The sequence below is a fragment of the Kitasatospora aureofaciens genome, from assembly GCF_019192735.1.
In the GTDB taxonomy this organism is placed as follows: Bacteria; Actinomycetota; Actinomycetes; order Streptomycetales; family Streptomycetaceae; genus Kitasatospora; species Kitasatospora aureofaciens_A.
Genome location: NZ_JAHTKP010000062.1, coordinates 1 through 44,593, shown reverse-complemented (window position 1 = coordinate 44,593; position 44,593 = coordinate 1). Strand labels below are relative to the sequence as shown.

Sequence of the window (44,593 nt, the reverse complement as noted above, 5' to 3'; positions counted from 1 at the left end):
CGGAAGCTAAGCCTCACAGCGCCGATGGTACTGCAGGGGGGACCCTGTGGGAGAGTAGGACGCCGCCGAACAATCATTCCGAAGAACCCCTGATCCATCACGGATCAGGGGTTCTTTGCATTTCCGGACAATCTCACCAAACCCCCTCGTGCTATGCCCACCCCCAGGTGGTGCTAGGTCCACCCCGGAATTGGGGTGGCATGGCCAGTGCCCGGGGCGGCCGGTTCGTGAACACTGATGGTGGACGATCGAGACCGGCATCAGGAGCTTCCGTGACAACAGAGAGTCGAACGAGCGGCATGACGATGCGCGCGTACGGCCAGGCGGTCCTGGCGGCGGGAGGCCAAGGGCTTGCGCGGCTGGCCCTGATGGTGCTGGGCGCGGTGCCGGGGTGCGTGCTGCCGTTGGGGGCGGCCTGGATCGCGGCCGGCGCGACGGTCGTGATCATGCAGGAGTACTACCCGGTGGTCCTCTTCGCCCTCATCGCCGCGATCCTCGCCGGCGGCCTGGTGGCCGGTGCCCTCGTCCGCCGGACCGCGAACCGGACGCGGAGGCAACTGGAGCGCTGGTTCGGCATCCGCCTGCCCGCCGTGTACCAGCCGATGCCGGTGCTGGAGTCGGACGAACGCGGGCACTGGTGGACGGGGTACTCGTACCACCGCTCCCGGACGGTCGCGAAGTACGCACAGCTGCTGCACTGGGCGTTCCGGGACCGCACCACCCGCGCCGAGATGCTCTGGCTGGTCGTCAACCCGCTGGTGACGGTGGCGCTCGCGGGGCCGGTGGCCTTTCTCCTGCTGATGGGCACGGTGTACGCCCCGACGGGGCCGAGGGTCGTCGACGGGGCCGGGCCGTTCAGCGCGGGCATGGCGTCGACGCTGGTGAACATCGCGGTCGGGCTCGGCATCATCGGCGCCGGGGTCCTGGTGGCGCCGTACGCGGTGCGCGGATACGTCGAGGTGGCCCGCCGGGTGCTGGACCAGGACGGCCGGGCGACGCACGCCCAGCTGACCAGGCGGGTGGCCGAGTTGACCGAGACCCGGGCGGACGCGGTCGGCAGCCAGGCGGCCGAGCTGCGGCGGATCGAGCGGGATCTGCACGACGGGGCGCAGGCGCGGCTGGTCGCGATCGGGATGACGCTGGGCACGATCGAGCACCTGATGGACACCGATCCCACGGCCGCCCGCGAGCTGCTGTCCGAGGCGCGGCAGTCCTCGGCCCGGGCTCTCCAGGAGCTGCGGGATCTCGTCCGCGGTATTCACCCGCCGGTGCTCGCCGAGCGCGGACTGGGCGACGCCGTCCGGTTGTTGGCGCTGGACAGCGCGCTGCCGGCGGAGGTGTGCGTCAGCCTGCCGGATCGGCTGCCGGCCCCGGTGGAGGCGGCGGCGTACTTCAGCGTCTGCGAACTGCTGGCCAACGCGGCCAAGCACTCGAAGGCGGACCAGGTGTGGGTGGACATCCTGTACCGGGCCGGATCCCTGCGGGTGACGGTGACGGACGACGGCGTCGGCGTGGCCGATCCGGCGAAGGGGACCGGCCTGCGCGGGGTCGAGCGCCGATTGGGTACCTTCGACGGTGTCCTTGCCATCGACAGTACGTCGGGCGGTCCGACCACCATCACCTTGGAGCTGCCGTGCGAGTTGTCCTCGCCGAGGACCTCTATCTCCTTCGGGAAGGCCTGATCCGGCTGCTGGAAGCGCACGGCTTCACCATCGCCGCCGCCGTCGAGACCGGCCCGGAGCTGCTGGAGGCGTTGCTGACCCACCGGCCGGACGTGGCCGTGGTCGACGTCCGGCTGCCGCCGACGCTGACCGACGAGGGGCTGCAGGCCGCGCTCAAGGCGCGCCAGGAGATCCACGGCCTTCCGGTGCTGGTGCTGTCGCAGCACGTTCAGCAGCTGTACGCGCGGGAGTTGCTGGCCGACGGCACGGGCGGGATCGGCTACCTGCTGAAGGACCGGGTGTTCAACGCCGGGCAGTTCATCGACGCGGTCCGCCGGGTGGCGGCCGGCGGGACGGCGATGGACCCGGACGTGATCGCGAAGCTGATGCAGACCACCTCGCGCCGTCCGGGGCCGCTGCTGCGGTTGTCGCCGCGCGAGCGCGAGGTGCTGGAGCTGATGGCGGAGGGCTGCTCGAACTCGGCGATCGCCGCCCGGCTGACGGTGAGCGACGGCGCGGTGGCCAAGCACATCGCCAACATCTTCACCAAGCTCGAACTTGCCCCCGACGAGGATGCCAACCGACGCGTCCTCGCCGTGCTCGCCTACCTCAACGGCACGGCGGAACAGGCCACCTGACGCTCCGACCGGTCCGGTGAACCGGTTCGGGCAAGCGTCCTGCCGTGACACTCCGGCCTGCGAGAACGCTGAAACGGGTGTACGAGTAAACTCCGGTGGGCCGAGCCCGGAGGTCGCTCAGCCGTCCGGCGCGCCCGACCGGCGGGAACCGGCAGCGGGGCTGCGTACGGCAGCAGCCGACATCCAGGGGTTGATAGACGTAATGGCACGCCCAACGCTCACCAAGGCTCACCGGAGCCTGCTCGGCATCGTCGCGGCCGGCGCCTGCATCATCTCGGGCATCGGGTTCGCGGGTTCGTACAACGCGGTGCGGGAACTGGCCGCAGAGAAAGGTTTCGGCACCTTCGCCTACGCCTTCCCGATCGGCGTCGACGCCGGCATCGTCGTCCTCCTCGCGCTCGACCTGGTCCTGACCTGGCTGCGGATCCCCTTCCCGCTGCTGCGGCAGACTGCCTGGCTGCTGACCGTCGCCACCATCGCCTTCAACGCGGCCGCCTCCTGGGGCGACCCGCTCGGCATGGGGATGCACGCCGTCATCCCGGTGCTCTTCGTGGTCGTCGTCGAGGCCTCCCGGCACGCGGTCGGGCGGATCGCGGCGATCACCGCGGACCGGCACATGGAGTCGGTCCGGATGATGCGCTGGTTGCTCTCCCCGGTGCCGACCTTCCGGCTCTGGCGGCGGATGAAGCTCTGGGAGCTGCGGTCGTACGACGAGGTCGTCCGGCTGGAGCAGAACCGACTGGTCTACCGGGCTCAGCTGCGCTTCCGGTACGGACGCGGCTGGCGCCGGTCGGCGCCGATCCAGGCGCTGCTGCCGCTCAAGCTCGCCAAGTACGGCGTGCCGCTGGACCCGGCGCTGCTCGACCGGCTGGACGACGAGGCGCGCGAGCGGGAGGCGACGGAGGTCCGGGAGCTCCAGCTCCAGGACCACCGCGCCGCCGCGGCCATCGCACCGGCGGGTCCCGCGGGTCCCGCAGTCCCGGTTCAGCCGCAGCCCGTCGGGCAGGTCCAGCCCCGGCCTCAGCAGCAGGCTCAGCCGCCGCAGGCTCAGCCTCCGCAAGCTCAGGCTCTGCAGGCCCAGCCGCAGGAGACTCAGCCCGAGCCGGCCGCCGTCCCGCTGATGTCCGCCGAGGTGGCCGCGCCGATGCTGGCCAAGCTCGCCGCCGTCCGCCTGCGCGCCGCGCAGGAGCCGGAGGGCGTGGCCGAGGAGGCCCCGCAGTCGCCGCGCGAGGAGCTGAACGTCTGGACCGCACGGCCGGTCCGCACCACCGGCGGTCACCAGACCGACGCGACCCCGGCCGGCCGGGTGCCCGGCCAGGCCTCGCCGTGGTTCAAGCCCCCGCGCCCGGCCGCCGAGGAGGAGCCGGCCCCGCAGCCCGCGCCTCAGCCCGGCCCGCAGCAGCAGCCCCAGCCCCTGCCCCAGCCCGCGCCGCACGCGGAGGCACACCCCGCTGAGCCGACCCAGCCGCAGGAGCAGCTGCACCTGCAGCCGCCCGTCCACTCAGACGAGCCCGGCCCGCGCCCCGCGCCCGCCCGGCTCGACCCGGAGCTGGCCTTCGAGGCGCTGGTCTCCTACATCGACACCTTCGAGCACCAGCCCGACCCGCAGCGCCTCGCCGAGTGGCTGACCACGGAGTACGGGGTCACCGGCAACCGCCCGGACGGCTCGGTGCACCCGAAGGACGTCGCCGCGCTGTACCCGCAGCTGAGCGACCGCTACGCCGCCGCCGGGAGGGAGTGACCTCCGTCCCGGGATCCGTCCACCGCTCGGTCGGCCATTGACGCCCGACCCCGCCGGGGCTACCTTCACCTCAACAAATTGTTGAAGTGCTGGTTCGGCATGGAGGAGCACGATGTCGCAGGTCGAGGTCGACGGTAACGGACCGACAGGCGGGGCCTCCTTCTCCGCCGCCGCCCGCGACGCCGTGGAGGTGCTGCTCGCCCCGGTCGACGCCGACCTGGCACGCCGCTACCCGGGCGACTCCGGGACCCGGCAGCCGGTGCACACCGTCTACGTCCCGGCCGACGCCTTCGCCGCCGACACCGTCCGCGCGTGGGGCCGGCAGGCCCTGGAGGCCTTCGACACCCACGCCGGCACCCCGTCCGAGCTCGCCCGCGCCCTCGGCGTGGCCGACGATGCCCTGCTCGCCGACGTGCACGCCCGGGTCCGCGCCAAGCTCGAACGCGAGCCGATCGAGGACCTGCGGATCGACTTCGAGGACGGTTACGGCCCGCGCCCGGACGCCGAGGAGGACGCCGCCGCTGTCCGCGCGGCCGAACTCGTCGCCGCGGCCGTGGCGGACGGCAGCGCGCCGCCGTACATCGGCATCCGGATCAAGTGCATGGAGGCGCCCGTCCGCGCCCGCGGCATCCGCACCCTGGAGCTGTTCCTCGCCACTCTGCTCGCGAACGGCGGACTGCCGGACGGCCTGGTCCTCACCCTGCCCAAGGTGACGTACGCCGAGCAGGTCACCGCGCTGGTCCGGCTGCTGGAGGACTTCGAGCGGCGCGCCGGGCTGCCGGCCGGCCGGATCGGCTTCGAGAGCCAGATCGAGACCACCCAGGCGATCCTCGGCCCGGACGGCCGGGCCACCGTCGCTCTCATGATCGAGGCCGCCGAGGGCCGCGCCACCGGCCTGCACTACGGCACCTTCGACTACAGCGCCTCCTGCGGCGTCAGTGCGGCCTACCAGAGCATGGACCACCCCGTCGCCGACCACGCGAAGGCGGTCATGCAGGTGGCCGCGGCCGGCACCGGGGTCCGGCTCTCCGACGGCTCGACCAACGTCATCCCGACCGGCTCCACCGAGCAGGTGCACGCGGCCTGGAAGCTCCACCACGACCTGGTCCGCCGGTCGCTGGCCCGCGCGTACTACCAGGGCTGGGACATGCACCCGGCGCACCTGCCGACCCGCTATGTCGCCGTGTACTCCTTCTACCGCGAGGGTCTGGAGGCCGCCGCCGCCCGGCTGGCCGCGTACGTCGCCAAGGCCGGCGGCGACGTGATGGACGAGCCGGCCACCGCCCGGGCACTCAGCGGCTACGTGCTGCGCGGCCTGGACTGCGGCGCCGTCGACCCGGCCGAGGTCACCGCCCTGACCGGCCTGGACCGCAAGCAGCTGGACGCCCTGGCCGGCCGCTGACAGTGGGCCTCCGGCCGCCTGCTGGCCGTCTGCCGCCGACCACCTGCCCGGCCAACTAGGCTGGCGGTGCCGCCCCGCACGTCCGGGGCGTGCGCCGCCAGCCTTCGTCGTCTCCCGGGAGAACCGCCGCGCCATGTCCGCCACGCCGGAGCCGACCCCCAGGCCGTACCTCACCATCCGGCAGGCCGGCAGCCACGAGATCGAGATCAAGAAGTCCCGGTTCATCTGCCACCTCGCCCGGGTCGCCGACGAGGAGGAGGCCCAGGCCTTCATCGCGGGCATCCGCAAGCAGTACTGGGACGCGCGGCACAACTGCACCGCCTTCGTGGTCGGCGACGAGCAGCGCCGCGAGCGCTCCAACGACGACGGCGAGCCGGGCGGCACGGCCGGGGTGCCGATGCTGGAGGTGCTCCGCCGCCGCGGGCTGACCGACACCGCGGCCGTGGTGACCAGGTACTTCGGCGGCATCAAGCTCGGCGTGGGCGGCCTGGTCCGGGCGTACGGGAACGCGGTGTCGGAGGCGGTGGACGAGGTCGGCCTGCTGGAGCGGCGGCCGGTGGCGCTGCTGGCGGTGACCGCGGACCACGTGCGGGCCGGGCGGGTGGAGAACGACCTGCGGGCGGCGGGGTACAAGGTGAGCGACCTCGCCTACGAGCCGACCGGGGTGCGGATCGAGGTCGGCGTGCCGGAGCCGGACGTGGCGGCCTTCCATGCCTGGCTGGCCGAGGCGACCGGCGGCACCGCCGTGGCCGTCGCGGCCGGCCGGACGTATGTCGAGGTGCCGGTCTAGGCCATCGGCGGGGCACTGTTTCATCGACGGGGCAGTGTTCGCAGACGCATATCCGGCCGGATCGCGGCCGACCTGCCGACCTCGGCCGAGTCGGCCAAGGTAGCCCGGACGCCGCGCCACGCGGGGCGCGGCTTGAGCAGATTCACTCGAACGTATTCACGTGGCCCGGAGTTGGAACTTCCACTCCCGGTCGTGGCGTTTCCTGGGCAAGGATCCGGCCGAACCGGACGAAACCCATCGATGGAGGACACCAGACCCCACCACCGCACCACGGAGGTATGCGCATGACCTCAGACCGCTCCCCTTCGCCCGCCCGTGCCGACCTGCCCGGCCCCCGGGGCCCCGCGACGCCCTACCGGATGACCGTCACCACGACCCTCCCGCACGCCGACGCCGTCTCCCTGGCCGACGAGCAGCTCGCCGACTGGCTGAAACAGGAAGGCTGCGAGGAGCCCCCGCCCGCCGGGAACCCGCAGGCCGAGCGCCTCCGCCTCGGCGATCGCGTCCTGCTCGACCGCGACCACGGCCCGCTGCGCGGCGGCCCGGGCGCCGGTTGCTACGACCGCCGCCGCCTGCGCACTCCGGCCCCGCACGGGACACAGCAGCTCACGCTGACCGTGGCCACCGCCGCCGACGGCCCCACCTGGGTCCGGCTGGAGGCCGAGTCGCACAGCACCGGCAACGGCCTGCGCACGCCGTGCCGGGTGCCGGTCCCCGAACTCGCCCGCACGCTGCTACCGCTGCTCGACGCCACCGACGGCCCGGCCGTCGTCCAGCTCGCGCCGCGGGTGATCACCGCCGCCGAGGTCGACGGGCTGATCGACGAGCTGTGCGATCCGGAGCGCCGACTGCCCACCGTGGTCGCCAGCGTCCCGGTCAACCACCCGGTCGACCTCTGGGTGGAGGCCGTGGTCCGCCCGCTCTGCCAGCAGCTGCCCGGCCTCGCCACCGCCTACGTGCTGGATCCGGGTGCCCGCACCGGGTTCAACGTCGCGCTGGAGTACCACACCGTCTACGGCGGGGCGGTGCGCACCTACCTGCCCGAGGTCGACCCGGCCTCCCGGCAGGACGGCGCCCGGCACCCGGTGCTGGCCCGAGGCCGAATAGAGCAGGACCTCCGCCGCGCCGCCGGGCTGCTCGCCCGCGAGCCGCGCCGGATCGCCGCCGACCTGCCGCTGCCGCCCGCGCTCGCGGCCGTCCCGGTGCTGCGGGTCCCCCCGCCGCAGCACCGCCAGGACGCCGCCTCGCCGGCCGACCCGGTCGCCGACCCCGCAACCGGCCTGACCGCCCGCCAGGCCGCCGCCTGCGCCGAACTGGCCGCGCTTGCCCGGGAGGAGCAGCAGGACCGGGCCGAGCAGCAGGCCAGGGCGGACGAACTGGAGCGCGTCCGGCGCACCCTGAGCCGCGAGCGTCGGGTCCGGGCGAGGGCCCGGGGCCGTGCCCTGCCCGCCCGGCTCTGCGCCGGACAGGCCGCCGCACCGCGCGCCCAGGCCGCGCGGACCGGGCGGGCAGGGCAGGCCGACGGTCCGGACACGTTCTCCGAACTCCTGTCCCGGCTGGGCGAGTTCCCGCTGCTCACCTTCACCGGCGACCAGAAGGCCGCGCTCGCGCTGGACGAGCTCCAGTGCGCCGGGGCGGGCTGGGCCCGGCTCGCCTGGGACGGGCTGACCGCCCTTCAGGAGTACGCCGAGGCGGCCGTCCGCGGTGAGGCCGGCGGCGACTTCAAGCAGTGGTGCGAGCACACCCCGGACGGCTGCCACCGCTTCCCGCCCCGCAAGGCGGTCCGCGGGGAGTCCCGGACGGTGTTCAGCCACACCAAGTGGAAGCGTGAGCGGATGCTGCCGGTGCCGGAGTGCGTGGACGCCTCCCGGCGCGCGTTCATGGGCGCGCACCTGCGGATCGGCGGCGGGCGCACCGCACCCCGGCTGCACTATCTCGACGACTGCTCGGGCAGTGGCCGGATCTATGTCGGCTACATCGGCCTGCACCTGACCAACACCCGGACCAACTGAGAGGCTTGGCTGACCACTGCGCCCGCTCGGTGGACAATGTCCGGCAGGGGGCGGGCCGCAGGGTCGCCGGCCGCCCCGGGCAGGCGCCGGACGAGCATGGGGGAACGACGACCGATGCAGTACTCAGCAGACGGCCAGCCCGACGGCACCACCACCGCCCAGTTCCCCCAACCGGGCTTCCTCGCCTCGGTGTTCCGCGACCTCGGCGCCGATCCCGGCCCGGACCCGGGCGCCGTCAGCGCCACCGCCGTCACCGGCACCACCGGTGACGGCCCGTCCGAGGCGGAGGAGCCCGTCGCGGCCCAGGCCAGGGCCGCCGCCCTGACCCACCACCGCACGCTCACCGTCCAGGCCGAGCACGACCGGCTCGCCGACCTGCTGCGGCGGGCCGCGCTGCCCGTCTCGGCCATGGACTTCGAGAGCCAGCTGCGGCGCTACGAGCCCCGCCCCTACCCGGCCGACGGGCCGGCGGCCGCCGCCGAGGCCGAGCCCCGCTGGGAGGATTTCGCCCCCGCCGAGCCGCCAGCAGCCGGCCCCGATGCCGCCCCGACCCGCCGCCTGCTCGACTCCGGCTACCAGCGCGAACTGGCCCAGGCCCGGCTGGCCCACCAGCGCGCCCTGCGCGAGTGGCGCACCCGCCAGGCCGAGGCGGGCAGCCCGGCCGCCGACGAGTCCCGGCGGGCCCACGAGGAGGCCGAGGCGGCCCGGGCCCGCGCGGTGCGCGAGTACAACGAGAGCCTGGAGGAGTGCCGCCGGGCCTACCGGCTGGCCGAGCCGGCCGCGGTGGAGTCGCTGCTGGAGCGGGCCCTCGCCGCCGCCGAGACGGCCACCCAGGACCTGCCCGCCCCCTGCCGGGCGGTCTTCCGCCCGCTCACCCGCACCGCGGTGCTGGACCTCGACCTGCCGCCGCTCGACCTGGTGCCCTCGCTCACCGGATACCGGCTCGCCCCCGACGGCGACATCGTCCCGGTGCCGCGCCGGCCGGCCGACCGAGCCACCGACTACCTGCGGCTGGTCGCCCGGCTCGCCCTGCGCGCCCTGCAGGCCGCCGACGCCGTCGACACCGACGAGATACTCGCGGGCGTCGTCCTCAACGGCTGGCTGCGCGAGCCCGGCGGGGCCGAACCGCTCTGCCTGGTCAGCGTGGACGCCGACCGCGACGCGCTGGCCCGCACCCGGCTGCTGCCGCCCGCCGCCCCGTACGAGGAACGCGACGGCGAGGGCGTCTACGCCGACGCCGAGCAGGACGAGGCGCTGGTGCGGCTGCGCCAGCTCGGTGCCGCCGTCACCCCGGACCCGTACGCCCGGGCGGGCGTCGAGCCGGCCGCGCGGGCCGGGGCCGCCGTGCCGGCCGCGCCCGACCTGTCCGCCAACGAGTTCGCCCAGCTGGTCCGTGACCTGCTCACCCGGGGCGGGCTGGCCGAGTGGAGCGTCCGGCTGCGCGGTTCGGCCGGGCTGGTCGCCACCGGCGAGGGCGGCCCCGGCAGCGCGCTGCCCGGCCGTTGGGTGGTCTGGGCCTCCCGGGGCGGCGCCGAGGTCGCCGCCGAGGAGATCCGGACGCTGGCCGAGGCCGTCCGGGAGGAGTCCGCCGAGCGCGGCCTGCGGCTGACCACCGGCCGCTTCGCCGACGAGGCCCTCGACCTGACCGCCGAGGAGAGCCACCGGCACATCCACCTGGTCGACGGCGACGGTGTCCGCGAACTCGCCATGACCCACCTCGGCCTGCCCCTCGCCGCAGGCCGCTGACCGGCCGTTTCTACCCCCCTTCGCCCCTCGCTCCGACCTTTCGAGGGCTCACCCCGACGGCCCCTCCGGCGGGCGCGCCGCCACGCCCGGCCCGAGGCTGGGAAGCGGGCCCCGGCCTTGGCCGGGCACCCCGGGCGACCGCCGCTGACCGCCCGTCCGATACGGTCGGCGGTCGGCCCGGCGTCGGGCGCAACCCTGGGGGAGAGATGGGCAGAGCGGCCCGCAGACCACACGCTCGACCGAGCGCCGGACCGAGCACCAGACGGAGCACCGGCCCGACCCTGGCGGAGGCCGCCCGGTGACCGCCGTCCTGGTCGCCGCAGGCGCGTTCCTGATGACCCTGATCGGCGGCTTCGTCGCCCAGCGCACCGGCGACCGGCGCCACCTGGTGCTCGGCTTCGCCGCCGGACTGATGCTCGGCGTCGTCGTCTTCGACCTGCTGCCCGAGGCCCTGCGCCAGGCGCCCGGCGAGGTGCACGGCGTGCCGCAGGCGCTGCTGATGTTCGCGGCCGGCTTCCTCACCATCCACGTGGTGGAGCGCGCGGTCGCCATCCACCGCGGCCACGAGGGCGAGTACGCCGAGCACACCCATGGCCACCACCACGGGCACGCGGACCGCGCCGGGCACCAGGGGGTCGGCCTGACCGCCGCGCTGGCCCTGGTCGGGCACAGCGTGATGGACGGCTTCGCGATCGGCGCCGCCTTCCAGGCCGGCACCACGGTCGGCACGGTCGTCGCCATCGCCGTCGTCGCGCACGACTTCGCCGACGGCTTCAACACGTACACGATCACCCGGCTCTACGGGAACAACCGGCGGCGCGCGCTCGCCCTGCTCGCCGCGGACGCGCTCGCCCCGGTGTCCGGCGCCGCGATCACCCTGGCGTTCACCATCCCCGAGCAGATGCTCGGCCTCTACCTCGGCTTCTTCTCCGGCTTCCTGCTCTACCTGGCGACCTCCGACATCCTCCCCGAGGCCCACAGCCCGCACCCCTCGCGCAGCACCCTGCTCTGCACCCTCGCCGGGGTCGGCTTCATGTGGCTGGTGATCGGCTTCGCCACCTAACCCTCGGAGCGGCCCAGCACCGCCGACCGCTCGCGCATCGCGGCCGGCGCCGCGGCGATCGCCGGCCGCCGGCTGGCCTGGGCCCGCCAGAGCGCGCACCAGTTCGGTCTGCGGGTCAGCCCGCTCGCCGCCGGCGCCGCGCTGCTGGTGATCGCCGGGATCGGGATCACCGCGCTGCGCCCGGGGGCCCTGGCCGCCGTGGCGGGGCGGCTGCCGCGTACCGGGCCTCGGCGGCGCGCAGCACTCGCAGCAGCACGTCCTGGTCGGCCGGACTGACCTCGCCGAAGTACTCCTGCGCCACCTCGTGCCGCACCTGCCCGATCCGCCCCACCGCCGCGCGACCCGCCTCGGTCAGCAGGATCCGGACGGCGCGCCGGTCGGCCGGGTCGGGGCTGCGCTCGACCAGGCCGGCCTCCTCCAGCGCGTCGACCACCGTGGTGGCGGAGCGCGGGGCGATGTGCAGCCGGTCGGCGAGATCGCTCAGCCGCATCGCGCGGTCCGGCAGCTCGCAGCCGGGCGCGTGGGCGAGGGTGCGCAGCGCGCGGCCCTGGCCGGGGGTGATGCCGTACGGCTCCAGCCGCTCGCTGGTGCGGCGGCGGATCCGCTTGATCGCCCGGGTCATCGCGTCCGCCAGCTCGGCGGCGGTGTCCGCCGGGCCCGTCGCGGGAATGGGGGAGGAGCTCGCCGGGTCGTCGGTCGGCGTGGTGGTCATGGGCGGTCTCCTCGGCAGGCGTCCGTCCAAGCGTATCGGCCGGTCGGCGGCCCGCGGCCGGTGGCGGACGGGCGCCCGGGAAAGATGTTGAGTCAGGCTCAGTATCTGGGTTAGCGTAGCCGCAAGTGAGGGTGCCCTAAGTGCTCTCCCCGGAACCTGGAGGGCCCGTGCCCCGCTCCGAAGCCCGCGTCGCCACCGACCGCCCCGCCCGTTACGCCAAGCAGCTCGCCGCCCACCTGGGCCGCAGGATCGAGACCTCCTTCTCCGCGGAGACCGGCCGCGGCACCCTGACCTTCGGCGCCGGCACCGCCACCCTGGAGGCCCAGGCGGACGCCCTGCTGCTCACCGTCGAGGGCGAACGCGAGAACCTGCCCGGCCTTGAGGACGTCGTCGGCCGCCACCTCGTCCGCTTCGGCGCCCGCGACGAACTCGTCGTCGAATGGCACCGCGACAACGGCGAGCCCGGCCTCGTTCACCGCAACGACGAGCCGGAGGCCTGAGTCCCCGGCGCGCCCGGGGCCTGGGACTCCGCCGCACCCGAGGCCTGAGGCCCCGGTGCCCCCGGCCGGGGCAGCCAGCGGGCGAGTGCCCACAGCACCAGCGCGGCCAGGCACCAACTGGCCACCACGTCGAGCAGCCAGTGGAAGTCGCTCCACACCAGCCCCGCGCCGACCCCCGCCGCCAGCAGCACCGCCACCGCCTGCAGCCTGCGCGCCACGCGCACCCCGGCCGTCCGGGCCAGCAGCAGCACCGCAACCCCGTACGACAGGGTCGCGGTGGCGGTGTGCCCGGACGGGTACCAGCCCCACTGCCCCGGCAGCAGGGGATCCCCCAGCGGGCCCGGCCGGGCGAACGCCGCCTTGGCCGGCACCACCAGCAGCGGGATCAGGATCGCCGTCAGCACTGCCACCGGTATCGGTAGCCACCAGCGGGTTGCCCCAGCCTGGTGGAACCGCCACGCCACCAGTCCGCCCGCGGCCAGCAGCACCGGGATCGCCGGGACGGTGCTGCCCAGATCCGCCAGGACGTGGCCCAGCTGGTCGAGCACCGAGCTGTGCAGGTCGTGCCGGGCCGTCGCGACCCCGTGCCGGACCCCGCGGTCCAGCCCGAGCAGCGGCCCGTCCACCACTACCTGCCACGACACCAGCACCAGCAGCACCATCGCGACCACCGGCACCGCCGACGAAGCCGCCGCCCGGCCCAGGACGCGGAACAGCCGCCCCGGAGCAGGGGGGAGAGCTCCGGGGCGGCTCGGATGATCGCCGTTCCGTGCGCCCCGGGGGGTGTGGGTCGGACGGTCGGTCGATCGGCCTTCGGTGTGCGCCGACCCGTACGGGACGGCCTGGTTGTCCTCGCGGCCCGCGCGCGGACCCGCGCCGAACGGCGGCTCCGCGGACGGCTCCGCCAATGGCTGAGGCTCGCTGTCCATCTGCGATGACACTACGTCAACAGCCCTTCCACGCCGAGTGCCTTCAGCGATTCCGCACATCATCTTCACCGCCCCTCGGGCAACCCTCCAGCCCGGTGAACGATCACCCGACCCCGGTCCCGACCCCGCAACCGGGACACCTCCGGGGCGCAAACCGAACGGCCCGCAGGGACCTGTTGCAGGTCCCCGCGGGCCGTTCAGCGCTGTCCGGACAACCCTCCGGCGGGGGTACGCCACCCGGCGGGGCGCTCACCGCGTCAGACGGCGGCGAACGCGCCCTCCAGGATGTCCAGGCCCTCGGCCAGGAGGTGCTCCGGCATGACCAGCGGCGGCAGGAAGCGCAGCACGTTGCCGTAGGTGCCGGCGGTCAGCACCACCAGGCCCTCGGCGTGGCAGGCCTTCGCGATCGCCGCGGTGGCCTCCGCGTTCGGCTCCTTGCCGCCCGCCTTCACCAGCTCGATGGCGATCATCGCGCCGCGACCGCGGACCTCGCCGATGATGTCGAACTTCTCCTGCAGCGCCCGCAGGCGGCCCAGCATGATCTCGCCGATCCGCTGCGCCTTGCCGTTGAGGTCCTGCTCCTTCATGGTCTCGATGGCGCCCAGCGCGGCGGCGCAGGCCACCGGGTTGCCGCCGTAGGTGCCGCCCAGGCCGCCCGCGTGCGGGGCGTCCATGATCTCGGCACGGCCGGTCACCGCGGCCAGCGGCAGACCGCCGGCGATGCCCTTCGCGGTGGTGATCAGGTCCGGGACGATGCCCTCGTCCTCGCATGCGAACCACTGGCCGGTGCGGCAGAAGCCGGTCTGGATCTCGTCCGCGACGAACACGATCCCGTTGGCCTTCGCGTACTCCACGATCGCCGGCAGGAAACCCTTGGCCGGCTCGATGAAGCCGCCCTCGCCCTGGATCGGCTCGATGATGATCGCGGCGACGTTGTCCGCGCCGATCTGCTTGTTGATGATGTCGATCGCCTGCGCGGCGGCCTCGGCGGCGCAGTTCTCCGCACCGGTCAGCCAGCGGTACGGGTACGCCACCGGTACCCGGTAGATCTCCGGGGCGAACGGGCCGAAGCCCTGCTTGTACGGCATGTTCTTCGCCGTCAGGCCCATGGTCAGGTTGGTGCGGCCGTGGTAGCCGTGGTCGAACACCACGACGGCGGTGCGCTTGGTGTAGGCGCGGGCGATCTTCACCGCGTTCTCGACCGCCTCGGCGCCCGAGTTGAACAGCGCGGTGCGCTTCTCGTGGTCGCCCGGGGTCAGCTCGTTCAGCTGCTCGGCGACGGCCACGTAACCCTCGTACGGGGTCACCATGAAGCAGGTGTGGGTGAACGCGGCCAGCTGCTCGCTCGCCTTCGCCACCACGGCCTCGGCGCTGTTGCCGACGTTGGTCACGGCGATACCGGAACCGAAGTCGATCAGCGAGTTGCCGTCCACGTCCTCCAGCACGCCGCCGTTGGCACGGGACACGTACACCGGCAGGGTGGTGCCGACGCCGGCCGCCACCGCACCCAGCTTGCGGGCCTGCAGCTCCTGCGACTTCGGACCGGGGATCGCGGTGACCAGGCGGCGCTCCTGCGGGAGCGGCGTTGCGGCGCTCATGGGTTTCTCCAGACTTCTCGGCTCGGTGCTTCGCAGGCTACGGCCGCCCTCCCCGGCCGGGCATGCGCCACTCGGTAGCACTGCGCCGTCCGACTTGTCCGGCACGGCCAGCGCGGGTGGCACGACTACCCGCAGGCCCCGCTCCACTACATTGAGCGCGGGCGTGTCGCCGATACGGCGGCATGGGTATGGCGGCACCGACGGCGGTCGGGCCGGGCGGGCGAGGGAGCGGGGCCGTACATGGCACAGGACGGGGCACACCACCACGGCGATCGCACCACCGCACCCCCGCCCCCGATGCCCCACCAGCGGCTCAGCGGCCGCACCGCCGGCGGCCCTGCCTTCGACCTCCCTGCCTGGGCCTCCGCCCCGCGCCCGGAGGCCGAACCGGGCGTGTACCGGCTGGGCTACCGCCAGGTCGACCCGCAACGGGCGGAGGTGGCGACCGTGCCGACCTGGCCGCTCCTCCTGCGGGCCGGACTGAACGCGGTGGTCGGATGGCTGGCCTATGTATACGGCGTCGAGTTCGCGAAGGACGGGACGACGCTGATCGGCGTCCTTCCGTCGCAGTCGGCGTTGGTCGCGACATCGGTCGTCCTGACCCTGAACGTCCTCGTGATCGGCGTGGTCATCAAGGTCTTCGGCCGGATGGGCCGGTGGCCCGAGGTGTGGCGGCGGTACGTGGCGCCGTTGCTGTCGCGGACGGTGACGCAGGAGGAGCGCGCCGAGGAGGACCGGGCGGCGTCAGAGGCGTTGCGGCGGTCGGACCCGTGGGCCGGATTGCGGCAGGGCGGGGCGGCCGCGGCGGCGGGGCGGCTGGACGGCGAGGCGGTCGGCGACGTCGATTACGTGCGGATCCAGCGGGCGTGGGAGTCGGCGCAGGCGGATCCGGTGTTCGTCCCGGCGTTCGTCGAGCAGGTGGCGGCGCGAGGGGCGGCGGCGTTCGCGCATCCGTCCGAGGCGCGGGAGCTGCCCGGCCGGGCCGAGCGTCACGATCTGCTGCTCCGTCAGGTCTGCCTCGGCGCCACCCAGGACGTGCCGAAGAACCCGCTGTCCCACCGGGCGGCCGGGTTCGCGCTGGATCCGGCGGTGCTCGGCACCTCGCTGCTGGCGGTGGGCCCGGCTGGGACGGGGAAGACGGCGCGGCTGGCGCGGCCGGTGGCGGAGGCACTCTGTCTGCAGGCACTGGCGGGGACCGCGTGCGCGGTGGTGATCGGGGCGGCGGACGCGGACCTGGGGCCTGACGGCTGGTACGACGTGGTGATCGCTCCCGGCGACCAGGCGTCGGTGTACGGGCTGGACCTCTACGGGGCGGCGCAGGATCCGGACGAGGCGGCCGCCCGGCTGGCCGAGGCGCTGCTGCCGGACGAGCTGACGGCCCGCGCGGAGAGCGCCCGGACGGCGTTGCAGCAGGTGGTGGGCCCGTTCCACGCCGCGCACCGCCGCTACCCGGGGGTCCGGGAGCTGCGGGCGCTGCTGGGCGGTGAGGCGGACGCACTGGCGGCGCTGGTGAAGGCGCTCGGGGCGGCCGGCCGGCTGGCCGCGTACGAGCGGGACCTGGAGCACCGGGAGCGCCAGCGCGGCCGGGCGGACGATCCCGGGGCGCTGCTGGCGGACCGGCTGGCGCTGCTGGACCGGCCGGCCTTCGAGGGGGCGTTCGCGACCGACGGCACCGGCCGGCCGCCGTTCGCGATGCGGGTGCTGGACCACCCGCTGCGGGTGCGGGTGAAGCTGCCCGAGCGGAGCCACCCGGAGGCGGCGCGGATGCTGTCCCGGCTGGTGGTGGGCCAGTTCGTGCAGGCGGCCGGGGCCCGGGAGGACCGTTCGCTGTTCGCGGGCCTCGTGGTGGACGACGCCTCGGCGGCGCTGGACGCGGCGACCGTGCGCGGGGTGCAGCGGATGCGGGGCGCGAACGCGGGCGCGGTGCTGCTGCTGCGGACGCTGGTGGACCTGCCGGAGGCGCTGCGCGCGCCGCTGTTCGGTGCGGTCGGCTGCCGGATGGCGTTCCCGGGAATCGCGCCGTGGGACGGTCGGCTGTTCTCGGAGGCCTGGGGCACGCATCTGGTGCAGGAGACGGCGGTGACGCACACCCCGGACACCTCGGGCGGGGTGATAAGGCGTGCCGGGCGGTTGGGGCGGAAGGCGTTGTCGGGGACGACCGCGCAGACGGAGTCGGTGACGACGCGGGATGTGGAGCGGTTGCGGTGGTCGCCGTCGGATCTGGCGCACGCGTTGCCGGCGGGGCATGCGGTGGTGTCGTTGACGGCGGTGTCGGGGGAGCAGGTGCCGCCGTTGCTGGTGGATCTTCGGGGGTGACCGGCGGGGGCCGGGGCCGCGGGGGGAAGTCGCCTTCGAGGTGGATTCGGCAGTACGGGTTGTCCGGGGCGTCCATAATGAAGGGGAGAGACCCTCACCGGATCCACTGCCCTCTCCTCGCCCGGCCGCACTGGCGCGGTCGGGTCGTTCCCCCGAAGGTGCCATGCCTCCCACACTCGCCTCCGTCGTCCGCAACAGTTCGCTCCATCTGACGGTTCTCGCCGGCGCGGACCATCTGGAGCGGCCGGTCCGCTGGGTGCACACCAGCGAGCTGGACGACCCGACGCCGTTCCTGGAGGGTGGCGAGCTGCTGCTCACCACCGGGATCAAGCTGGGCCGGACCGCCGCGCAGTTGCAGGCGTACGTGCACCGGCTGGCCGATGCCGGGGTGGTGGGGCTGGGGCTGGGGGTGGGGTTGTCGCACACGGAGGTGCCGCAGCCGCTGGTGGACGCGGCGGCGCAGCGCGGGCTGCCTCTGCTGCGGGTGCCGGAGCCGACGCCGTTCATCGCGATCAGCAAGGTGGTGTCGGCGGCGCTGGCCGCGGAGCAGTACGAGGCGGTGACGACGAGCTTCGAGGCGCAGGAGGAGCTGACCCGGGCGGCGCTCGGCAAGGACGGCACGACGGCCGTGGTGCGCCGGCTGGCGGCCCGGCTGGGCGGTTGGGCGGCGCTGTACGACGGGTCGGGTGCGCTGTCCGTGGTGGCGCCGGACTGGGCGGCTCGCCGGGCGGGGCGGCTGGCGGCGGAGGTGGACCGGCTGCGGCGGCGTCCGGCGCCGTCGAGTGCCGCGCTGCAGGGGCGGTCGCCGGGGATAGACACGGCGGACGAGGACTACGTGGTGGTCCAGTCGCTGGGGGCGGACCGGCGGGCCCGGGGTTTCCTGGCGGTGGGGACCGAGGACCGGATCACGCCGACCGAGCGGTACGTGCTGAACGCGGCGGTGGCGCTGCTGACCCTCACCCTGGAGCGCTCGCGCGAGCTGCGGCAGGCGGAGGAGCGGATGGGTGCGGCGCTGCTGCGGATGGTGCTGGCGGGCGAGGTGGCGACGGCCCGGCAGGTGGCGGTGGGGCTGTTCGGCGGCCTGCCGGAGGGGACGATACGGGTTCTGGTGGCCGGGGCCGGGCCGAGTGCGGATGCCGCGGAGGCGCTGGCGGAGCTGGCCGACCGGGCGGAGCAGGCGGGTTCCCGGGTGGGCGAGAAGCTGCTGGTGGCGCGCGAGGAGGGTGCGCACGGGCCGCGGCTGATGGTGCTGGCGCTGGACCACGGCGCGGTGCACCGGGCCTGCCTGGGCGTGGTGGAGGAGCACGAGGGCCTGTCGCTGGGGGCGTCGGCGCCGGCCGCCCTGGAGGAGGCGGGGACGGCGCACGCGCAGGCCGAGCGGGCACTGGCAGTGGCGCTGCGCGGTGGCCGCCGGTCGGTGGACCACGAGGAGGTCGGTGCGGGTTCGCTGCTGCCGCTGCTGGGGGAGGACGCGGTGACGGCGTTCGCGGAGGGGCTGCTGCGGCCGCTGCGTGAGCACGACCGGACGGCCCGCGGTGATCTGGTGGCGTCGCTGCGGGCGTGGCTGTCCAGACACGGGCAGTGGGACGCCGCGGCGGCCGACCTGGGGGTGCACCGGCACACGCTGCGCTACCGGATGCGTCGGGTCGAGGAGCTGCTCGGGCGGTCGCTGGACGACACGGACGTGCGCATGGAGCTGTGGCTGGCGCTGCGCTCCGGCGAGGAATAGCGAGCAACAGCGGGGAGCAGCCAGGAAAGCAAGGCGCAGCAGGGCCCGGCTGGACGGGATGGAGTGGCCCCGGGGCCGAACGCTCCTCGGCGGCCAATCCGGTCGGCGCGCCGCCGCACCTACCCTCGGGTTCGGGCCCACGTTCGTGGGCCGGACGACGACGAGGGAAGGGCCGGTACCACGGTGACCACCACGTACGATTTCTGGCTCGCCGGCCGCCGGGCGAGCGGCGACGCCGACTTCGAGGTGCACAACAGCTGGGACGGCCGTCTGGTCGGCAAGGTGAGCATCCCGACCGAGGCCCAGGTCGAGGAGGCGCTGGACGCCGCCGTCGCCGCGCTGCCGGTGTTCGCCGCGACCCCGGCGCACGTGCGCGCCGCCGCGCTGGACCATGTGGCCAAGCGCCTGGCCGAGCGCACCGAGGAGATCGCCCAGCTGATCACCGCCGAGAACGGCAAGCCGATCAAGTGGGCCCGCGGTGAGGTGGGCCGGGCCGTCTCCGTCTTCCGCTGGGCCGCCGAGGAGGCGCGCCGTACCAATGGCGAGACGATGCGGCTGGACACCGACCCGGGCGGCGTGGGCCGTTTCGCGGTGGTGCGCCGCTTCCCGCGCGGCGTGGTGCTGGGCATCGCCCCGTTCAACTTCCCGCTGAACCTGGTCGCCCACAAGGTCGCCCCGGCGATCGCGGTCGGCGCCCCGATCATCCTCAAGCCGGCCCCGGCGACCCCGCTGTCGGCGATGGTGCTGGGCGAGATCCTGGCCGAGACCGAGCTGCCGGCCGGTTCGTGGAGCATCCTGCCGGTGCCGAACGACCGGATGCCGGCGCTGGTCCAGGACAAGCGCCTGCCGGTGATCTCCTTCACCGGTTCGGACAAGGTCGGCTACCAGATCATGGACTCGGTGCCGCGCAAGCACTGCACCCTTGAGCTGGGCGGCAACGCCGCGGCCGTGGTGCTCGCCGACTGGTCCTCGGACGCCGACCTGGACTGGGCGGCCACCCGGATCGCGATGTTCGCCAACTACCAGGGCGGCCAGTCCTGCATCTCGGTGCAGCGGGTGATCGCCGACGCGTCGGTGTACGACGCGCTGGTGGAGAAGGTCGTCGCCAAGGTGAAGGCCCAGGTCACCGGCGACCCGAACGACGACGCGACGGACGTCGGCCCGCTGGTGGACGAGAACGCCGCGAAGCGCGTGGAGTCCTGGGTGGACGACGCGGTCGCCAAGGGCGCCAAGGTGCTGGCCGGCGGTACCCGCGAGGGCGCGACCTACGCCCCGACCGTGCTGGCCGAGCTGCCGGCCGACGCGATCCTGGCCAAGGCCGAGGCGTTCGGCCCGGTCCTGTCGCTGCACCGGGTGGACGGCACGGACGAGGCGTTCGCGGCCGTCAACGACTCGCCGTTCGGTCTCCAGGCGGGCGTGTTCACGCACGACCTGCAGACCGCCTTCCGCGCACACCGGGAGCTGGAGGTCGGCGGTGTGATCATCGGCGACGCGCCGTCCTACCGCGCCGACCAGATGCCGTACGGCGGCGTCAAGGACTCGGGCGTCGGCCGCGAGGGCGTCAAGTACGCGATGGGCGACTACACCGTCGAGAAGGTCATGGTCCTCACCGGCCTGGACCTCTGATCCACGCCTGATCCACGTCGTACGGAGGGCCCGGTTCGCCGAACCGGGCCCTCCGCGCGCTCCCGGGGCCGGGTCCGGGTCAGCCGTTGTGCCCGGCGGCGACGGCGACGGCCTCCTCGACCGTGGCGTTCCCCGCGACCAGCTCAAGGGTCTGCCCGGCGGTGCCCGGCTCGCGCAGCAGGGCGGCCAGGACGGCGGCCACATCGGCCCGGTCCACGGCGCCGCGCCCGACCTTGGCGGCGAGCCGGACCAGGCCGGTGCCGGGGCCGTCGGTGAGCCGCCCTGGGCGCAGCACCGTCCAGTCGAGCGCGGTGCGGGCCCGGACGGCGTCGTCGGCGGCGCCCTTGGCCCGCAGGTAGGTCTCGAAGACGTCGTCGGCGGGGTAGTGGGCGTCGGCGTCGGCGCCCATCGAGGAGACCATCAGGTAGCGGCGGACGCCGGCGAGTTCGGCGGCGTCGGCGAGCAGCACGGCGGCGTCGCGGTCGACGGTGTTCTTGCGGGCGGCGCCGCTGCCCGGTCCGGCGCCGGCGGCGAAGACCACGGCGTCGGCGCCGGTGAGCAGCGGGGCGAGTTCTGCGGCGGTGGCGGATTCCAGGTCGATCAGCAGCGGCTCGGCGCCCGCGTCCACGAGGTCCTGGGCCTGTTCGGGGCGGCGGATGATCCCGGCGGGGCGGTCGCCGCGTTCGGCGAGCAGCCGTTCGAGTTTCAGCGCGATCTGTCCGTGGCCCCCGGCGATGACGGTACGCATGGCTCCGACGGTAGCCGCGGCGCGCGGTGGCGTCATGCGGAGTGGCGTCATGCGGAGTGGCGTCATGAGGAGGGGCGTCATGCGGAGTGGCGTCATGCCGAGGGGCGTTCTGAGGAGGGGCGTCATACGGGAGTGCCGAGCCGGGCACGAGGAGGTCCCCGGGCAGGACACAATGGGCGCATGACTTCGCTCGCCCACCCGCAGCTGCGTTTCACGCCCACCGTGCAGGATCCGTCCGGCCCCCGGGAGCTGGTGATCCTCGGTTCCACCGGGTCGATCGGCACCCAGGCCATCGACGTGGTGCTCCGCAACCCGGACCGCTTCCGGGTGGTCGCCCTGTCGGCGGCCGGCGGCCGGGTGGAGCTGCTCGCCGAGCAGGCGCTGCAGCTGGGCGTGCACACGGTGGCGGTGGCCGATCCGACGGCCGAGCCGGCGCTGCGCGAGGCGCTGGCGGCGAAGGCGGCGGGCCGTCCGCTGCCGGCCGTGCTGGCCGGCCCGGACGCGGCGACCGAGCTGGCGGCCATGGAGTGCCACTCGGTGCTGAACGGCATCACCGGGTCGATCGGGCTGCGGCCGACGCTGGCCGCGCTGCGGGCGGGCCGGGTGCTGGTGCTGGCCAACAAGGAGTCGCTGATCGTCGGCGGCCCGCTGGTGAAGGCCGTGGCGCAGCCGGGGCAGATCGTGCCGGTGGACTCCGAGCACGCCGCGCTGTTCCAGGCGCTGGCCGGCGGCACCCGGGCCGAGGTCCGCAAGCTGGTGGTGACGGCGAGCGGCGGGCCGTTCCGTACCCGGACCCGTGAGCAGCTGGCCGGGGTGACCCCCCAGGACGCGCTCGCGCACCCGACCTGGGCGATGGGCCCGGTCGTCACGATCAACTCGGCCACCCTGGTCAACAAGGGCCTGGAGGTGATCGAGGCGCACCTGCTGTACGACGTCCCGTTCGACCGGATCGAGGTCGTGGTCCATCCGCAGTCGGCGGTGCACTCGATGGTGGAGTTCGCCGACGGTTCGACGCTGGCGCAGGCGAGCCCGCCGGACATGCGGATGCCGATCGCGCTGGGTCTGGGCTGGCCGGACCGGGTGCCGGACGCCGCCCCCGGTTGCGACTGGACGAAGGCCGCCACCTGGGAGTTCTTCCCGCTGGACAACGAGGCCTTCCCGGCGGTCGAGCTGGCCCGCGAGGTGGGCTCGCTGGGCGGCACCGTCCCGGCGGTGTTCAACGCGGCCAACGAGGAGTGCGTGGAGGCATTCCTGAAGGGCCGCCTCGCTTTCACGGGAATCGTGGACACTGTTGCCAAGGTCGTGGCCGAGCACGGCACGCCAGTGGCGGGAACTTCCCTGACCGTCGAGGACGTCCTGCACGCGGAGGACTGGGCCCGCGCCCGGGCCCGCGAGCTGGCGGCCGGCTGACGGCCCCGGTCACAGTAGGACGAGACGATGAGCGGAGCGGCATGACGGAGGACCAACGGTGGCAACGGTTTTGACGGTGGTCGGCATCCTGGTCTTCGTGCTCGGGCTGCTCATCTCGATCGCCTGGCACGAACTCGGCCACCTCTCCACGGCCAAGCTCTTCGGCATCCGGGTGCCGCAGTACATGGTCGGCTTCGGCCCGACCCTGTGGTCGCGCCAGAAGGGCGAGACCGAGTACGGCATCAAGGCCATTCCGTTCGGCGGGTACATCCGGATGATCGGGATGTTCCCGCCGGGCGAGGACGGCCGGATCACCAAGCGCAGCAGCTCGCCCTGGCGGACCATGATCGAGGACGCCCGGGAGGCCTCCTACGAGGAGCTCCAGGAGGGTGACGAGCACCGGCTCTTCTACACGCGCAAGCCGTGGAAGCGTGTCATCGTCATGTTCGCCGGGCCGTTCATGAACCTGATCCTGGCGTTCGGGCTCTTCCTGACGGTCATGATGGGCTTCGGCGTCTCCATGAACGTGCCGACGGTCAGCACCGTCGCCCAGTGCATCGTCAAGGCGGGTCAGCCCACCGACAACTGCCCGGCGGACGCCCCGCAGACCCCGGCCGCCAAGGCGGAGCTGAAGGCCGGGGACAAGATCCTCTCCTTCGACGGCGACCGGATCAGCACCTACGACCAGCTCCAGGCGGACATCCGCAAGTCGGCCGGCAAGACCGTGCCGATCGTGGTCGAGCGGGGCGGGCAGCAGCTCACCCTCAATCCGACCATTGCGGTCAACGACGTCCAGAAGTACGACGGGAACGGCATTCCGCTCAAGGGCCAGACCGTCCAGGCCGGGTTCCTCGGGTTCACCCCGGCGAGTGGTGTCGTCCAGCTGGGGTTCGGGCAATCCCTCGACCGGATGTACGGCATGGCGGAGAACGGCGTGAAGTCGCTGATCGCCCTGCCCGGCAAGATCCCCGGGCTCTGGAACGCCGTCGTGGGCGACGCCCCGCGCGACCCGGACTCGCCGATCGGCATGGTCGGTGCGGCCCGGGTGAGCGGCGAGGTCTTCTCGCTCGACATCCCGGGCACCCAGCGGATCGCGTTCTTCGTGAACCTGCTGGCCGGCATCAACCTGTCGCTCTTCCTGTTCAACATGCTCCCGCTGCTCCCGCTGGACGGCGGCCACGTTGCGGGAGCCGTCTGGGAGTCGATCCGCCGCCGCTTCGCACAGCTGTTCAACCGGCCCGACCCGGGCCCGTTCGACGTCGCCCGGCTCATGCCCCTGGCGTACGTCGTGGCCAGCATCTTCATCGGCTTCACCCTGCTCGTCCTGGTTGCCGACCTGGTGAACCCGGTCAAGATCAGTTAGGGCGTTCGGGTACAGCGGGTGTGCTGGGCTGCATCCCCGTGCCGTACCGTGGAGGCCGGGTGCGCGATTGTTGCGCGCCCGGCCTCGGCCGTCTCATCGGCCGGGCGGTCGACCACACCTCAACCCCGGGGAACCCTGCGCACATGACCGCGATCTCGCTCGGTATTCCGTCCCTGCCGCTCAAGCCGCTGGCCAAGCGCCGCGTATCCCGGCAGATCATGGTCGGCAACGTCCCGGTCGGCGGTGACGCCCCCGTCTCGGTACAGTCGATGACCACCACCGTGACCTCGGACATCAACGCGACGCTGCAGCAGATCGCCCAGCTCACCGCCTCCGGCTGCCAGATCGTCCGGGTCGCCGTCCCCTCCCAGGACGACGCCGACGCGCTGCCGATCATCGCCAAGAAGTCGCAGATCCCGGTCATCGCCGACATCCACTTCCAGCCGAAGTACGTCTTCGCCGCGATCGACGCCGGCTGCGCCGCGGTCCGCGTCAACCCGGGCAACATCAAGGCCTTCGACGACAAGGTCGGCGAGATCGCCAAGGCCGCCCGGGAGGCCGGCGTGCCGATCCGGATCGGCGTCAACGCCGGCTCGCTCGACAAGCGCCTGCTGGAGAAGTACGGCCGGGCCACCCCCGAGGCGCTGGTCGAGTCCGCGCTCTGGGAGTGCTCGCTGTTCGAGGAGCACGACTTCCGCGACATCAAGATCTCGGTCAAGCACAACGACCCGGTCGTGATGATCAACGCCTACCGCCAGCTCGCCGCCGCCTGCGACTACCCGCTGCACCTCGGCGTCACCGAGGCCGGCCCGGCGTTCCAAGGCACCATCAAGTCCGCGGTCGCCTTCGGCGCGCTGCTCGCCGAAGGCATCGGCGACACCATCCGGGTCTCGCTCTCCGCCCCGCCGGCCGAGGAGATCAAGGTCGGCAACCAGATCCTGGAGTCCCTCGGCCTGCGCCAGCGCGGCCTGGAGATCGTCTCCTGCCCCTCCTGCGGCCGCGCCCAGGTCGACGTCTACAAGCTCGCCGAGGAGGTCACCGCCGGCCTGGAGGGCATGGAGGTGCCGCTGCGGGTCGCCGTCATGGGCTGCGTCGTCAACGGCCCCGGCGAGGCCCGCGAGGCCGACCTCGGCGTCGCCTCCGGCAACGGCAAGGGCCAGATCTTCGTCAAGGGCGAGGTCATCAAGACCGTCCCCGAGTCGAAGATCGTCGAGACCCTGATCGAGGAGGCCCTCAAGCTCGCCGAGCAGATGCAGGAGGCGGGCGTCGAGGCCGGCTCGCCGACCGTCGTCGCCGCCGAGTGACCGCCTCGTAGTTCCCGCGCGGAGTCGCCGCGCGTCGTCTTTCCGGAAGCGGGGCCGTCCGTTCGCGGACGGCCCCGCGGCCGTAGCCGGGTGGGGCCACGGAGTAGGGTGCGGCCAGAGTCGTCTCAGTGAGGTGCTGTCTCGATGCTCGATCGAGGTGTGATGCTCCCCAGCTCTTTCCAGGCCGCCCGCGCCCTGGCCACCACCCGCGTGCTGGAGCCCCCCGACCTCGCCGACGTCCTGGAGATCCTCCACCGGGACCCGGTCGCCAACGCCTTCGTCGCCACCCGCGTCGAGTCGGTCGGCCTCGACCCCTGGCGGCTCGGCGGCGAGTTGTGGGGCTGGTACGACGAGGACGGCGTCCTCGACGCGCTCTGCTACGCCGGCGCCAACCTGGTCCTGGTCAACGCCGGAGCGGAGGCCGTCGCCGCCTTCGCCGAACGCGCCCGACGGCAGGGGCGCCGCTGCTCCTCGATCGTCGGGCCGGCCGGGCCCACCTCCGCCTTCTGGGCGCTCCTGGAACGGAGTTGGGGACCGGCCCGGGAAGTCCGCGCCCATCAGCCGCTGTTGGCCACCAGGGCGCCCTCGGCGGAGATCGCGCCCGATCCGCTGGTCCGGCGGGTGCGGCGGTACGAGGTCGAGGCGTTGATGCCCGCCTGCGTGGCGATGTTCACCGAGGAGGTCGGGGTCTCGCCGCTGGCGGGTGACGGCGGTCTCCTCTATCAGGCCCGGGTGGCCGAACTCGTCTCCACCGGACGGTCGTTCGCGCGCTTCGGGGGCGACGGCCAGGTGGTGTTCAAGGCCGAGATCGGGGCCGTCACCGAGGGGGCGTGCCAGATCCAGGGGGTCTGGGTCGCGCCCGAGCACCGGGGGCAGGGGCTTTCCGAGACCGGGATGGCGGCTGTTCTCGACATCGCGCTGCGGGAGGTCGCGCCGGTGGTCTCGCTCTACGTCAACGACTTCAACCTCCGGGCGCGGGCCGCGTACCGTCGGGTCGGCTTCTGTGAGGTCGGCGCGTTCATGAGTGTTCTGTTCTGACCGTGCTGTTCTGACCGTTCTGTCGTTGTGGTCGGCTCTCTCGCCGTGGTCGGTTTCGATCTCCGCCCGCAGTCGGTGGCCCCGGGTAGTAACGTCCGGGGCATGGATCAGCTGACCGGGGTGACGATCGAGGCCATCGACCTTGCGGCCTGGGCGCCGCAGGCGCTCGATGTCCAGGCGGTGGCGTTCGGGCTGACGCCCGAGGAGGTCGCGGTCCGGCTGCACATCGTCGGGCGGCACGCCCAGCAGCCCGGGGTGATCGCCCTCGGTGCGATGAGCGGCGGTCGGCTGGTCGGCTTCGGCTACGGCATGCCCAACCGGCGCGAGCACTGGTGGAGCACCGTCATCGAGCCCTATCTGGTGTCCCGGGGGTACGGGGACTGGCTGGACGGGGTGTTCGCCATCACCGAGCTGCACGTGCTGCCCGAGTACCAGGGCCAGGGCATCGGCTCCCGGCTGATCCGTACGCTCTGCGAGCGCTCGGGCCTCGACCGCAGCATCCTCTCCGCGATCGACGCCGAGACGCCTGCCCGGCGGCTCTACCGCTCCCTCGGTTACCAGGACCTCGCCCGTGCGGTGCGGTTCCCCGCCACGGACCGGCTTTACGCGGTGATGGGGGCTCGGCTTCCGCTGCGGGAGCCTCGTGTGGCGGAGGCGTAGGCGGGGCTTGGACGGGGCCTGGCTAGACGGCTCCGGCGAACTCCAGGTAGAGCTCGGCGTCCTCCCGGCGGCCGGCGGCCAGGGCGCGCAGGGCCAGGTCGACGGCGCGGAACAGGGTCCAGCCGCGGAGGCGGTCCCGGTCCACCTCCAGTGCGTCGGAGAGCTGCTGGATCCGTCGGCGGACGGCTGCGGGCACGCCCGGGGAGCCGACCAGGGTGTCCGCCCGGTCGAGCACCAGCCGGGCCAGGTCGAAGGCCCGCTCGCCGGCGAGGGGACGCGGGTCGATCGCCAGCCAGGGGGCGCGGTCGGCGGCGAGCACGTTGCCGTGGTGGAAGTCGCCGTGCAGCAGGTAGGTCTCGGAGGCGGAGGCCGCCAGGCCTTCGGCGGTCTCCAGGGCCTCGGTGACCAGCGGCCCGGCCTCTTTCGCACCGGGGAGGGTGCGGCGCTCGCGCAGGTGGTCGGAGGTTTCGGTGATCCGGTCGGCGAGGGTGGGGAACGGGTGCCCCTCGGGCAGAGCCCCCCAGAGCCGGTGCAGCAGGCTGGTCGCCTCCAGCATCGCCTTCGCCTCGGCGAGTGACCGCAGGGGGATGTCGCCGTGCAGGCGCTCCAGCAGCAGGACTCCCTCGGCGGGGACGGCGTCCAGGAGAAGGACGGCGCCGCGGCCGGCCCAGTGCGAAAGTGCGGCGTGCTCCGCGGCCGTCTCCGGGGTGACCAGGCCGGCCTTGAGGACGGCGGGGGAGAGGTCGTCGCGGTGGACGTAGGCGATCAGGCTCAGGCTGCCGCCCGGATCGAGGACGCGCTCCAGGGTGAGGTTCCAGCGCTCCAGGTAACCGGCCACCTGCGTGGGCAGGTCGGCCAGCCACTGCTGGGCTGCCGCGCCCTCGGATGCGCCGACACTCCGTGTCAGCCATGTGGGGACGGTGATCTGTGCTGATGCTCCCGACATGCCGGCCTTCCGGTTGGTGGTCCCCCGTTGGTACTACGGGTCCATTGTCGGACATGGGGGCGAAAGTGCAGGTCAGTGAAGCGGGGGGTGGGGGTGGTGGGGTGGGGGCTCTCGGGAGGGTGGGTGCGGGGGCGGCTCCGGGGGTGGCCGCTCCGGGGGCTGGATGATTCTCCGACTGCCGAGGGTGGCGGGCGTGGGTGGGGTGGTGCGGGTGGTTGGGGGGGTGGTTCTTTTTGCGGGCGCGTGGGCTTCGTCACGCGCCCGCCAGGGTGCCGCGGCCGCAGCGCCTCTAGGTCAGGGGGTGGGGGTCGGGGTGGCGGATGCAGGCGTCGTGGGGGCTGGGGCCGGGAGGCCTGGGAACGGGGTGGGGGCGGCGCCCCAGTGGCGGGCGCGGGCGGCGGATTCGCGCAGGGCTTCGGCGGCGGTGGGCCGCTGTGGGGCGGGCACGGCGGCGACCAGGTCTGCGTAGACGGTGGTGAGCCGGGTCTCTATGTGGGCGGCGAGTCGGGTGGCGCCGGCTGCGTCGGTGACGGCGAACGGCAGCTGGTAGCCGGCGGCTGCCGCGCTGGGGGTGGCGCCCACGCTACCGAGGAGGCGTTGCCAGGCGTCCCGGCGGGCCTGGTGGGCGGCGTAGGCCGTTCGGGCGTCGGCGCGCTGCTGGTCGTCGGGGAGCCGCGCGCCGACCACCCCGTAACCGTAGATCGCGGCGTGCTCGGCACTCAGTGCGCCTTGGAGGGCGGTGAGGGCGTCGCTGCCCAGGGCCGGGCCGGCGGCGGAGGCGCTCGGGCTCTCCGAGGGCGAGGCGGCGGGGGTGGGCGGGGGAGTGGTGTCGCCGAGGGCGGTGGCGTGCAGGGCGCCGCAGGCGGAGACGGCGGCGAGCAGTCGGGCCAGCTGGGGTGAGGCGGCGCCGAGGTCGGCGAGGCGGGTCTGTGCGGTCTGGCGTTCGAGGGTGGCGAGAGCGGCGACGGTGGTGATCGCGGTCGGGGAGGGGAAGGGGGACGGGGAGCTGGAGGGGGTGGGGGAGGAGGGGGCGGAAGGGGAAGCGGGGGAAGTGGTGCCGGACGTGGATGGTGTGGCTGTGGGCAGGCCGGTTGCCAGGGCTGCCCGGTGTTGGGCCACCTCCGCTCGCAGCGGCTGGAGCTGTGCCGCCTGCCCGGCGCCCGGGCCGGCTAGCAGGGTGTCGTATCCGGCGAGCAGGGTGTCGGTGGTGGCGACCGCGCGGAGCCGGAGGGGCTCGTCCGGGTCGGGGCGGCGGTCGTTGGTGCGGCCCTGGTCGGCGTTGTGGTGGGAGTCGGTGCAGGCGGTGAGGGCGCCGCCGGTGGTGAGGAGCAGCCCTAGGGCCAGGAAGGTCCGTCGGCTGGGCGGCTGCATCGGTGTCACTCCGGGGCGTGTACGGGAGGACGGCCTCCCCGCCTCCCCTCGTTGGCGTGAATGATTACAGAATCCCCACGTTTTCGGGCAGGGATTCGGGGTGGGAGCCGTTGTGCGGGCGGGTGTGAGCTTGCTCGCAGTGGGTGTCGCCCGGCCGGTGGGGGGTGGTCCGGAATCGGTGGTTCGTGGCATCACCGGCTAGGCTTTGGGCCGAGCTGCCGTGACCCGGTGTGCGCCGGACCGGCGCCGGGGGTGCGGAGCGACCTTCTGACAACAGCAGACGCGGCCGAGGAGTCCACCCGGATGAGCACCACCCACACCGACCGGCTGCGCGCGTTGCTGGAGCCGCTGGCCGCGCAGGCGGGCCTGGATCTGGAGGACGTCCGGGTCACCCGGGCGGGCAACCGCCGCCAGGTGCAGATCGACGTCGACACCGACGGCGGCGTGGACATGGACGCCATCGCCGAGTTCAGCCGTGTGGTGGGCGAGGCCCTGGACGAGTCGGACCTGATGGGTGACGGCGCGTACCTGCTGGAGGTCGGTTCCCCGGGGGCGGAGCGTCCGCTGGTCCTGCCCCGGCACTGGCAGCGCGCGGAGGGCCGGCTGGCCAAGATCCACCTGGTCGACGGCGGGGAGATCGTCGCCCGGGTGCTGGAGGCGGACGAGGACGGCGCGCTGGTCGAGGTGCAGCCGGTGAAGGGCCGGGGCCGCCCGAAGGAGCGTCGGCTGGAGTACGCCGAGGTGGCCCGGGCGCGCGTCCAGGTCGAGTTCAACCGCCAGGACGACAAGCTCCTCGACGAGGCCGCGGACTTCGCGGACGACGACGCCTCCGAGGAGGGGGACGACGGTGCGGAGTGACATCCGCACGGGGGCCCTGGACCACAGCATGATGAACGTGACGAAAGACGAGGAGGCGTAGCCGTGGACATCGACATGAGTGCCCTGCGCACGCTGGTCAACGAGAAGAACATCCCCTTCGACCTGCTGGTCGAGTCGATCGAGTCCGCCCTCCTCACCGCGTACCACCGCACCGAGGGCTCGCGCCGCCGCGCCCGGGTGCACCTGGACCGCAAGAGCGGCCATGTCACCGTGTGGGCGATGGAGGACCCGGCGGAGCTGGAGGAGGGTGTCGAGCCGAAGGAGTTCGACGACACCCCGAACGGCTTCGGCCGGATCGCGTCCAGCATTGGCATCCAGGTGATGATGCAGCGTCTGCGCGACGCCGCCGACGACCAGACCTTCGGCGAGTACGCGGGCAAGGAGGGCGACATTGTCACCGGTGTCGTCCAGCAGGGCAACGACCCGAAGAACGTGCTCGTGGACATCGGCAAGCTGGAGGCCATCCTGCCGCCGCAGGAGCAGGTCCCGGGCGAGGACTACCGGCACGGCACCCGGCTGAAGTGCTACGTCGTGGCGGTGCGCCGCGGTGTCCGCGGGGCGTCGGTGACGCTGTCGCGGACGCACCCGAACCTGGTGAAGAAGCTGTTCGCGCTGGAGGTCCCGGAGATCGCGGACGGCAGTGTGGAGATCGCCGCGATCGCCCGTGAGGCCGGCCACCGCACCAAGATCGCGGTCTGGTCGCGCCGGGCCGGGCTGAACGCCAAGGGCGCCTGCATCGGCCCGATGGGCTCCCGGGTGCGCGCGGTGATGGGCGAGCTGCACGGCGAGAAGATCGACATCGTCGACTGGTCGGAGGACCCGCGGGAGATGGTTGCCGCGGCGCTGTCCCCCGCTCGGGTGACGAGCGTGGAGATCGTGGACGCCGTCCAGCGCTCCGCCCGGGTGATCGTGCCGGACTACCAGCTGTCGCTGGCGATCGGCAAGGAGGGGCAGAACGCCCGCCTCGCCGCCCGTCTCACCGGCTGGCGGATCGACATCCGGCCGGACACCGAGGGGCAGCCGGAGGACGCCGGCCGCCCTGGTGACCAGTAAAACGCTGGCGGCCGAGCGGTCATCAGTGTTGTCCTGGGCGTCCCCGCTGGTCCTCCTGGGATCGGCGGGGCGGCGCCATGTTCCTTCGGAGGGGTAGACTTGCCTTCGTCTGGCCGGACGCATGTCCGAGCACGCCCGGAACGCACCTGCGTGGGCTGCCGCAAGCGCGCGGCCAAGCACCAGCTGTTGCGTGTCACGGCGGTCGAGGGCGTCTGCGTCCCTGATCCCCGTGGTGCACTGCCGGGCCGGGGCGCTCACCTGCATCCCGATCCGGCCTGCCTCGACCTCGCGGTCCGCCGCCGGGCGTTCCCCCGGGCCTTCCGGCTCCAGGGCACGCTCGACACGGAGCGGCTCCGCGGGTTCATCGAGGAGCGGGCAGCCGACACCCCGGAGTCCTGAACCACTCAGGCCCGCCCGGTGCGGTACGTCCCGCACGGCCGCCGCGTCTGCGTGGCGGAGAACCACCGCAACAAGTACGGCGCGCGGGCAGCCGCACGCCGTGCCACCAGTCAGGTACCTCGCGATGTGGAAGTAGGTCGAGATTGCGATGAGCACTCGATGAGTACGCGATGAGTACGCGATGGGTACGCCCATGAAGTAGCGACAGTCCGGCGGACGAGACCCCCGGACTCATAGACAGGAGTGAAGTGGCTAAGGTCCGGGTTTACGAACTCGCCAAGGAACTTGGCTTGGAGAGCAAGGCCGTCATGGCCAAGCTCACCGAGCTGGGTGAGTTCGTCCGTTCGGCGTCCTCGACGATCGAGGCGCCGGTTGTGCGCAAGCTGACTGACGCGCTTGGTGTGTCCCCCACTGGTGGATCCGCTGCCAAGCCGGGCCCGCGGAAGACCGCGGCGCCCTCCCCTGCCGGTGGCGCTGCCGCCGGCTCCGGTGCCCCCAAGCCGGGTGCCCCGACCCCGGGTCCGCGCCCCAGCGCGACCCCTGGTCCCCGTCCCACACCGGCCGCAGGCCCTGCGGCTGCGGCGCCTGCCCCGGCCGCTCCCGCCGCCCCGAAGCCGGCCACGCCGGCCCCGGGTCCGCGTCCGGCTGCGCGTCCCGCCGCTCCGGCGGCCCCGGCCGCGCCCGCGGCCGAGTTCTCCTCGCCGGCTCCGGCCGGTGACGCCCCGCGTCCGGCTGCCCAGGCCCCGCGCCCGAGTGGCCAGGCCTCCGGCGGCGCCCGTCCGGGCCCGCGTCCGGCCGGCCCGCGTCCGGGCAACAACCCCTTCACCTCGGGCAGTGCCACCGGTATGGCCCGCCCCGGCGACCGCCGTCCGGCCGCGCCGGGCGCGCGTCCGGGTGGCGAGCGTGCGCAGGGCGGTGACCGTCCGCGTCCGGGTGGCGACCGTCCGCGTCCCGCCGGTGCTCCGGGTGCCGGTGCGCCGCGTCCGGGTGGCGACCGTCCGCGTCCCGCCGGTGCTCCGGGTGCCGGTGCGCCGCGTCCGGGTGGCGACCGTCCGCGTCCCGCCGGTGCTCCGGGTGCCGGTGCGCCGCGTCCGGGCGGTGCCCCGCGTCCCGACGGCATGCCGCGTCCGGCCGGTCCGCGCCCCGGCGCGCCGAGCCCGTCCGGTATGCCGCGCCCGAACCCGGGCATGATGCCGCAGCGTCCGGCTCCGGGCCCGCGTCCCGGCCCCGGTGGCCGTGGTCCTGGTGGCCCCGGCGGCCGTCCGGGTGCTCCGGGCGGTGCCCGTCCGGGCTTCGCCGGTCGTCCGGCCGGTCCGGGCTCGCGTCCGGCCGGTGGCGGCGGCTTCGGCGGCCCGCGTCCGGGTGGTGCCGGCGCCGGTGGCGGCGGTGGCTTCGGCGGCGCCCGTCCGGGTGGTTTCGGCGGTCGTCCCGGTGGCCCGGGTGCCCGTGGTGGCACGCAGGGTGCGTTCGGTCGCGGCCCCGGTGGCCGTCCGGCGCGTGGCCGCAAGTCGAAGCGGGCGAAGCGCCAGGAGTACGAGGCCATGCAGGCCCCGTCCGTCGGCGGTGTGATGCTGCCTCGCGGCAACGGCCAGACCGTTCGCCTGTCGAGCGGCGCCTCGCTGATGGACTTCGCGGAGAAGATCAACGCCAACCCGGCCGCGCTCGTCTCCGTCATGTTCAACCTCGGTGAGATGGTCACCGCGACGCAGTCGGTCTCCGACGCCACGCTGCAGCTGCTGGCGGACGAGATGGGCTTCGTCCTGGAGATCGTCAGCCGGGACGACGAGGACCGCGAGCTGCTGGAGTCGTTCGACATCGACTTCGGTGCCGACGAGGGCGACGAGGACCAGCTGGCCCCGCGCCCGCCGGTCGTCACCGTCATGGGTCACGTCGACCACGGTAAGACCCGCCTGCTGGACGCGATCCGCAAGTCCAACGTGGTGGCCGGCGAGGCCGGTGGCATCACCCAGCACATCGGCGCCTACCAGGTGGCCACGATGGTGAACGGCGAAGAGCGCCCGATCACCTTCCTGGACACCCCGGGTCACGAGGCGTTCTCCGCCATGCGCGCCCGTGGTGCCAAGTCCACCGACATCGCGATCCTGGTGGTCGCGGCCAACGACGGTGTCATGCCGCAGACGGTCGAGGCGCTGAACCACGCCAAGGCCGCCGGTGTGCCGATCGTGGTCGCCGTCAACAAGATCGACGTCGAGGGCGCCGACCCGACCAAGGTCCGCGGTCAGCTGACCGAGTTCGGTCTGGTGGCCGAGGAGTACGGCGGCGACACCATGTTCGTCGACATCTCCGCGCGCCAGGGTCTGAACATCGAGCAGCTGCTGGAGGCCGTGGTCCTGACCGCGGACGCCTCGCTCGACCTGCGGGCCAACCCCGAGCAGGACGCGCAGGGCATCGCCATCGAGGCGCACCTCGACAAGGGCCGCGGCGCCATGGCGACCGTGCTGGTCCAGCGCGGTACGCTCCGCGTCGGCGACTCGATCGTCGTGGGCGACGCCTACGGCCGCGTCCGCGCGATGCTGGACGAGAACGGCAACAGCCTCTCCGAGGCCGGCCCGTCCCGCCCGGTGCTGCTGCTCGGTCTGACCTCGGTGCCCCGCGCCGGCGACAGCTTCATCGTCGTCGACGAGGACCGCACCGCCCGCCAGATCGCCGAGAAGCGCTCGGCCCGCGACCGCAACGCCGCCTTCGCGCAGCGTCGGGTCCGGGTGTCCCTGGAGGACCTGGACAAGGCCATCGCCGCCGGCTCCATCGAGCAGCTCAACCTCATCATCAAGGGTGACGTCTCCGGTTCGGTCGAGGCCCTTGAGGACGCCCTGGTCAAGCTGGACGTGGGCGAGGAGGTCGAGCTCCGGGTGCTGCACCGCGGCGTCGGTGCGATCACCGAGTCCGACGTCGACCTGGCCATGGGCTCGGACGCCATCATCATCGGCTTCAACGTGCGCGCCGAAGGCCGTGCGCGTGCGGCGGCCGACAAGGAAGGCGTGGACGTCCGGTACTACTCGGTCATCTACCAGGCGATCGAGGAGATCGAGAACGCCCTCAAGGGCATGCTCAAGCCCGAGTACGAGGAGGTGCGCCTCGGCTCCGCGGAGATCCGCGAGGTGTTCCGCAGCTCCAAGTTCGGCAACATCGCGGGTGTCATCGTCCGCGAGGGTCTGCTGCGCCGCAACGCCAAGGCCCGCCTCATCCGCGACGGCAAGGTCGTGGCGGAGAGCCTCACCATCGAGGGTCTGCGCCGCTTCAAGGACGACGCGACCGAGGTCCGCGAGGGCTTCGAGGCCGGTGTGACCCTGGGGTCGTTCAACGACATCAAGGTCGACGACGTCATCGAGACCTACGAGATGCGCGAGAAGCCGCGCGCGTAAGCGGACGGCTGCCGGGGCCGGTCGACGGGTGGTATTTCCGTCGACCGGCCCCGGTCTCGCTGTGTAGGGTCCGGGGTAGTTCAGATGTAGCAGCGTCAGCCCGGTTCCGGGCTGTCGCCCCCCGAGGCCTCCAGGTCGGCGAGACCTGTCATACATGTTCGTGGGAACACTCACCTTCGACCTGCTGCTGGGCGACGTCCACTCGCTCAAGGAGAAGCGTTCGATCGTGCGGCCCATCGTGGCCGAACTGCAGCGCAAGTACAGCGTGTGCGCTGCCGAGACCGGGAACCAGGATCTGCACCGCCGGGCCGAGATCGGCCTCGCGGTGGTGTCCGGCGACGCCGGATACGTCACCGAGATCCTGGACAGCTGTGAGCGGTTGGTCGTCGGCCGCCCCGAGGTGCTGCTCCTCGCCGCGAGGAGGCGCTACCACAACGACGACGACGAATAAGGCCTGTGGAGGCCGCCGGCGGAAGTCGCCGTTCTCACACAGATCAGGACCCAGAGCGCCCGCAAGGCCGGGCGCGGGCCGGTACTTTGGGGCGTGGGCCCCGACGGGTGCGCAGCTCGCCCGGGTACCGGGCCCACTGCACGAGGAGGCAACGTGACCGACACCGCAAGGGCGCGCAAGCTCGCCGACCGCATCCAGGTGGTCGTCGCCCAGACCCTGGAGCGGCGGATCAAGGACCCGAGGCTCGGGTTCGTGACCATCACCGACACCCGGGTGACCGGCGACCTGCGCGAGGCCACCGTCTTCTACACCGTCTTCGGCGACGAGACCGAGCGCCAGGCCACCGCGGCCGCGCTGGAGAGTGCCAAGGGCGTGATCCGTTCCGAGGTCGGCAAGATCGGGGTGCGCTTCACCCCGACGCTGACCTTCGTCGCGGACGCCCTGCCGGACAACGCCCGGAACATCGACGACCTGCTCGACCGGGCCAAGGCCATCGACGCGGCGGTGCGCACCACCGCCGCGGGCGCGACCTACGCCGGCGACGCGGACCCGTACAAGGTTCCGGCGTCCGAGCGTGACGACGAGGACGAGTAGTCATGACGGGTGAGCCGGCGCAGGCCGGTTCGGCGGCTGGTTCGACCACGGGGGCGTCCTCCACCATCACGGTGGAGGGTGCCCTCGCGGTGCTTCCGGGGCCGCGCACCGAGGAGAGCGGCTTCGAGCTGGTCTGGCAGCAGGTGGTGGCGGAGATCGGGCGGGCGCGCTCGATCGACCTGATCTGCCACATCTGCCCGGACGGTGACGCCCTGGGCTCCTCGCTGGCGGCCGCGTTGGCGCTGCGCGGGCTCGGCAAGCAGGTGCGGGTCTCCTTCGGCGACGACCCGCAGGTGGTGCCCGAGTCGCTGGCCTTCCTGCCGGGGCAGGAGCTGATCGTGCCGGCCGCCGAGGTGCCCGACACCCCGGAGCTGGTGCTCTGCTTCGACGTGGCCGCGCAGAGCCGGCTCGGCCTGCTGCACGACAAGGCCTTCGCCGCGCCCGTGCTGGTGGTCTTCGACCACCACGCCTCCAACCTGGGCTTCGGCACGCACCAGTTGATCGACCCGACCGCGCCGGCCACCGCCGTGCTGGTCGACGAGCTGCTGCGCCGGCTCGGCGTCGAACTCGACCAGGACCTGGCCACCTGCCTCTACACCGGGGTCGCCACCGACACCGGCTCGTTCAAGTACCGGGCCACCACGCCCGCCACCCACGAACTCGCCGGGCGCCTGCTGGCCACCGGCATCCGGCACGACCTGATCTCCCGGCAGCTGTGGGACACCTCCTCCTTCGGCTACCTCAAGGTGCTCGCGGGCGCGCTCGACCGGGCCGTCTACGAGCCGGACGCGGCCGGCGGGCTCGGGCTGGTGTGGACCTGGGTGCCCTACCAGGACCTCGTGCTGTTCAGCGTCACGATCGAGGAGATCGAGGGGCTGATCGACATCCTGCGCCGCCCGGCCGAGGCCGAGGTGGCGCTGGTGCTCAAGCAGGACCCGGACGGGACGCTGCGCGGCTCCTCGCGCTCCAAGGGCGCGGTGGACGTCGCCGCGGCGTGCGCCGAACTGGGCGGCGGGGGACACGTCTACGCGGCCGGGTTCAGCGCCCGGGAGGACGTGGCCGTCGTGGTCCAGCGGTTCCGGGGCGCGCTGCGGCCGGTAAGTTGATCACGTTGTGATCTCTCCTGATCACTTGTTGATCGCCTTTTAGAGAAAGAACTCGATGAAGCGCAAAGGCACCGGCCCCGACGGCCTGGTGATCGTCGACAAGCCCGAGGGCATCACCTCGCACGGGGTGGTCGCCAAGCTGCGGTGGCTGGCCGGGACGCGGAAGGTCGGCCACGCCGGCACGCTCGACCCGATGGCCACCGGCGTGCTGGTGATCGGCGTCGAGCGGGCCACCCGGCTGCTCGGCCACCTGATGCTCACCGCCAAGACGTACGAGGCGACCATCCGGCTCGGCCAGACCACCATCACCGACGACCGGGAGGGCGAGATCACCTCGTCCACCCCGGCCGACGGGGTGGACCGGGCGGCGATCGACGCCGGGATCGCGGCGCTCACCGGCGAGATCATGCAGGTCCCGTCCAAGGTCAGCGCGATCAAGATCGACGGCAAGCGGTCGTACGCGCGGGTGCGCGAGGGCGAGGACTTCGAGCTCGCGGCCCGGCCGACCACGATCCACTCCTTCGCCGTGCACGGGCAGCGCGCGGCGGCCGCCGAGGACGGCACGCCGGTGATCGACCTGGACGTGACCGTCGAGTGCTCCTCCGGCACCTACATCCGGGCGCTGGCCCGGGACCTCGGCGCTGGGCTGGGCGTCGGCGGCCACCTCACCGCGCTGCGGCGGACCAAGGTCGGGCCGTACTCGGTGGAGTCGGCGCGGACGCTGGAGCAGCTGGAGGCTGCGGTCACCAGCGGCTCCGCCGCGGGGCTGGAGGTAATGCCGATCGCGGATGCGGCGGCGGCCGCCTTCCCGCGCTGGGACCTCGACGCCGGACAGGCCGAGAAGCTGTCGCACGGCGCCCGGCTCAAGGCGCCCGGGCTGGGTGTGGACGGGCCGATCGCGGTGTTCGGGCCGGACGGGCGCTTCCTCGCGCTGGTGGAGGAGACGGGCGGGCAGGCGAAGCCGGTCGCGGTCTTCGTCGGCTGACGGCACTCTGCCCTGGTCGAACCCCCGTCGAGATCTCGGCGGGGGTTCAGTCATACCCGGAGGGGGTTCACAGGGGTTCAGGCATTGGGGGCAGCTATTGGGGGGAGCGCGCGAGGTGAATGGCGGTGGTGAGCGGCGCGGGCGGGGTCGGGTCGCTGCCCCGGCGGGCAGGCTCCCGGGCGGCGAGCAGGTCGCCGCGACGAGCCCGCTCCGGGGCCGCCGGGCCCTGCGGGGAGGCGGGGCGCGATGCCGGGGTTCCTGGACGGCGACGGGGTGGCGGGTGATCCGGGGCGGTACCTGCTCCGGATCCGCGACCTCAACGGGCGGCTGCACGGCTTAGGGTTCGTCGCCGACCCGCAGGGCACCGTGCTCACCGCGCACGAGAGCGTCGCGGGCCTGGACCGGGTCGTCCTGCACACCCCCGGCGGGCAGACCCGGGTGCTCGGCCCGGACAGCGTGCTGCCGTTGCCCGGGCACGGGCTCGCCCTGCTGCGCACCGACGCGGTCGGCGGGCTGCCCGTCCCGCCGCTGCCGGTCGCCGCCCCGGGGGCCGGGTGCGAGGTGCTGCTGCCCGCGCTGGCGGGCGAGGACGGACGGGCGGTGGCGCTGCGCTGCGGCGTGCTCGGGGTGACCGGCGCGGGGTACGTGCCTACCTTGCCCGCCAACGGGCAGCCCGGGCCGGACCGCGTCCACCTGCTGCGCGGGGTGCTGCTGCTCGACGTTCCCGTGGTCGGGGGTGTCGTGGTCCCGGCCGGATCGCCGGTGCTGGACGCCCGCAGCGGCGCGGTGATCGGGCTTGCGGCGCCGCTGCTGCGAGGCCCGCAGCACGGTGGCGCGCTGACGGCCGTGCCCGCCGCCGGCGGGGTGGCGCCCGCGCCGGAGCTGGCCGCGCTGACGGGGCGGAACGCGGCGGCCGTCCCCGCGTACGGGCCGGCGCTCAACCTGGCCGGGGTGCTGCGGCTGGCCGCCGTCCAGCTGGGCGCCGCCGGGGCCGGGCCCGGCCGGGTCGCCGGGCTCGCCGCCGACCGGGTCGACCGGCCGGACGGCCTCGCCGGGGACGAGCCCGCGGCCACCGTCACCGTCCTGGTCGGCGCCCCCGGCAGCGGGCGCAGCACCGAACTCGCCGCCCTCGCCGTCCGCCGGGCCGGTGGCGCCCGGCCGCGGCCGACGCTCTGGCTGCGCGGCGCCGACCTGCGGGCCGAGGACCGCTCGCTCGCCGACCCGGTGGAGCGGGCGCTGGCCGCGGCGGCGGCCGAACTGGGCACCCCGCCGCCCTCGCCGGAGCCGGTGGCCGCCCTGTGTGCGGCGGCGGGGCGGCCGCTGCTGGTGATCCTGGACGGCCCCGAGGAGGCCCCCGTAGCGCTGGAGCCGGGGTGGCTGCGGGCGGCGGGCGAGTGGCTGACGGGGCGCGGGGCCCGGCTGCTGACGGCCTGTGGGGAGGAGGGCTGGGAGCAGCCGCCCGCCGGGGAGTGGGGTGAACCGGGCGCGCAGGAAGCCCCGGCGCCCGACCGGGAGCACGAGCACGCGGCGAACGGCGACCTGAGCAGCGCCCCCACCGTCCGGGTGGCCCGCCCGGCGGCGCCCACCCTGGCCGTCCACCGCCTCGGACCGCTGCCGGGCGAGGCGGCGGAACGGGTCCGCCGCCGGTACGGGCTGCCGCCGGGCCGTCCGGCCGCGGCCGACGCGCGGCACCCGCTGGCGGTGCGGCTGGCCGGGGAGCTGTGGGCGCAGGGCCTGCACGGGGAGCCGGCGGGCCGGGGCGAGCTGTTCGGCGCGTACCTGGACCTGCGCTGTCTGCGGGTGGCGCAGCGGCTCGCGGACGACGGCCGGTCGCGCCGCCCGGGCGCGCACCGCCGGGGCGCGGTGCGCCCGGCCGGGCCGTCCGCCGGGCGGGTGCGGCGGCTGGCGGCGGCGGTGGCCGGGCGGGTGCACGAGGCGGCCCGGCGGATGCTCGGCGCCGAGCAGGGCGGGCTGGGCCGGGCCGGGTTCGAGGAGCTGTTCCCGGCGGCGGGCGGCTGGGCGACGGCGGTGCTCGCGGAGGGCCTGTTCGTCCCGGCCGGGTCCGGATTCCGGTTCGCGCACGGGGAGTTCGCGGACTGGTTGCAGGGTCTGCACCTGGATCTGGACGCGGCGCTGCGGCTGCTGCTCGGCGAGGTCGAGGACGTCCGTCCGGCGGGGGAGGTGCGGACGGTGGCCCGGCACCGGATCGGCCCGGTGGTCGCCGCGCTGCGCCGCCTGGCCGACACCTGGGGCGCGCCCGCCCTGGACCCGTGGCTGCACCGGCTCTGGCGGGCCCTGGACCTGCGCCCGCCCGGCAGTGAACCCGCATGGTGGGCGGCCCGGTTGCTGATCGCCGGGCTGGCCGCCAGCCCGGACGTCGCCGAACACCGGGCGCTGCTGGACCAGTTGGCCCGCAGGATCGCCGAGCGGGCCGAACGGGCAGGCGGGTTCGACGCGTTGCCGCCCGCCGGGCTGGGCCGGTTCGGTCCGGCGTTCTGGACCGGGCTCGGCCTGCCCGTCGAGCACGAACTCCCGCTGCTGCGTCGCCTGGTGGTCGCGGACGGTCCCGGGCACGTGTTCCTCGCGGCCGTCGCGGAGCGGCTGCGCGCCGACCCGGCCACCGTCCTCCCGCTGCTCCGCGACTGGTTCGACGACCTGCGCGGCCTGCCGGGACGCCCCGGCCGGACCGTCGCCGACCTCGCCCACGACCTGCTGTACGCCCACCGCAGGCTCGCCCTGGACGAGCTGTCCGACGCGCTGGCCGACGCCGCGCACCCCAGGGCGGATGCGCTGCTCACCGTGCTCGCCGCCGAGGAGCCGTCGGCGCTCTGCCGCGCCGTGGACCGCTGGAGCCACGACCGGCGGCCGGAGCGGCACGTCGCCGCCGCCGTCCACGCGCTGCGGGTCGCCGCGCACGCCCGCGGTGCCGGGGCCGAGCTGCTGCGGTTCACCGCACTGACCCTGCTCGCCCGGGAGGACGAACCCGCCCTGCACGGCGCCGCGCTGGCCCTGCTGGTCGCCGACCCGGGGACCAGGGCCGAGCACCTGCCGGCCGCCCTGGCACTGCACCGGGCGGGCACCGACGCGTTCCTCACCGCGCGGGCGCTGGCCCCGGCCCTGGAGAGCGACCCGGAACCCGTCCTGGCCGCGCTCGCCGACCGGCTCGCGGCGCCCGGTGCGACCGTCGCCGAGACCCTGCGGGTGCTCGCCGACGCCCGCACCCCGGTGGCCACCCGGCGGGGCGCCGACCTGGCCGCCCGGCTGCTGCGCGAACACCCTGCGATGGCCGGCCCGGTCGCCGTCGACTACCTGGGCCGCCGCCTGGACCGCGCCGCCACGGCGGGCCCGGCCGCCCGGCTGGAGCTGCGGGTGCTGCTGGGCGGCGCGCTGGCCGCCCGGGCGGCGGCCGTCCGCCGGCCGTTCGCGGAGGTGCTGTCCGTACCGGTGGCCGACCCGGCGGCCGACGCGCTGCGCTGCGAGCTGCTGGACACCCTGCTCGCCACCGAGACCGACCCCACGGTGCTGACCGCCGCCGTGGAGCGGCTGGCCGAGCACTGCACGGCCGAGAAGCCCGCGCGGGCCCGCGCGGTGCTGGCCCGCGCGACGCCCGCGCTGCCCGCCGCGGACGAAGTGCTGGTGCGCTGCGCCGGCCGGTCGGCCGGGTTCGCGCAGTTGCTCGCGCAGTGGCCGCAGGACGCCGCCCCGACCCCGCCGGACGGCCCCCGGCTGGCCCGGATGCGGGCCCTGGTGGCGGCCGGGCGGGACCCGCAGTACGCCGCCGCCGAGGCCGAGCGGGCGCGGCCGGGGCTTGTGGTGCGCTCAACCCGTATTCCGGTGCCTGAGCAGGGGCAGGCGCATGGCACGCTATAGGGGTTCGGGTTTTGAGCGTTTGAGCGTACAGAAGGTACGCGTCGTACGGAACAAGGAGCGGTCAGGGTGCAGCGCTGGCGTGGCCTGGAGGAGATCCCCGGTGACTGGGGGCGCAGCGTCGTCACCATCGGCTCGTTCGACGGGGTGCACCGCGGGCATCAGCTGATCATCGGCCGGGCGGTCGAGCGCGCCCGCGAACTCGGCGTCCGCTCGGTCGTCGTCACATTCGACCCGCACCCGCGCGAGGTCATCCGCCCGGGCAGCCACCCGCCGCTGCTCGCCCCGCAGCCGCGCCGGGCCGAGCTGATCGAGGCGCTCGGCGTGGACGCCGTGCTGGTGCTGCCGTTCACCAGCGAGTTCTCCCAGGAGTCCCCCGAGACCTTCGTCCAGCAGGTGCTGGTCGACGCGCTGCACGCGCGGACCGTGATCGAGGGCCCCAACTTCCGCTTCGGGCACCGGGCGGCCGGGGACGTGGCGCTGCTCGCCGAGCTGGGCCGGGCGGCCTGCTTCGAGGTCGAGGTGGTCGACCTGCAGGTGCGCGGCACGGCGGGGGCCGGCGAGCCGTTCTCGTCCAGCCTGACCCGCCGGCTGGTCGAGGCCGGCGACATGGCCGGGGCCGGCGAGGTGCTGGGCCGGCCGCACCGGGTCGAGGGCATCGTGGTGCGCGGGGCGCAGCGCGGCCGCGAGCTGGGCTACCCGACCGCCAACGTGGAGACCGTGCCGCACAGCGCGATCCCGGCCGACGGTGTGTACGCGGGCTGGCTGACGGCCGACGGCGAGCGGATGCCTGCGGCGATCTCGGTGGGCACCAACCCGACCTTCGACGGCACCGCGCGCACGGTCGAGGCGTACGCCATCGACCGGGTCGGCCTGGACCTGTACGGGCTGCACGTGGCCGTGGACTTCCTGGCCTACCTGCGCGGGATGGAGAAGTTCGACTCCATCGAGGCGCTGCTGGACCGGATGGCCGACGACGTCAAGCAGGCTCGCGAGCTGACCGACGGCGCCTGAACACCCGCGCCTGAAAGCACCCGCGCCTGAGCACTCGCGCCTTGTACGGGAAGGGCCCGCCGACCTGGTCGGCGGGCCCTTCGGCGTCACTGCGGGGGCTGTGGCGGGTAGCCGTAGCCGGGGGGCGGCTGGTAGCCGTCCGGCTCGGCGGACGGCGCAGGCGGGGCGGGCTGGGGCCACTCCGGTGCCGGCGCGGGCGGCTGTACGCCCGGATGGGGCGCCGGCGGGTAGCCGTACCCGCCCCCGGCCGGGTACGGCGGGTGGCCGCCACCGGGCGGGGGCGGCGGGGTCTGGCCCGGCTGCGGCGACCACGGTGTACCGGCGTTGGGCTGGGCGAGCGGGTAGCCGCCCTGTGCGGGGTACGGCGGCTGGCCGGCCTCGGCCGGGTAGGGCTGTGGGTCCCCGTACGGCTGGGGCTGCGGCTGGCCGGGCTGCTGCGCGTACGGCTGCTGCGCCTGCTGCTGCCACCCGCCCTGCTGCTGGGCCGCTTGCTGGGCCCGGACGATGTCCTCGCCGACCAGGGTGGCCAGCTCGAAGTACGCCTCGCGGACCTTGGGCCGCATCATGTCGAGGTTGACCTCGGCACCGGCCGCCAGGCTTTCGTCGAACGGGACCACGACCACGCCGCGGCAGCGGGTCCGGAAGTGCGCGACGATGTCCTCGACCTTGATCAGTTTGCTGGTCTCGCGCACCCCGGAGACCACCGTGATGCTGCGCTGCACGAGGTCCGCGTAGCCGTGCGCGGAGAGCCAGTCGAGGGTGGTCGAGGCGCTGGAGGCGCCGTCCACGCTGGGGGTGGAGACGATGATCAGCTGGTCGGCGAGGTCCAGCACGCCGCGCATCGCGCTGTACAGCAGGCCGGTGCCGGAGTCGGTCAGGATGATCGGGTACTGGCGGCCCAGCACGTCGATGACCTGGCGGTAGTCCGAGTCGTTGAAGGTGGTCGAGACGGCCGGGTCGACGTCGTTCGCCAGGATCTCCAGGCCCGAGTGCAGGTCCTGCGAGGTGAACTGACGGATGTCCATATAGCTGCGCAGGTGCGGGATGGCCGTCACCAGGTCGCGGATGGTCGCGCCGGTCTGGCGCTTGACCCGGCGGCCGAGGGTGCCGGCGTCCGGGTTGGCGTCGATCGCGATCACCTTGTCCTGGCGCTCGCTGGCCAGCGTCGCGCCGAGCGCGGTGGTGGTCGTGGTCTTGCCGACGCCGCCCTTGAGGCTGATCACGGCGATCCGGTAGCAGCTCATCACCGGGGTGCGGATGATCTCCAGCTTGCGGGCCCTCTCCGCGGCCGCCGCCTTGCCGCCGAACTGGAAGCGCGGCTGCTGGCGCTGCTGCTTGGGCTGGCTGCGCAGCAGGCGGTCCGAGGACAGCTCGACGGCGGCCGTGTAGCCGAGCGGCGCGCCGTGCGCGGTCTGCTGCGGGGCGGCGGCCTGCTGGAACGCGGCGGGCGGCGGGGTGGCGCTCTGCTGCGGCCAGGGCTGCGCGGGGCCGGGCTGCGGCGGGGCCGGCTGCTGGTAGGCGGCGGGCTGCGGCCAGCCGCCCTGGCGGGGGTCGACCGG

Annotated in this window: 35 protein-coding genes and 1 rRNA gene; 28 read left to right on the top strand and 8 right to left on the bottom strand. The window is 74.1% G+C overall.

Annotated elements, in window-relative coordinates:
- The 9 genes from rrf to KV557_RS34580 form a co-directional block, all read left to right on the top strand.
- Window positions 1–71, top strand: a 5S ribosomal RNA gene (gene rrf, locus KV557_RS45150); the annotation flags it as partial.
- Between the two features lie 201 nt (window positions 72–272).
- On the top strand, window positions 273–1,682 hold the full coding sequence (locus KV557_RS34615) for a sensor histidine kinase (protein WP_308130215.1): 1,410 nt from the start codon (window positions 273–275) through the stop codon (window positions 1,680–1,682).
- The gene (locus tag KV557_RS34610) at window positions 1,634–2,299 is read left to right on the top strand and encodes a response regulator transcription factor (protein ID WP_218205550.1); all 666 of its coding nucleotides are present in this window, start codon (window positions 1,634–1,636) and stop codon (window positions 2,297–2,299) included. The genes KV557_RS34615 and KV557_RS34610 overlap by 49 nt, the downstream gene beginning before the upstream one ends.
- A gap of 202 nt (window positions 2,300–2,501) precedes the next feature.
- Entirely contained in the window at window positions 2,502–4,040 is a 1,539-nt protein-coding gene (locus KV557_RS34605; RefSeq protein ID WP_218205549.1) for a DUF2637 domain-containing protein, read from the top strand.
- Window positions 4,041–4,152: 112 nt separating this feature from the next.
- Complete coding sequence (locus KV557_RS34600) at window positions 4,153–5,442, top strand: DUF6986 family protein (protein ID WP_218205548.1); 1,290 nt, start codon at window positions 4,153–4,155, stop codon at window positions 5,440–5,442.
- A 133-nt stretch (window positions 5,443–5,575) separates the two neighbouring features.
- A complete protein-coding gene (locus KV557_RS34595; RefSeq protein WP_218205547.1) occupies window positions 5,576–6,232 on the top strand; it encodes a YigZ family protein in 657 nt (218 codons plus the stop codon).
- Between the two features lie 284 nt (window positions 6,233–6,516).
- On the top strand, window positions 6,517–8,244 hold the full coding sequence (locus KV557_RS34590; protein ID WP_218205546.1) for a hypothetical protein: 1,728 nt from the start codon (window positions 6,517–6,519) through the stop codon (window positions 8,242–8,244).
- Between the two features lie 114 nt (window positions 8,245–8,358).
- Complete coding sequence (locus tag KV557_RS34585; protein WP_218205545.1) at window positions 8,359–9,990, top strand: restriction endonuclease; 1,632 nt, start codon at window positions 8,359–8,361, stop codon at window positions 9,988–9,990.
- 334 nt (window positions 9,991–10,324) lie between these two features.
- On the top strand, window positions 10,325–11,053 hold the full coding sequence (locus tag KV557_RS34580) for a ZIP family metal transporter (protein ID WP_218205552.1): 729 nt from the start codon (window positions 10,325–10,327) through the stop codon (window positions 11,051–11,053).
- On the opposite strand, the gene KV557_RS34575 is transcribed toward KV557_RS34580, so the two are convergent.
- Window positions 11,050–11,223 carry a hypothetical protein gene (locus KV557_RS34575; RefSeq protein WP_218205544.1) on the bottom strand — a complete coding sequence of 58 codons (174 nt, stop codon included), beginning with the start codon at window positions 11,221–11,223 and terminating at the stop codon, window positions 11,050–11,052. The two genes, KV557_RS34580 and KV557_RS34575, sit on opposite strands and share 4 nt — an antisense overlap.
- The gene (locus tag KV557_RS34570) at window positions 11,220–11,765 is read right to left on the bottom strand and encodes a MarR family winged helix-turn-helix transcriptional regulator (RefSeq protein WP_218205543.1); all 546 of its coding nucleotides are present in this window, start codon (window positions 11,763–11,765) and stop codon (window positions 11,220–11,222) included. The genes KV557_RS34575 and KV557_RS34570 overlap by 4 nt, the downstream gene beginning before the upstream one ends.
- Before the next feature lie 167 nt (window positions 11,766–11,932).
- Between KV557_RS34570 and KV557_RS34565 the strand changes: the two genes are divergently transcribed.
- On the top strand, window positions 11,933–12,265 hold the full coding sequence (locus KV557_RS34565; RefSeq protein ID WP_218205542.1) for a DUF2218 domain-containing protein: 333 nt from the start codon (window positions 11,933–11,935) through the stop codon (window positions 12,263–12,265).
- On the opposite strand, the gene KV557_RS34560 is transcribed toward KV557_RS34565, so the two are convergent.
- Complete coding sequence (locus KV557_RS34560) at window positions 12,238–13,194, bottom strand: phosphatase PAP2 family protein (RefSeq protein WP_218205541.1); 957 nt, start codon at window positions 13,192–13,194, stop codon at window positions 12,238–12,240. The two genes, KV557_RS34565 and KV557_RS34560, sit on opposite strands and share 28 nt — an antisense overlap.
- Before the next feature lie 257 nt (window positions 13,195–13,451).
- On the bottom strand, window positions 13,452–14,792 hold the full coding sequence (gene gabT, locus KV557_RS34555; protein ID WP_218205540.1) for a 4-aminobutyrate--2-oxoglutarate transaminase: 1,341 nt from the start codon (window positions 14,790–14,792) through the stop codon (window positions 13,452–13,454).
- A gap of 240 nt (window positions 14,793–15,032) precedes the next feature.
- Here gabT and KV557_RS34550 point away from each other — a divergent pair, with 240 nt between their 5' ends.
- The 3 genes from KV557_RS34550 to KV557_RS34540 all read left to right on the top strand — a co-directional run bounded on the left by KV557_RS34550 (window position 15,033) and on the right by KV557_RS34540 (window position 20,463).
- Window positions 15,033–17,108, top strand: a complete 2,076-nt coding sequence (locus tag KV557_RS34550) for an ATP-binding protein (protein WP_218205539.1) — start codon at window positions 15,033–15,035, stop codon at window positions 17,106–17,108.
- A 163-nt stretch (window positions 17,109–17,271) separates the two neighbouring features.
- Window positions 17,272–18,837 (top strand): PucR family transcriptional regulator, encoded by a 1,566-nt coding sequence (locus KV557_RS34545; protein ID WP_218205538.1) that lies wholly within the window; start codon window positions 17,272–17,274, stop codon window positions 18,835–18,837.
- A gap of 183 nt (window positions 18,838–19,020) precedes the next feature.
- Window positions 19,021–20,463 carry an aldehyde dehydrogenase family protein gene (locus KV557_RS34540; protein WP_218205537.1) on the top strand — a complete coding sequence of 481 codons (1,443 nt, stop codon included), beginning with the start codon at window positions 19,021–19,023 and terminating at the stop codon, window positions 20,461–20,463.
- A gap of 79 nt (window positions 20,464–20,542) precedes the next feature.
- Here the strand turns inward: KV557_RS34540 and KV557_RS34535 are convergent, their stop codons facing one another.
- Entirely contained in the window at window positions 20,543–21,211 is a 669-nt protein-coding gene (locus KV557_RS34535; RefSeq protein ID WP_218205536.1) for an NAD(P)-binding oxidoreductase, read from the bottom strand.
- Between the two features lie 180 nt (window positions 21,212–21,391).
- Here KV557_RS34535 and dxr point away from each other — a divergent pair, with 180 nt between their 5' ends.
- The 5 genes from dxr to KV557_RS34510 all read left to right on the top strand — a co-directional run bounded on the left by dxr (window position 21,392) and on the right by KV557_RS34510 (window position 26,986).
- Window positions 21,392–22,621 carry a 1-deoxy-D-xylulose-5-phosphate reductoisomerase gene (gene dxr, locus KV557_RS34530; RefSeq protein ID WP_218205535.1) on the top strand — a complete coding sequence of 410 codons (1,230 nt, stop codon included), beginning with the start codon at window positions 21,392–21,394 and terminating at the stop codon, window positions 22,619–22,621.
- Window positions 22,622–22,679: 58 nt separating this feature from the next.
- A complete protein-coding gene (locus KV557_RS34525) occupies window positions 22,680–23,984 on the top strand; it encodes a M50 family metallopeptidase (RefSeq protein ID WP_218205534.1) in 1,305 nt (434 codons plus the stop codon).
- Window positions 23,985–24,127: 143 nt separating this feature from the next.
- On the top strand, window positions 24,128–25,288 hold the full coding sequence (ispG, locus tag KV557_RS34520) for a flavodoxin-dependent (E)-4-hydroxy-3-methylbut-2-enyl-diphosphate synthase (RefSeq protein ID WP_218205533.1): 1,161 nt from the start codon (window positions 24,128–24,130) through the stop codon (window positions 25,286–25,288).
- A gap of 144 nt (window positions 25,289–25,432) precedes the next feature.
- Window positions 25,433–26,326: a GNAT family N-acetyltransferase gene (locus KV557_RS34515; protein ID WP_256178389.1), complete on the top strand. Its 894-nt coding sequence runs from the start codon at window positions 25,433–25,435 to the stop codon at window positions 26,324–26,326.
- 102 nt (window positions 26,327–26,428) lie between these two features.
- Window positions 26,429–26,986 (top strand): GNAT family N-acetyltransferase, encoded by a 558-nt coding sequence (locus tag KV557_RS34510; protein ID WP_218205532.1) that lies wholly within the window; start codon window positions 26,429–26,431, stop codon window positions 26,984–26,986.
- Window positions 26,987–27,008: 22 nt separating this feature from the next.
- Here the strand turns inward: KV557_RS34510 and KV557_RS34505 are convergent, their stop codons facing one another.
- The gene (locus tag KV557_RS34505) at window positions 27,009–27,932 is read right to left on the bottom strand and encodes an aminoglycoside phosphotransferase family protein (RefSeq protein ID WP_218205531.1); all 924 of its coding nucleotides are present in this window, start codon (window positions 27,930–27,932) and stop codon (window positions 27,009–27,011) included.
- Between the two features lie 294 nt (window positions 27,933–28,226).
- On the bottom strand, window positions 28,227–28,691 hold the full coding sequence (locus KV557_RS43455; protein ID WP_256178392.1) for a ferritin-like domain-containing protein: 465 nt from the start codon (window positions 28,689–28,691) through the stop codon (window positions 28,227–28,229).
- Window positions 28,692–29,606: 915 nt separating this feature from the next.
- Between KV557_RS43455 and rimP the strand changes: the two genes are divergently transcribed.
- The 10 genes from rimP (at window position 29,607) to KV557_RS34450 (ending at window position 43,034) form a co-directional block, all read left to right on the top strand.
- On the top strand, window positions 29,607–30,161 hold the full coding sequence (rimP, locus tag KV557_RS34495) for a ribosome maturation factor RimP (protein WP_218205529.1): 555 nt from the start codon (window positions 29,607–29,609) through the stop codon (window positions 30,159–30,161).
- A 63-nt stretch (window positions 30,162–30,224) separates the two neighbouring features.
- A complete protein-coding gene (gene nusA, locus KV557_RS34490) occupies window positions 30,225–31,235 on the top strand; it encodes a transcription termination factor NusA (protein ID WP_218205528.1) in 1,011 nt (336 codons plus the stop codon).
- 150 nt (window positions 31,236–31,385) lie between these two features.
- Window positions 31,386–31,634: a YlxR family protein gene (locus KV557_RS34485; protein ID WP_308130214.1), complete on the top strand. Its 249-nt coding sequence runs from the start codon at window positions 31,386–31,388 to the stop codon at window positions 31,632–31,634.
- A gap of 248 nt (window positions 31,635–31,882) precedes the next feature.
- The gene (gene infB, locus KV557_RS34480; protein ID WP_218205526.1) at window positions 31,883–35,017 is read left to right on the top strand and encodes a translation initiation factor IF-2; all 3,135 of its coding nucleotides are present in this window, start codon (window positions 31,883–31,885) and stop codon (window positions 35,015–35,017) included.
- A 154-nt stretch (window positions 35,018–35,171) separates the two neighbouring features.
- Window positions 35,172–35,468: a DUF503 domain-containing protein gene (locus tag KV557_RS34475; RefSeq protein ID WP_218205525.1), complete on the top strand. Its 297-nt coding sequence runs from the start codon at window positions 35,172–35,174 to the stop codon at window positions 35,466–35,468.
- 153 nt (window positions 35,469–35,621) lie between these two features.
- Window positions 35,622–36,062: a 30S ribosome-binding factor RbfA gene (rbfA, locus tag KV557_RS34470; RefSeq protein ID WP_218205524.1), complete on the top strand. Its 441-nt coding sequence runs from the start codon at window positions 35,622–35,624 to the stop codon at window positions 36,060–36,062.
- 2 nt (window positions 36,063–36,064) lie between these two features.
- Window positions 36,065–37,168 carry a DHH family phosphoesterase gene (locus tag KV557_RS34465; protein ID WP_218205523.1) on the top strand — a complete coding sequence of 368 codons (1,104 nt, stop codon included), beginning with the start codon at window positions 36,065–36,067 and terminating at the stop codon, window positions 37,166–37,168.
- A 55-nt stretch (window positions 37,169–37,223) separates the two neighbouring features.
- Window positions 37,224–38,153, top strand: coding sequence for a tRNA pseudouridine(55) synthase TruB (truB, locus tag KV557_RS34460; RefSeq protein ID WP_218205522.1), 930 nt, complete (start codon window positions 37,224–37,226; stop codon window positions 38,151–38,153).
- Window positions 38,154–38,399: 246 nt separating this feature from the next.
- A complete protein-coding gene (locus KV557_RS34455; protein WP_218205521.1) occupies window positions 38,400–42,023 on the top strand; it encodes a serine protease in 3,624 nt (1,207 codons plus the stop codon).
- Window positions 42,024–42,089: 66 nt separating this feature from the next.
- A complete protein-coding gene (locus KV557_RS34450) occupies window positions 42,090–43,034 on the top strand; it encodes a bifunctional riboflavin kinase/FAD synthetase (protein ID WP_218205520.1) in 945 nt (314 codons plus the stop codon).
- An 86-nt stretch (window positions 43,035–43,120) separates the two neighbouring features.
- Here the strand turns inward: KV557_RS34450 and KV557_RS34445 are convergent.
- Window positions 43,121–44,593: MinD/ParA family ATP-binding protein (locus KV557_RS34445; RefSeq protein WP_218205519.1), on the bottom strand; the 1,473-nt coding region annotated here is incomplete at its 5' end.

What these genes read in the sequence shown, in the direction of transcription:
- KV557_RS34605 (WP_218205549.1), top strand. Translation starts at nt 2,502, where the DNA reads ATGGCACGCCCAACGCTCACCAAGGCTCACCGGAGCCTGCTCGGCATC.
- KV557_RS34600 (WP_218205548.1), top strand. Translation starts at nt 4,153, where the DNA reads ATGTCGCAGGTCGAGGTCGACGGTAACGGACCGACAGGCGGGGCCTCC.
- KV557_RS34595 (WP_218205547.1), top strand. Translation starts at nt 5,576, where the DNA reads ATGTCCGCCACGCCGGAGCCGACCCCCAGGCCGTACCTCACCATCCGG.
- KV557_RS34590 (WP_218205546.1), top strand. Translation starts at nt 6,517, where the DNA reads ATGACCTCAGACCGCTCCCCTTCGCCCGCCCGTGCCGACCTGCCCGGC.
- KV557_RS34585 (WP_218205545.1), top strand. Translation starts at nt 8,359, where the DNA reads ATGCAGTACTCAGCAGACGGCCAGCCCGACGGCACCACCACCGCCCAG.
- KV557_RS34580 (WP_218205552.1), top strand. Translation starts at nt 10,325, where the DNA reads ATGACCCTGATCGGCGGCTTCGTCGCCCAGCGCACCGGCGACCGGCGC.
- KV557_RS34570 (WP_218205543.1), bottom strand. Translation starts at nt 11,765, where the DNA reads ATGACCACCACGCCGACCGACGACCCGGCGAGCTCCTCCCCCATTCCC.
- KV557_RS34560 (WP_218205541.1), bottom strand. Translation starts at nt 13,194, where the DNA reads ATGGACAGCGAGCCTCAGCCATTGGCGGAGCCGTCCGCGGAGCCGCCG.
- gabT (WP_218205540.1), bottom strand. Translation starts at nt 14,792, where the DNA reads ATGAGCGCCGCAACGCCGCTCCCGCAGGAGCGCCGCCTGGTCACCGCG.
- KV557_RS34550 (WP_218205539.1), top strand. Translation starts at nt 15,033, where the DNA reads ATGGCACAGGACGGGGCACACCACCACGGCGATCGCACCACCGCACCC.
- KV557_RS34545 (WP_218205538.1), top strand. Translation starts at nt 17,272, where the DNA reads ATGCCTCCCACACTCGCCTCCGTCGTCCGCAACAGTTCGCTCCATCTG.
- KV557_RS34535 (WP_218205536.1), bottom strand. Translation starts at nt 21,211, where the DNA reads ATGCGTACCGTCATCGCCGGGGGCCACGGACAGATCGCGCTGAAACTC.
- dxr (WP_218205535.1), top strand. Translation starts at nt 21,392, where the DNA reads ATGACTTCGCTCGCCCACCCGCAGCTGCGTTTCACGCCCACCGTGCAG.
- ispG (WP_218205533.1), top strand. Translation starts at nt 24,128, where the DNA reads ATGACCGCGATCTCGCTCGGTATTCCGTCCCTGCCGCTCAAGCCGCTG.
- KV557_RS34515 (WP_256178389.1), top strand. Translation starts at nt 25,433, where the DNA reads ATGCTCGATCGAGGTGTGATGCTCCCCAGCTCTTTCCAGGCCGCCCGC.
- KV557_RS34510 (WP_218205532.1), top strand. Translation starts at nt 26,429, where the DNA reads ATGGATCAGCTGACCGGGGTGACGATCGAGGCCATCGACCTTGCGGCC.
- KV557_RS34505 (WP_218205531.1), bottom strand. Translation starts at nt 27,932, where the DNA reads ATGTCGGGAGCATCAGCACAGATCACCGTCCCCACATGGCTGACACGG.
- rimP (WP_218205529.1), top strand. Translation starts at nt 29,607, where the DNA reads ATGAGCACCACCCACACCGACCGGCTGCGCGCGTTGCTGGAGCCGCTG.
- KV557_RS34475 (WP_218205525.1), top strand. Translation starts at nt 35,172, where the DNA reads ATGTTCGTGGGAACACTCACCTTCGACCTGCTGCTGGGCGACGTCCAC.
- KV557_RS34465 (WP_218205523.1), top strand. Translation starts at nt 36,065, where the DNA reads ATGACGGGTGAGCCGGCGCAGGCCGGTTCGGCGGCTGGTTCGACCACG.
- truB (WP_218205522.1), top strand. Translation starts at nt 37,224, where the DNA reads ATGAAGCGCAAAGGCACCGGCCCCGACGGCCTGGTGATCGTCGACAAG.
- KV557_RS34455 (WP_218205521.1), top strand. Translation starts at nt 38,400, where the DNA reads ATGCCGGGGTTCCTGGACGGCGACGGGGTGGCGGGTGATCCGGGGCGG.